At 72.4% G+C, this 57,203-nt stretch carries 47 protein-coding genes and 1 pseudogene (2 of these 48 cut by a window edge); 20 read left to right on the forward strand and 28 right to left on the reverse strand.

All coding sequences use genetic code 11. The features are described from left to right. The 3 genes from ACZ7G3_RS14365 to ACZ7G3_RS14375 form a co-directional block, all read right to left on the reverse strand. Positions 1-1,749, reverse strand: the 5' portion of a protein-coding gene (locus tag ACZ7G3_RS14365; RefSeq protein WP_470925664.1) for an ATP-dependent DNA helicase. 1,161 nt of this gene lie to the left of the window's left edge; the window shows 1,749 of its 2,910 coding nt (coding positions 1-1,749); it begins with the start codon at positions 1,747-1,749; the stop codon falls past the left edge of the window. A 759-nt stretch (positions 1,750-2,508) separates the two neighbouring features. Continuing rightward, entirely contained in the window at positions 2,509-2,919 is a 411-nt protein-coding gene (locus ACZ7G3_RS14370; protein ID WP_470925808.1) for a hypothetical protein, read from the reverse strand. Between the two features lie 5 nt (positions 2,920-2,924). Continuing rightward, entirely contained in the window at positions 2,925-4,100 is a 1,176-nt protein-coding gene (locus ACZ7G3_RS14375; protein ID WP_470925665.1) for a hypothetical protein, read from the reverse strand. Between the two features lie 75 nt (positions 4,101-4,175). On the opposite strand from ACZ7G3_RS14375, the gene ACZ7G3_RS14380 reads away from it, so the two are divergent. Continuing rightward, a complete protein-coding gene (locus ACZ7G3_RS14380) occupies positions 4,176-4,658 on the forward strand; it encodes a hypothetical protein (protein WP_470925667.1) in 483 nt (160 codons plus the stop codon). Positions 4,659-5,269: 611 nt separating this feature from the next. After that, positions 5,270-6,790 (forward strand): alanine/glycine:cation symporter family protein, encoded by a 1,521-nt coding sequence (locus ACZ7G3_RS14385; RefSeq protein WP_470925669.1) that lies wholly within the window; start codon positions 5,270-5,272, stop codon positions 6,788-6,790. Between the two features lie 410 nt (positions 6,791-7,200). Here ACZ7G3_RS14385 and ACZ7G3_RS14390 read toward each other — a convergent pair whose 3' ends face one another. The 3 genes from ACZ7G3_RS14390 to ACZ7G3_RS14400 form a co-directional block, all read right to left on the reverse strand. Further along, positions 7,201-12,078 (reverse strand): DNA repair ATPase, encoded by a 4,878-nt coding sequence (locus ACZ7G3_RS14390; protein ID WP_470925671.1) that lies wholly within the window; start codon positions 12,076-12,078, stop codon positions 7,201-7,203. Positions 12,079-12,164: 86 nt separating this feature from the next. Continuing rightward, positions 12,165-14,204 carry a flotillin family protein gene (locus tag ACZ7G3_RS14395; RefSeq protein ID WP_470925673.1) on the reverse strand — a complete coding sequence of 680 codons (2,040 nt, stop codon included), beginning with the start codon at positions 14,202-14,204 and terminating at the stop codon, positions 12,165-12,167. An 820-nt stretch (positions 14,205-15,024) separates the two neighbouring features. Further along, positions 15,025-16,380: an NAD(P)-binding domain-containing protein gene (locus ACZ7G3_RS14400; protein ID WP_470925674.1), complete on the reverse strand. Its 1,356-nt coding sequence runs from the start codon at positions 16,378-16,380 to the stop codon at positions 15,025-15,027. 536 nt (positions 16,381-16,916) lie between these two features. On the opposite strand from ACZ7G3_RS14400, the gene ACZ7G3_RS14405 reads away from it, so the two are divergent. The 5 genes and pseudogenes from ACZ7G3_RS14405 to ACZ7G3_RS14425 all read left to right on the forward strand — a co-directional run bounded on the left by ACZ7G3_RS14405 (position 16,917) and on the right by ACZ7G3_RS14425 (position 20,630). Continuing rightward, entirely contained in the window at positions 16,917-17,282 is a 366-nt protein-coding gene (locus ACZ7G3_RS14405; RefSeq protein WP_470925676.1) for an ArsR/SmtB family transcription factor, read from the forward strand. A gap of 250 nt (positions 17,283-17,532) precedes the next feature. Further along, positions 17,533-18,018, forward strand: coding sequence for a fluoride efflux transporter CrcB (crcB, locus tag ACZ7G3_RS14410; RefSeq protein WP_470925678.1), 486 nt, complete (start codon positions 17,533-17,535; stop codon positions 18,016-18,018). Continuing rightward, positions 18,015-18,104, forward strand: a pseudogene (locus ACZ7G3_RS14415) (DUF190 domain-containing protein); the annotation flags it as partial. The gene crcB (ACZ7G3_RS14410) and the pseudogene ACZ7G3_RS14415, both read left to right, overlap by 4 nt. A 56-nt stretch (positions 18,105-18,160) precedes the next feature. Then, positions 18,161-18,535, forward strand: a complete 375-nt coding sequence (crcB, locus tag ACZ7G3_RS14420; RefSeq protein WP_426520762.1) for a fluoride efflux transporter CrcB — start codon at positions 18,161-18,163, stop codon at positions 18,533-18,535. Positions 18,536-18,779: 244 nt separating this feature from the next. After that, positions 18,780-20,630: a DUF262 domain-containing protein gene (locus ACZ7G3_RS14425; RefSeq protein ID WP_470925680.1), complete on the forward strand. Its 1,851-nt coding sequence runs from the start codon at positions 18,780-18,782 to the stop codon at positions 20,628-20,630. Between the two features lie 125 nt (positions 20,631-20,755). Here ACZ7G3_RS14425 and ACZ7G3_RS14430 read toward each other — a convergent pair whose 3' ends face one another. From ACZ7G3_RS14430 to ACZ7G3_RS14450, 5 genes are all read right to left on the reverse strand, one after another. Beyond that, a complete protein-coding gene (locus ACZ7G3_RS14430; protein ID WP_470925682.1) occupies positions 20,756-22,024 on the reverse strand; it encodes an MFS transporter in 1,269 nt (422 codons plus the stop codon). Positions 22,025-22,377: 353 nt separating this feature from the next. Further along, positions 22,378-23,055, reverse strand: a complete 678-nt coding sequence (locus ACZ7G3_RS14435; protein WP_470925684.1) for an ArsR/SmtB family transcription factor — start codon at positions 23,053-23,055, stop codon at positions 22,378-22,380. A gap of 149 nt (positions 23,056-23,204) precedes the next feature. Further along, on the reverse strand, positions 23,205-23,990 hold the full coding sequence (locus tag ACZ7G3_RS14440; protein ID WP_470925686.1) for an MBL fold metallo-hydrolase: 786 nt from the start codon (positions 23,988-23,990) through the stop codon (positions 23,205-23,207). 263 nt (positions 23,991-24,253) lie between these two features. Next, complete coding sequence (locus ACZ7G3_RS14445; protein ID WP_470925688.1) at positions 24,254-25,810, reverse strand: potassium/proton antiporter; 1,557 nt, start codon at positions 25,808-25,810, stop codon at positions 24,254-24,256. A 138-nt stretch (positions 25,811-25,948) separates the two neighbouring features. Next, positions 25,949-26,239: a DUF3040 domain-containing protein gene (locus ACZ7G3_RS14450; protein ID WP_470925690.1), complete on the reverse strand. Its 291-nt coding sequence runs from the start codon at positions 26,237-26,239 to the stop codon at positions 25,949-25,951. Positions 26,240-26,628: 389 nt separating this feature from the next. Here ACZ7G3_RS14450 and ACZ7G3_RS14455 point away from each other — a divergent pair, with 389 nt between their 5' ends. The 4 genes from ACZ7G3_RS14455 to ACZ7G3_RS14470 all read left to right on the forward strand — a co-directional run bounded on the left by ACZ7G3_RS14455 (position 26,629) and on the right by ACZ7G3_RS14470 (position 29,113). Beyond that, positions 26,629-27,126 (forward strand): DUF2975 domain-containing protein, encoded by a 498-nt coding sequence (locus tag ACZ7G3_RS14455; RefSeq protein ID WP_470925692.1) that lies wholly within the window; start codon positions 26,629-26,631, stop codon positions 27,124-27,126. Beyond that, positions 27,126-27,350: a helix-turn-helix domain-containing protein gene (locus tag ACZ7G3_RS14460; RefSeq protein WP_470925694.1), complete on the forward strand. Its 225-nt coding sequence runs from the start codon at positions 27,126-27,128 to the stop codon at positions 27,348-27,350. Before ACZ7G3_RS14455 ends, ACZ7G3_RS14460 begins: the two co-directional genes overlap by 1 nt. A 108-nt stretch (positions 27,351-27,458) precedes the next feature. Further along, positions 27,459-27,764, forward strand: coding sequence for a zinc-ribbon domain-containing protein (locus tag ACZ7G3_RS14465; protein WP_426520793.1), 306 nt, complete (start codon positions 27,459-27,461; stop codon positions 27,762-27,764). Positions 27,765-28,033: 269 nt separating this feature from the next. Beyond that, a complete protein-coding gene (locus ACZ7G3_RS14470; RefSeq protein WP_470925695.1) occupies positions 28,034-29,113 on the forward strand; it encodes a PucR family transcriptional regulator in 1,080 nt (359 codons plus the stop codon). A gap of 79 nt (positions 29,114-29,192) precedes the next feature. On the opposite strand, the gene ACZ7G3_RS14475 is transcribed toward ACZ7G3_RS14470, so the two are convergent. Then, complete coding sequence (locus ACZ7G3_RS14475; protein WP_470925697.1) at positions 29,193-30,767, reverse strand: flotillin family protein; 1,575 nt, start codon at positions 30,765-30,767, stop codon at positions 29,193-29,195. Positions 30,768-30,882: 115 nt separating this feature from the next. Then, entirely contained in the window at positions 30,883-31,392 is a 510-nt protein-coding gene (locus tag ACZ7G3_RS14480) for a hypothetical protein (protein WP_470925699.1), read from the reverse strand. A 245-nt stretch (positions 31,393-31,637) separates the two neighbouring features. Between ACZ7G3_RS14480 and ACZ7G3_RS14485 the strand changes: the two genes are divergently transcribed. Next, the gene (locus ACZ7G3_RS14485) at positions 31,638-33,512 is read left to right on the forward strand and encodes an NAD-binding protein (RefSeq protein ID WP_470925809.1); all 1,875 of its coding nucleotides are present in this window, start codon (positions 31,638-31,640) and stop codon (positions 33,510-33,512) included. Positions 33,513-33,982: 470 nt separating this feature from the next. Here the strand turns inward: ACZ7G3_RS14485 and ACZ7G3_RS14490 are convergent, their stop codons facing one another. Beyond that, a complete protein-coding gene (locus ACZ7G3_RS14490; protein WP_470925701.1) occupies positions 33,983-35,836 on the reverse strand; it encodes a S9 family peptidase in 1,854 nt (617 codons plus the stop codon). 142 nt (positions 35,837-35,978) lie between these two features. On the opposite strand from ACZ7G3_RS14490, the gene ACZ7G3_RS14495 reads away from it, so the two are divergent. After that, positions 35,979-36,836, forward strand: a complete 858-nt coding sequence (locus tag ACZ7G3_RS14495) for an SURF1 family protein (protein WP_470925702.1) — start codon at positions 35,979-35,981, stop codon at positions 36,834-36,836. A gap of 190 nt (positions 36,837-37,026) precedes the next feature. Here ACZ7G3_RS14495 and ACZ7G3_RS14500 read toward each other — a convergent pair whose 3' ends face one another. The 8 genes from ACZ7G3_RS14500 to ACZ7G3_RS14535 all read right to left on the reverse strand — a co-directional run bounded on the left by ACZ7G3_RS14500 (position 37,027) and on the right by ACZ7G3_RS14535 (position 44,496). Then, positions 37,027-38,097 carry a hypothetical protein gene (locus ACZ7G3_RS14500; RefSeq protein WP_470925704.1) on the reverse strand — a complete coding sequence of 357 codons (1,071 nt, stop codon included), beginning with the start codon at positions 38,095-38,097 and terminating at the stop codon, positions 37,027-37,029. A gap of 191 nt (positions 38,098-38,288) precedes the next feature. Further along, positions 38,289-38,867 carry a SigE family RNA polymerase sigma factor gene (locus tag ACZ7G3_RS14505; protein ID WP_398133093.1) on the reverse strand — a complete coding sequence of 193 codons (579 nt, stop codon included), beginning with the start codon at positions 38,865-38,867 and terminating at the stop codon, positions 38,289-38,291. Positions 38,868-39,440: 573 nt separating this feature from the next. Further along, positions 39,441-40,517 (reverse strand): aspartate-semialdehyde dehydrogenase, encoded by a 1,077-nt coding sequence (locus ACZ7G3_RS14510; protein WP_470925706.1) that lies wholly within the window; start codon positions 40,515-40,517, stop codon positions 39,441-39,443. Then, on the reverse strand, positions 40,517-41,794 hold the full coding sequence (locus ACZ7G3_RS14515; protein WP_426520809.1) for an aspartate kinase: 1,278 nt from the start codon (positions 41,792-41,794) through the stop codon (positions 40,517-40,519). The genes ACZ7G3_RS14510 and ACZ7G3_RS14515 overlap by 1 nt, the downstream gene beginning before the upstream one ends. 198 nt (positions 41,795-41,992) lie before the next feature. Further along, positions 41,993-42,421, reverse strand: coding sequence for a Uma2 family endonuclease (locus tag ACZ7G3_RS14520; protein WP_470925707.1), 429 nt, complete (start codon positions 42,419-42,421; stop codon positions 41,993-41,995). A 405-nt stretch (positions 42,422-42,826) separates the two neighbouring features. Continuing rightward, entirely contained in the window at positions 42,827-43,486 is a 660-nt protein-coding gene (locus ACZ7G3_RS14525; protein ID WP_470925709.1) for a DUF5063 domain-containing protein, read from the reverse strand. Next, positions 43,479-44,078 (reverse strand): recombination mediator RecR, encoded by a 600-nt coding sequence (gene recR, locus ACZ7G3_RS14530; protein WP_007451877.1) that lies wholly within the window; start codon positions 44,076-44,078, stop codon positions 43,479-43,481. Before recR ends, ACZ7G3_RS14525 begins: the two co-directional genes overlap by 8 nt. Positions 44,079-44,151: 73 nt before the next feature. Continuing rightward, a complete protein-coding gene (locus ACZ7G3_RS14535) occupies positions 44,152-44,496 on the reverse strand; it encodes a YbaB/EbfC family nucleoid-associated protein (RefSeq protein WP_426599302.1) in 345 nt (114 codons plus the stop codon). 268 nt (positions 44,497-44,764) lie between these two features. On the opposite strand from ACZ7G3_RS14535, the gene ACZ7G3_RS14540 reads away from it, so the two are divergent. After that, entirely contained in the window at positions 44,765-45,517 is a 753-nt protein-coding gene (locus ACZ7G3_RS14540) for an SLATT domain-containing protein (protein ID WP_470925711.1), read from the forward strand. Between the two features lie 55 nt (positions 45,518-45,572). On the opposite strand, the gene ACZ7G3_RS14545 is transcribed toward ACZ7G3_RS14540, so the two are convergent. Both ACZ7G3_RS14545 and ACZ7G3_RS14550 read right to left on the reverse strand, forming a co-directional pair. Continuing rightward, a complete protein-coding gene (locus ACZ7G3_RS14545) occupies positions 45,573-46,505 on the reverse strand; it encodes a hypothetical protein (RefSeq protein WP_470925713.1) in 933 nt (310 codons plus the stop codon). 134 nt (positions 46,506-46,639) lie between these two features. Then, positions 46,640-48,595 (reverse strand): serine/threonine-protein kinase, encoded by a 1,956-nt coding sequence (locus tag ACZ7G3_RS14550; RefSeq protein WP_470925715.1) that lies wholly within the window; start codon positions 48,593-48,595, stop codon positions 46,640-46,642. A 277-nt stretch (positions 48,596-48,872) separates the two neighbouring features. On the opposite strand from ACZ7G3_RS14550, the gene ACZ7G3_RS14555 reads away from it, so the two are divergent. The 3 genes from ACZ7G3_RS14555 to ACZ7G3_RS14565 all read left to right on the forward strand — a co-directional run bounded on the left by ACZ7G3_RS14555 (position 48,873) and on the right by ACZ7G3_RS14565 (position 51,847). Next, positions 48,873-50,228, forward strand: a complete 1,356-nt coding sequence (locus ACZ7G3_RS14555) for an aminotransferase class III-fold pyridoxal phosphate-dependent enzyme (protein ID WP_470925717.1) — start codon at positions 48,873-48,875, stop codon at positions 50,226-50,228. 112 nt (positions 50,229-50,340) lie between these two features. Beyond that, positions 50,341-51,042, forward strand: coding sequence for a GntR family transcriptional regulator (locus ACZ7G3_RS14560; RefSeq protein WP_470925719.1), 702 nt, complete (start codon positions 50,341-50,343; stop codon positions 51,040-51,042). A gap of 154 nt (positions 51,043-51,196) precedes the next feature. Continuing rightward, positions 51,197-51,847, forward strand: coding sequence for a hypothetical protein (locus tag ACZ7G3_RS14565; RefSeq protein WP_426599201.1), 651 nt, complete (start codon positions 51,197-51,199; stop codon positions 51,845-51,847). A gap of 16 nt (positions 51,848-51,863) precedes the next feature. Here ACZ7G3_RS14565 and ACZ7G3_RS14570 read toward each other — a convergent pair whose 3' ends face one another. The 3 genes from ACZ7G3_RS14570 to ACZ7G3_RS14580 all read right to left on the reverse strand — a co-directional run bounded on the left by ACZ7G3_RS14570 (position 51,864) and on the right by ACZ7G3_RS14580 (position 54,168). Next, positions 51,864-52,154: a hypothetical protein gene (locus tag ACZ7G3_RS14570; protein ID WP_470925721.1), complete on the reverse strand. Its 291-nt coding sequence runs from the start codon at positions 52,152-52,154 to the stop codon at positions 51,864-51,866. A 121-nt stretch (positions 52,155-52,275) separates the two neighbouring features. After that, positions 52,276-52,767, reverse strand: a complete 492-nt coding sequence (locus tag ACZ7G3_RS14575; RefSeq protein WP_426599203.1) for a DUF3515 family protein — start codon at positions 52,765-52,767, stop codon at positions 52,276-52,278. A gap of 117 nt (positions 52,768-52,884) precedes the next feature. Beyond that, a complete protein-coding gene (locus ACZ7G3_RS14580; protein WP_426599204.1) occupies positions 52,885-54,168 on the reverse strand; it encodes an adenylosuccinate synthase in 1,284 nt (427 codons plus the stop codon). 185 nt (positions 54,169-54,353) lie between these two features. Between ACZ7G3_RS14580 and ACZ7G3_RS14585 the strand changes: the two genes are divergently transcribed. Further along, positions 54,354-55,241: a diacylglycerol kinase family protein gene (locus ACZ7G3_RS14585; protein WP_470925723.1), complete on the forward strand. Its 888-nt coding sequence runs from the start codon at positions 54,354-54,356 to the stop codon at positions 55,239-55,241. A gap of 6 nt (positions 55,242-55,247) precedes the next feature. Here the strand turns inward: ACZ7G3_RS14585 and ACZ7G3_RS14590 are convergent, their stop codons facing one another. After that, complete coding sequence (locus ACZ7G3_RS14590) at positions 55,248-55,760, reverse strand: GbsR/MarR family transcriptional regulator (RefSeq protein WP_426599206.1); 513 nt, start codon at positions 55,758-55,760, stop codon at positions 55,248-55,250. Between the two features lie 73 nt (positions 55,761-55,833). Here ACZ7G3_RS14590 and ACZ7G3_RS14595 point away from each other — a divergent pair, with 73 nt between their 5' ends. Further along, positions 55,834-56,778 (forward strand): ABC transporter ATP-binding protein, encoded by a 945-nt coding sequence (locus ACZ7G3_RS14595; RefSeq protein WP_470925725.1) that lies wholly within the window; start codon positions 55,834-55,836, stop codon positions 56,776-56,778. After that, positions 56,775-57,203 carry the start of an ABC transporter permease gene (locus ACZ7G3_RS14600; RefSeq protein ID WP_470925727.1) on the forward strand. Its footprint extends 1,176 nt past the window's final position, so the window shows 429 of its 1,605 coding nt (coding positions 1-429); its start codon is at positions 56,775-56,777; its stop codon lies off the right edge, out of view. Before ACZ7G3_RS14595 ends, ACZ7G3_RS14600 begins: the two co-directional genes overlap by 4 nt.

A 57,203-nucleotide genomic window follows, 5' to 3' on the forward strand; every position in this document is an offset into this window, starting at 1 on the left:
GGCGCCCGGTCCCGGGCCGAGCACGCGCACCTTGACAGGGGTACCGACCGGCAGTTCCTCCCCGTCCTGGGTACCGGGGCTCTGCGACGTGGCGGCGGTCGCCGAAGGCGAAGCCGCGCCGGACGCCGAAGGCGGGGAGGAGGCGGACACAGGGGCGTTGTCGTCCTCGTATGCGTCGGTGGGGCTGAGTTCTCGGGGCAGCGGCGTCGTATGCAGGACGGTGAGCGTCTGCGTGCTGCGCGTCAGTGCGACATACAGCTGGCGCAGTCCGGCCGGGCCGCGGTCGGCGATGGTTGACGGTTCCAAGACCAGCACGTGGTCAAATTCCATGCCCTTGGCCTCTGCGGCGGGCAGCACGGACACCGTGCGCAGCTGCTCCTCGGTCATGCCGTCCACGCCGTGCACGCGTCGGCGGACCTCGTCGAGCCAGTCGGAGTCGTCGGGTACGACGACCGCGATCGACCGCAAGGACTGCCCGTCGTCGGTGCCGACGAGCCGGACCGCACGGTCCGTGGCCTCCTCCAGCAAGTCCCAGGGGTTCGTCGGAACGAGCCGCACCGCATCGTCACCGGCCACCCGTACAGCGGTCGGGTAGGGCAGAGAGGGCGCCACCGCTCGTGCCAGGGGTGCCACGAACTCCATAATCTCCGCGGGCACCCGGTAGCTGGTGTTCAGCTCCGCCACCCGCCAGTCCCCGTGGTCGGAGAGGAGTCCTCCCAGCCGCTCCCAGCCGGTGTAAGCGTGCGGACCGGTGGCCTGAGCCAGGTCACCGAGCACCGTCATGGAGTCGGTCGGGCAGCGCCTGCGCAGTGACCGGGCCTGCATCGGGGTCAGGTCCTGGGCCTCGTCGATGACGATGTGCCGGTATCGCTGCGGGGTGTCGCCGGCGATCAGGAAGCGTAGTTCTTCGAGACAGACGAGATCGTCCTGGGTCCAGAGTTCGTCGTCCGCGTTGTCCGCCCTCGGCCGTCGGAGGGCGGCCTGCTCCTCTTCGTCGAGGTCCGTCTCGGCGCATTCGCGCAACCTGCTTTGCGAGTCGAGCAGGCTGCGCAGCGCTTCCTCGGGGCTCAGCGCGGGCCATGTTCGCTCGACGAGGGCGGTGACCTGCCTGTTGCGCTCCAGATCGCGGCGAACGGTCCGGTCCCGGCTACGGCGCGGGGCGATCCGTACGAGTTCGGTCAGGAGCCGGTCGACCAGCAGGGTGCGAAAGCGGTCCCTGCGCACCCGGTACGCTCCGGCGCTCTCGCGGGCGTTCTGGAGGAGTCCGAGCACCTCCGAACCCGGGATGCGGAGGGCCGAACTGCCCACGGTGACGACGAAGGCCGCCTCGTCCTGGGCGTGCGAGGGTTCGGAGACCAGGGCGTCCAGGGTTTCCGGCCGGCACTCGCTCTCCACTCGTCGTCGCAGGACGGCCGCCATCCGTTCGTCGGACTTCACCAGCCGTGCGGCGACGGAGTCGGTGCCGCGGATCTCCCCTTCCCACAGCCGCGCCCGCTGCACCGCGGTGACGTCGCGGGTGCCGAGGGTGGGCAGTACACGGCCCACGTAGTCGAGGAAGTTCTGGTGCGGCCCGACGACCAGGATGTCCTGGGGCGGGAAGTGGCCGTTGTTGACGAGCCAGGTCACGCGGTGCAGGCCGACCGCCGACTTGCCGGTTCCGGGGCCGCCCTGGATGACGAGGATGTCCGCGGGCGCCCCGGTGACCAGGGCCATCTGGTCGCGTCGGATCGTCTCGACGATGTCCCGCATCCGTCCTCCGCGGGAGCGGCGCAGTTCGCGCAGCAGGAAGTCGTCGACCGGCTGCGGCTTCCTCCGCTGCCTGCGAGGGACCGTCCGTCTCCTCCAGTGCTCCGGGTCCGTGCGGAGCGCTGTCCGGTACGGCGATGTCCTCGTCGGACGCTGCCGGGACGGCCGACTCGCGGTCCGGCGTCGACGCTGCGGGCCGGGTCTCACCGGTCTGCGCCGCTCCGGCGCGGTTGATCTCGTCGCGGTAGTCCTCGACCGTGCGCTCGACGCAACGCAGCTGTCGCCGCAGCCGCACCTCGCCGGGTGCTTCCGGCAGCGCGTTGTGCCAGCGTACGGCGATCGGGTTGGTCCAGTTGACCACCACCTGATCCCGGTTCTCGGGGTCGAACACGGATCGGCGTCCGACGTGGAACGTCTCCGGCTCGGCGTCCCCCGGCTCCTGGACGTCGACCCGGCTGATGACCAGGGCTGCTCCCCCGAGGCCGCCATAGCTCTCCGCCGTGGCCTCCGCCTCCTTGCGGACCGCGATGCTGTCCTTCCCACTTGCGGAGGCCGTCGCCGCCATCGGCCCGGTCAGTTCCGCGAGTCGCGCCTCGTAGCAGGCGTAGGCGCGGTCGACGGCCTTCTGCTCCGCGGCGATGGCCGCGTCTCGTGATGTCGTACTCACGTGTGTTCCTCTCCCCCAGCGCTGCGCGCGCTGTCGCAGGCCGGAGCCCGCTTTCCCCGGTAACAGAGGTAGCAGAGAACGGCGCTCGAGCCGCTTCAAACGGACAACAAGGCCACCACGGTGACCACTTCGGTACGCCAAGCGCGTACCTGGTCATCGGTGGGTCCGATCTCGTACTGGTGGTAATGGCATCCCAGGCAGAGCCGGCACCACACGGCCCTGGCGCGGCGGGCCGTCTCCGGCTCCGCGCAGCCGCGGAGCCAGAGGAACGCGATCCGCTTGGTGCCCGAGCGGACGGCGCGGGGGGCGTTGCGGGCGGCGAGGTAGTCGGCGACCGCACTCTCCAGCGCGGCCCGCAGGGCGAAGGCGGCGCCACGGTTCCTGCTCACCGCGGTGGCGGCGAACACGGTCGGTGGGATGGTCCCGCCCTCGGCGACCGGGTCCGGGACGGGTCCCGCCCCGTCTGCGAGGAGCAGGTCGGCGGTGTCGATCAGCTGGCGGGTCATCGTGTTCACGGCGCGGTCTCCTCGGGCTTGCGAACGGTCTGGGCGACGGCTTCGACGTCCCGTACGAAGCGACGGGGGTCGGGCATCGTGGTGCCGGAGGGGTGGGCACCCTCCTGGCACTGCCGGACGAGGCCCACCGCGTCGGAGCCGCACCGCCTGCGCAGCTCGGCGTAGATGTCCGCCGGACCCTTCGACGCGTCGCCGAAGAGGCCCAGGGCGGCGATGTCCAGCAGCGTGACGGCCGCGGCGACGGTCTTCTCCGCCTCGTGCTCGGCCAGTCCCGCGCGGTGCAGCCGCAGCCAGGCGGCTTCGGTAAAGGCCCGTTCGAGGACGGTGCGGCACAGGCTGGGCAGGACGTGGGTCATGACGACCGGAGGAAGGTTCGGCGTGCCGGCGAGGGCACGGGCGTCGGCCAGGGCCTGGCCGATCGGGTCAGTCACCCGGCGCACGGTCACCGCCGACCGCTCCTCCCGTTCCACCTCCAGGACCGTCACCGGGAACTCCTGGTGGGCGAAGGCCCGCTGGAGCCGCGTGTCGTGGGTGAAGACCACGACCTGGCGGGTCTCCCCGAGGTCGTGCAGGACCTTCGCGAGACCGTGGACCTTGGCCGGGTCCATGGACTGTACGGGGTCGTCGATGACGACGAACCCGAACGGGCTGTCCAGCGCGGCGGTACGCGGCAGGAAGAGGGAGAGCGCGAGGGAGTGCAGCTCGCCCTGGCTCATGACACCAAGGGCCGACGCTTCCGTGCCGTCCACCGACACGTCCATCGCGAGCTTGCGCACGGCGGCCTTCTCGCTGCCGGTCAGGCGGACGGACCGCAGGTCGACGCTGCTCTGCTGGCGCAGCTCCTCCCAGATCCGCTGCGAGTGGTCCTCGAAGGGCCGGAGCCGTTCCGCGCGCAGTTCGGCACTGGCGTCCTTGAGCCACTTACGGGCGGCCTTGACCTGACGCAGCCGGGGCTTGCCGGCGTGGGCGGTGCGAGCCCGGCCGAGCCAGGCGGCGAGGCGGGTGACGCAGCGCCGCCACTCCTCGTCGAGCTTCTCCAGCTCCCGGGCAGCGTCCTCCCGCAGCGTGGCACAGGCGTCGGCGAGCACGAGCGCGGCGGTCTCGGCGCGGACGGCGAGCCGTTCGGCGTCGTCGAGCCCACGGCAGGCCGACCACTCCTCCCACGGATCCACGAGCGGGGCGGGCAGCCAGTGGGGGGGTGCGTCAGGCAGGATGAGGTATCCGATCAGTGGGGGGAGGGCCCTGGGGTGGGTTACGAGTTGCAGGCAGTGATCGCGGGGGACGAGTTGCTGCGTGCCGCGTCACGGGGCGTCGCCGGCGCTCGGGTGGTGCCTCTCCGGCAGGGCCTGTCGCTGATGCCGATGACGGATGAGGTCTTCGGTGCTGTCACGGACGGCAGCGCCGTGAGGGATCTGGGATTCTGGAAGCTGCCGGGAGGCTTCGAGATCTCACTCGCCCGGTGGTCCGCTGCAGGACCTGTCGCCTATGTCGAGGCCGAGTACTTCGGTGGCGTCGGCGAGCAGCGGGCTGCCGTCTGGGCTGACGGGGCGCTGGCGGTGGGGCCACTGGATGTGCCGGCGAGAAAGTGGATGGTGCGGGCGGTCAGCCCGATCTCGCAGGCTCTTCAGCAGCTCGGCGTGAAGAGGAGCCTCGGTGGAGACGAATTCGAGGCCTTGGGACTGGGCCGTCATCGAAACAACGACGACTGGATGTCTTCCAGTACCTCTTGAGCCCGCGCCAGACGGCGGCGACTTCCGGAATCCCGCATAGCCTCGCAAGTTGCCGGTCGAGCTCGCTCCCGTCCTGACACGTCAGGGTCCTGATGCCGCCACCTGCCGGTATCCGGCATCAGGACCTGGCCGTGTGCTCCCCTCGCGTCCCATGGTGCCGACGCAGAGCACCTCGCGCGTTGCCCGCTTCCGGCAGTCTTCTGCACGCCCTCCATGCCGGTCGCCGCCCGGAGGGCGGCAGGACGGCGCGTGCTGTCGGTGGCCCCGGGGGACGCCGGCCGACCGGCGGATACGTGCCCATGACACTCATCCCGGAGTCGTATAACAGTCCGATATCACCAGCTGGGGCTTTCTCCCGTCACGGGCCGTCATGTGATCTGCATCACTCAATGATTGGCAAAGGCGTGGTAGAACTGCGCAACTCCGCAGGTGGATCGGCCGACTGCCGTTCCGTGGAAGGTCGGCCTGTACGCGCACCACAGCCCGGGGCGATCACGGTCCGAAACCGGACCGTGCGCACGGGTTCGAACACCGGACAACGACGTTCGCTCAGAGACCGCTCACCCGGCGAGACTCCCCGGCCCGCCGGCACCGCTCCACGAGGTAGCCAAGTGTCACTCGAATCCGTCACCGAGTCCGTCGACGAAGCCGTCAGCGGATTCTTCGAACCCATAGCCAAGTGGCTGGGCGAGGTCGTCTTCTACGCCGTTCCCGTCGGCGGCACGGACCTGCCCCTCATCGTCGCCTGGCTCGTCGTCGCCGGCCTGGTCTTCACCGGGTGGTTCGGCTTCATACAGCTCCGCAAGTTCCGGCTCGCCGTCGACGTGGTGAGGGGGAAGTACGACGAGGAGGGCTCGGCCGGCGAGGTCAACCACTTCCAGGCCCTGACCGCCGCGGTCTCCGGCACGGTCGGCCTCGGCAACATCGCCGGCGTGGCCGTCGCCGTCTCCATCGGCGGCCCCGGCGCCACGTTCTGGATGATCCTGTGCGGCCTGCTCGGCATGGCCACCAAGTTCGTCGAGGTCACCCTCGGCGTGAAGTACCGCGAGGTGCACGCCGACGGCACCGTGTCCGGCGGCCCGATGCACTACCTGCCCAAGGGCCTCGCCGAGCGCTTCGGCAAGAACGGCAGGACGCTCGGCAAGGTCCTCGCCGTCCTCGCCTCCTTCATGATCCTCTTCTTCGGCCTCTTCGGCGGCAACCTCTTCCAGGTCAACCAGTCCTACGCGCAGCTGGTCTCCGTCACCGGCGGCGAGGACGGCGCCGTCGGCTCCTCCGCCGGCGCCCTGCTCTTCGGCATCCTGGTCGCCGCGCTGGTCGGCATCGTGCTCCTCGGCGGCATCCGCTCCATCGCCAACGTCACCAGCAGGCTCGTGCCCGCCATGGCCGGCATCTACATCGTCGCGTGCCTGGTCGTGATCCTGGTCAACGTCAGCGCCGTCCCGGACGCCGTCACCGCCATCGTCGAGGGCGCCTTCAACCCCGAGGGTGTCGCCGGCGGTGTGCTCGGCGCACTGATCATCGGCTTCAAGCGGGCCGCCTTCTCCAACGAGGCGGGCCTGGGCTCCGCACCGATCGCCCACTCCGCGGTCAAGACCAAGCACCCCGCGAGCGAGGGTCTGGTCGCGCTGCTGGAGCCGTTCATCGACACCGTCGTCATCTGCTCCATGACCGCGCTGACCATCGTCATCGCCGACCCGGCCAGTCTCGGCAAGGACATCGGCGGCGTCACCATCACCTCCGACGCCTTCGAGACGGTGCTGCCCTGGTTCCCGTACATCCTGACCGTCGCGGTGATGCTGTTCGCCATCTCCACCGTGCTGACCTGGGGCTACTACGGCCTCAAGGCGTGGACGTACCTCTTCGGCCGCAGCCGGACCAGCGAGGTGACGTACAAGGTCGTCTACACGCTGTTCGCGATCACCGGCTCGCTGCTGACGCTGCAGACGCTGATCGACCTGGCCGACGCGGTCCTCTTCTCGCTCGCCGTCATCAACATCATCGGCCTCTACCTCCTCGCCCCCGTCGTCAAGCGCGAACTCAACTCCTTCCTGGAGTACGTCCGCGCCCGCAACGCCGGTGAGGACACCGGGGGCGACGAAGGCCAGGAGTCGGTGAAGACCACCGTCTGACCCGCCTCACGCGGACCGGCTCCTGAACGGGCCCGTACTCACCTCGCGCCTTGGTGAGCACGGGCCCGTTCGCGTACGCGCACCGTGCTCGTTTCCGCGGCTCCGGGCGGGCCTGGCGGCCGCTCCGGCCGGCGACCGGCCCCTCTCCTGCGCGTCCCGGGCGCGTCGCCGCGGATGCCTTGACCGCGTGGACGACGAGCAGAGCGCTGTAGACGCTGTAGAACGCGGCCAGCGCCGTCGCCGCGCAGGGCGCATGGGCCGGGGTGCCCGGCGTGGCGCCGGCCGGCCGAAGCGACCGCCGGCGGCGGCAAGGGCACGCCGGGGCCGGGCCGCATGTTCACCACGCTCCCGGCCACGGGACCGTGTCCGACGCCTCGGACTGGTTCCCGTGCCGCCACCGCGCGGACCGGTCAGTCCGCCCGGGTTCCCGGCCCCGGGCGGGCGGCGTGCCGGGCTGTCGGGTTGGCGACCAGGTGGCGCGGGTCGGTGGCGCGGCTGATGGCCGACTCGACGGCCGCGACCCGGTCGGCCAGCAGGCCGAGGGCGGCGACGGCTCGGGTGAGGGGGTCGTTCTCGGGGCCGCCGAGGGTCTGGGTGCGGACGTACGCCGCCTTCAGCTCGGACCAGCGCCCGGCCTGGGCGGCGGTGAGGGTGCCCCGCAGCTCGGCCAGTTTCAGCAGGTTGGCCTCGGCGCCGGTGGTGATGGTCTGGGCCTCGGCCGTGTAGTGGTCGTCGATCAGGGCGGACAGCTCGGTGTCGTTCATGACCGGCTGGATGCGCTGGGCGATCTTGTTCATGGTGCGGTAGGAGCCCTGGAGCCGGAAGGGCGGCTCGGTGCGGGTGGTGTCCGACTGGGCGGCCGAGGCGATGTACGCGGCGTTGACCGCGAGGACGGTCTCGCGGGCGGTGAGCAGGTGGCGCAGGACCGCGGTGATCCGGTCCAGTTCGGCGGGCGCGTACGGGTGGGCGAGACGGTCGGCGCGCGCGGCCGGGTCGCCTGCGGCCAGCCGGAGCAGCAGTTCCAGGTCAGCGCGGTCGCGGCCCGCGAGCGGCGCGAGGACCGGGTTGGCGGTCAGGGCGTTCTCGACGAAGCTGAGGGCGAAGGCGTCCTGTCTGCCGGAGAGGACGTCGCCGAGGTTCCACACGTCGGCGCGGTTGGCGAGCATGTCGGGGACCTGGAAGCGGCTGCCGGACTCGGTGTACGGGTTGCCCGCCATGCACACCGCGAAGCGTTTGCCGCGCAGGTCGTAGGTGCGCGGCTCGCCGTCGCGTACGCCCTCGATGCGGCGGGTGGCGTCGCACAGCGGGATGAACTTCTGCAGCAGCTCGGGCGAGGTGTGCTGGATGTCGTCGAGGTGGAGGAGGGTGTTGTTGCCCGCCTCCAGCGCGAAGTTGATCTTCTCGATCTCCTGCCGGGCGGTGGCGTTCGGGGCCTCGGCCGGGTCGAGCGAGGTCACCGTGTGGCCCAGGGCCGGGCCGTTGACCTTCACCAGCAGGAGGCCGAGCCGGTCGGCGACGTACTCCACGAGGGTCGTCTTGCCGTAGCCCGGCGGGGAGACGAGCAGCAGCAGGCCGCCGGTGTCGGTGCGTTTGGTGTCGCCCGTGGTGCCGAGCTGCTTGGCGAGGCTGTCGCCGATCAGGGGGAGGTAGACCTCGTCGATGAGCCTGCTGCGCACGAACGCGGACATCACGCGCGGCCGGAACTCGTCCAGGCGCAGGCGGCCGCGCTCGGCCGCGACCAGTGCCGCGCGTCGGCGCTGGTAGGCGCGGTGGGCGGGGACCTCTCGGGTGCGGAACTCGCGGGCTCGGGCGGTGAGTTCGTCGACGCGGACGGCCAGGGTCCGGTTGTGGACGCGCGGGTGGGTGCCGAGCAGGCCCTCGACGGTCTCGGTCAGGGGCGCGTCCGACTCGTAGCGGGGCAGGCCGGGGCACAGCTCGGCGGCCACGGCCTCGGCCAGGTCTCCGGGGGCGAGGTCGGTGCCGGTCGCCGTGGTGTACGAGGTCAGCCACGCCTCGACGAGTTGTCTGCGGGCGGCCGGGTCGGTGAGGGCGGTGAGGTCGTCGTCGTAGGCGCGGGCGTCCACCGTGCGGCGGAACTTGTCGAGCAGGGTGCGGGTGCCCGCGCCGAGTACGAAGCCGTCGGGGCCGGTCGTCAGCTCTTCGAAGAGGTAGGCGGCCGCCGCTCGTGTGCCGATCGCGTCGGCGAGTTCGGCTTCCAGGTCGGCGATCGCGGGCGCGAGTCCGAAGGTGTCGCGGGCCCGGGCCAGGGAGACGGCGCGTCGGGTCCAGGTGTCGCGCTCGTCGGCCGTCGTGCCGTGCGTCCAGAAGAGCTGGGCGGCGGCGCGGGCGGCCGGCTCGTGGCGCAGGAGGCCGGCGCCCTCGTGCAGGCGCAGGAGAGCGGCGAGGACCAGGGCCGCGTCGTGGTCGTGGACGCCGCGCTCGTAGCCCTCGTCGTAGGCCTCCTCCGCCGCGTGACGGACCAGGGCGGGCAGGTCCTCGGCGGCTGCGAGGGCGGCCGGGCCGTGCTCGTCGAGCAGGCGGGCGGCGAGGTGTTCGGCGCGGTAGGTCTCGGGCGACTCCGAGGGCAGCGGGCGGTCCCAGTACGGGCGGGTCGCGGCGAAGTCGGGGTCGGTGACCGGGGCGCGGTAGTCCGTGCCCGTCAGGGCGAAGGCCAGGTTCTCGCCCTGGGGGACGAGGGTGAGGTCGAGGGGCTGGGTGTTGACCGCGAAGCGGTGGGCGCCCAGGCGGACGGTGCGGCCGTCGTCGGCGTACAGGTCGGTGCGGTCGCGCAGGGCGCGCAGGGCCTGCTGCCGGGCGGACTTCAGGCGGCCGTCGAGCTCCTCCGCCCTGACCTGGTCGCCGAGTGAGCGCAGTTCGTCGGCCGTGCGGCGGACCTTGGCCGGCATCGGGTCGGAGGTGAAGTACGTGGTGACGGCGTCCGCGTCGGCGAGCGCGGACGCCCGGCGGACGATCGTGGCCAGGACCCGGTCGGCCGACTCGGCCAGGCGCTCGGCCCTGCGGGCACGGGCGTCGGCGAGGGTCTGCTTGCGGGCGGAGAGCGCCTCGTGGATCTCGTCGCGCTTGTCCGCCAGCTCGGCGAGGAAGCCGTCGGACTCGGCGAACCGGGACTCCAGGTCCTCCACCCGCACGAGCAGGCGGGCCAGCTGTTCGTCGCACTCCTCGGGGGTGCCGGCCGCGGCGAGCGCGCCGGTGACCGCCTGGCCGAGCAGCGCGAACTCGGCGGTGAACTCGGCCCGGCCCTCGCGGTCCCGCAGGGCGCGGCGGCGGCCGTCCAGGGTGGCGCGGGCGCGGTTGACGCCTCCGAGGACCTCGGCGATCCGCTCCAGGACGGACGTGCGGACGGTGGCGTCACCGATGTCCAGGCCGGAGACGACGTCGGTCACCGTGCGCAGGTCGTCGGCGTGCTCGTCGAGGCGGGCCGTGAGGGGTTCCGCCTCGGCGACGGTGGTGATCGCCTCGGCGTCGGCGACGAGCCGCTCGATGTCGGCCCGGTGGTCGGCGAAGGCGTCCTCGTGCGCCAGGTGGGTGACGGCCCGCTGCCCGAAGGAGGCGAGGTCGCGTTCGACGTCGGCGGCCAGCTCGTCGACGCGGCCGGTGTCCGCGTACCGCATGTCCTTGAGGGTGAGCAGGTGTCCCTGGGCCTGCCGGAGCTCGGTGAGCCCGGACACCCACGCCGCGGCGCCGCGCGGGGCCTCGCCGCGCAGGCGCCGTACGACGGTGGTGGCGCGTGCCGTGGCCTCGGTGAGGGCGTCGGCCGCCTGGCGGGTGAGCGTCTGCACCGTCTCGAACTCGGTCAGCACCTGTTCGGCGGTGTCCCTCACCTGGGTGAGCGGCTCGTGCAGGGCGCCGAGGTCCGCCTCGGCCAGCCAGTGGTGGGAGTCCGCGACCCGTGCGCAGGCCGCCACGAGCGCCTCGTACACCTCGCCGGTCGGGGTGGTCCCGGTGACCGCGCGTGTGACGGACAGGCAGTCGGAGATGCCGCGTACGAGGTCGGCGTTGCCGACGCGGGCGAGCGGGCCGGTGCCGCCCGGCCGGGCGGCGGCGTGGGTGTCGGAGACGTACGGGGAGGTCCACCGCTGCACCGGGTGCACGCGCTGCGGCTCGGTGCCGGCCGCCCGCAGGGTGAGGAGGGCTCCGTCGTCGAACAGGGCCCAGCCGTGGCAGGACAGCGGGGTGGCGACCTCCTTGCGGATGATGTTGTAGGGCAGGAGGAGGCTGCGGCCCGCGACGCGGGCGTGGAAGGCGAAGAGGACGTCCTCGCCGTTCGGGGAGCGGACCGCCCGTTCGAACTCCATGCCCTCGGTGTCGACGCCGTCGAACGTCCGGTGGGTGCCGGTGGCCAGGCAGTAGCCGCCCGGGAAGACGATGCCCTGGTCCTCGGGCAGCCGGCGGCACGCCTGCCCGATGCCGTCGAGGCGGACGACGGTCCTGGTGAGGGTGTTGAACACCAGGTAGCGGTGGGTGTCCTCCTTGTACGGGAGGACGTCCACCAGGATCAGGGCGCCCACCCGCGCGTACGCGATGTGCGCGTCGGCGAGCGACTGCAGCGGCTCGGCGACCGGCTCGGCGTACACGCCCTCGCCGGTCTCGGTGTCGTCCTCGGTCTTGACCGTCAGGGTCCCGCCCAGCGTCTCGACGAACACCTCGCCGCCGATGGAGACGTGCGGGTGCCGGCCCAGGACGTGGTCCTCGCGGGTCGTCACCGTCCACGTGAAGTCGTGCGCGGGCGGCAGGACGTGGTCGCGGTCGCCGCGCGCGTCCAGGAAGGACGCCCGGCCGTCGTCGGACAGTGCCCAGCGCAGGACCCGGATGTCGTCGGCCTTCTCGCCGGTCCGGAAGACGGCGAGCACCTTGTCGTCGACGCGGCGGAGCCGGAGGAGCCGGGCCTGGTGGAAGTAGCGGTGGAGGGCGGCGAACTCGCGGACGAAGGCGGGGTCGTCGAGCAGGCCGGGCACGGCGTCGTCGGACAGCCGGTCCAGCGTGCGGTCGTGCAGCGCGAAGACGTCGCCGACGGCGGTCTCGGCGCCGCGTCCGGGGACGGTGTTGTAGCCGAAGAGCAGCACGTCGCCGACGGACACGAGGTCGCGCGGCACGCACGCCGGCCCCGTGCGCAGTTGTTCGGTGCCGGCCAGCTCCAGGCGCAGGGAGCCGAACTCCTCGACGCGGCGGGCGTTCAGCGCCTCGGCGCGGCGGGCCAGCTCGGCCGCCTGCGCGGTGAGGCGGTCGCGCAGCACCTCGTACGTTCCCGTGTCCAGGGCGGTGGTCATGAGGTCCCTCTCCGGAAGTCGAGAAGTCGAGAAGTGCGGTCGTGGAGCTGCCGCCCCCCGCGCGGCAGCTCCACGACCGCGGTCCGTCAGCCCTTGGCGGTGCCGTTCGCAGCCGTCAGCCGGGTGTCGGCGAGGCCCAGCTCACCGGCCTTGCTCAGCAGCTGCTCCAGAGCCCCCGAGTCGGCGCCGCCCGTCTTCATGAGCTTCATCAGCAGCGTGGACACGGTCAGGTTCTGCACGTCGGCCGTGGAGACCGAGCCGAGGACGCGGCCGAGGTCGTCGGTGAAGCTCGACGTGCCGTCCAGCCAGGGCTTCGCCAGTGCCTGGGCGGTCTCGGAGTGCTGGACGAAGCCGTCGACGCTCTTGCCGAGCGCGATGGAGGACATCAGGCGGTCGAAGAAGACCGACTCCCCGCCGACGATGTTGATGTCGGCGTTCTCCAGTCCGGTCGCCAGCACCGTCGCCTGTGCCTCGGCGACCTGCCGCTGCACGTCCAGCCCGGCGAGCCGGATGTCCTTCTCCGTCTCCAGCCGCAGCCGGTACTCCTCGTGGCCACGGGACGCCTCGTCCAGCGCGGCCATCGCCGCCGCCTTCTCGGTGAGGCCGGCGGCCTCCGCCTTCAGCTTCTCGCCGACGGCCGCGGCCTCCGCGAGTGCCTTGGCCTTGGCGCCCTCGGCCTCCGCCCGCAGCCGGGCCTCGGTGGCCCCGGCCTCCGCACGGCCGGACTTCTCGATGACCTCGGCCTCCTTGTCGCGGACCTGGACGGCGGCCAGCCCTTCGGCCGCGCTCTCGGCCTGGATGCCCTCGGCGAGCCGCAGCTTGGCCCGCGCGTCGAGGTCGGCGCTCTTCAACCGGGCCTCGGCGAGCGTGAGTTCCTCGGCGGCGCGGTGGGTGGCGGCCTGTTCGGCGGCCTCCGCCGCCTTGATGTCCTTGACGAGCTTCTCCTGCGCCTCGGCTTCGGCGGCGATGATCACGGTCTGCCGCTGCCGCTCCGCCTCCTCGACCGCGCGCAGCTTCTTGATGGACTCCTCCTGCTCGGCGACCGTACGGTCCACGGCCACCCGCTCACGGATGACGTCGGCGATCTCCCGCTTCTCCGCCTCGACCTCCTTCTCGGCGGCGATCCGCGTCAGCTGCGTCTCCCGTTCCCGGGCGATGACCTCCAGGAGGCGGTCCTTCTCGATGCGCTCGTTCTCGATGGCGATGACCCGCTCGCGGTTCTTCTGCGCGACCGCGACCTCGCGGCCCTGGTTCTCGCGCTGGATGCCGAGCTGTTCCTCGGTCTTGAGGAACGCGGACTGCGCCCGCAGCCGCTCCTCCTCCACCACCCGCGCCGTCTCGGCCTCCTCCCTCGCCCGGACGGTCTCGATCTCCCGCTTCTGCTTGGTCTCCGCGTCGACCTGCCGGCGCTCCAGCTCCAGGATCGCCTCCCGGGCGTCGACGTTCTGGCGGGTGATCTCCTTCTCCTCGGTGCGCTGCGCCTCGTTGGTGCGTACGTGCTCCACGGCCGTCAGTTCGGTGATCTTCCGGATGCCCTGCGCGTCGAGGACGTTGGCCGGGTCGAGCTGGGTCAGCGGCGTCTGCTCCAGGTAGTCGATCGCCGCGTCCTCCAGGTGGTAGCCGCTGAGGTCGACGCCGATGACCTCGATGATCCGGTACCGCAGCTCCTCGCGCTTGGTGTAGAGGTCGGTGAAGTCCATCTGCTTGCCGACGGTCTTCAGCGCCTCGGAGAACTTCGCGTGGAACAGCTCCTGCAGCGTGTTCCGGTCACTGGCCCGTGCGGTGCCGACCGCCTGGGCGACCTTGACCACGTCCTCGGCGGTCTTGTTCACCTTGACGAAGAACGAGATCCGGATGTCCGCGCGGATGTTGTCCCGGCAGATCAGGCCTTCCTTGCCGGCCCGGGTGATCTCGATGGTCTTCACCGAGATGTCCATCACCTCGGCCTTGTGCAGCACCGGCAGCACGACCTGCCCGGTGAAGGTCACGTCGACCTTGCGCATCTTGGAGACGATCAGGGCCTTGCCCTGCTCCACCTTGCGGAACAGTCGGGCCACGACGAGCAGCACGGCGGCTGCGATCAGGATGCAAACGAGCACGCCGATGCCCAGGGTGCGGTAATCCATAGGAAGTCCTCGTGGTCTGCGGAGAGTTGGCGTCTTCGCGAAGCGGCGGGGCGGCCCGTTCGGAGCGGCGGCGGCCCGTTCGGTGCGGGGGCGGCCCGTTCGGTGCGGGGGCGGCCTGTTCGGTGCGGGCAGGCACGTCCGGTGCGGGCAGGCACGTCCGGTGCGGGCGGACACGTCCGGTGCGGTGTGCGTCGGCTACGGGTCAGCCGTGGTTGCGGCGACTGCCGGGGTCGTACGGGGAACTGCTCGCCGCGCCCGGTCGTCGTCGCCTGCGGTATGCGTGGCCCGGCCCGGCGGGAAGGGCACCCGGCCGTGCCGCTTTCCGGCCCGGCAGCAGCGTCGACGCTGCGCGGGGCCCGGACACCGGGTGCGTGATGCCGGGGAAGGGGAGGAGCTGTACGACGGCGACGCCGACCCGTGCCATGTCCTCACCCCCGAACCGGACCGCTGGCCCCCACGCCGACGCCCGTTGCCGGGCCCTGGCATCGAGGTCATCCCCTGTTTCTGCCGCACTCATCTTGGCCCGGGCACGCTTCGCCCCGCATTGCCGTAACACGGCAATCTTCACGCCTTGTTGATGCCGGACGGCGACGCTCGCGCAGCGCCCTGGTTCAAGGGCAGCACCGCCCGCCTCAGCCGGCCGAATCGCCGCCGTCACCGCCGGAACGGGATCGGCACCTCTCCGCGACGCCTGGCCCACGCCGTCCCCCGCGTCGGGCAGCCACGTACGCGCCGCCGTCGAGCAGGCGCACGACCCGGGGCGGCCGACCGGTTCGCGTCGCACCCGGGGGCCAGGACGACGTGCTGGGGTTCTTCGCCGTCAGCAGCCGCCGGAGGGGGCCTGGGCGCCGGTGCCGATCCGCAGCGTGGCCGGGGCCGCGCAGCAGCTGCCGCCCTCGTCGCTCCGCGCGGCGTCGGGCTCGTCGAACAGGCCGGCGCCGCCGCACACGCCGGTCTCCGGCAGGGTCAGCTCGACGCGCTCGGCCGCCTCGTGGTCGCCGGCGAGGGCGGCCGTGATGGAGCGGACCTGCTCGTAGCCGGTCATGGCGAGGAAGGTGGGGGCACGGCCGTAGGACTTCATGCCGACCAGGTAGACGCCCTGCTCCGGGTGGGACAGTTCCCGCACGCCGTGCGGGTAGACCGTGCCGCAGGAGTGGACGTTCGGGTCGATGAGCGGGGCGAGCGCGGTCGGGGCCTGGAGGCGTTCGTCGAGACCGAGGCGGAGTTCGGAGAGGAAGGAGAGGTCGGGGCGGAAGCCGGTCAGGACGATGACCTCGTCGACCGGGTCCAGGCGGCGGCCGTCCTCGGCGACCAGGACCAGCCGGTCGCCGACCCGTTCGGCCGCTTCCGTACGGAATCCGGTGACGGCGCTCGCGTGCCCCTTCTCCACCGCCGCCTTGGCGCGCAGGCCGAGGGCGCCGCGGGCCGGGAGCTGGTCGGCCTCGCCGCCGCCGTACGTGGCGTCGCCGATGCCCCGGCGCAGGATCCACACCGCGTGCGTGTCCGCCTCTTCCCCGGCCAGGTCGGCGAGCAGGGCGAGGGCGGTGAACGCGGAGGCGCCGGAGCCGACGACCGCCGTGCGCTTGCCGGCGTAGCGGGCCCGCACGGCCGGGTCCTTGAGGTCGGGGACGCGGTAGGTGATGTGGTCGGCCGTCTTCCTCTCACCGAGGGCGGGCAGGCCGTTCGCGCCCATCGGGCCGGGGGTGGTCCAGGTACCGGAGGCGTCGATGACGGCGCGGGCGGTGATCCGCTCCTCGACGCCGTCCGCCGTCTCGATGTGCACGGTGAACGGCTGCTCCTCGCGGCCGGAGTCGACGATCCGGTCGCGGCCGGCGCGGGCCACGCCGGTGACGGTGGCTCCGTAGCGGACCTTGCCGCCGAGGACGTCGGCGAGCGGCTGGAGGTACCGCTCGGCCCAGTCGCCGCCGGTCGGGTACGCCGTACCGTCGGGGCGGACCCAGCCGGTCGGGGCCAGCAGCTTCTCGGCGGCGGGGTCGGTGACCTCGGCCCAGGGCGAGAACAGGCGGACGTGCGCCCAGTCCCGTACGGCCGTCGCGGCCGACGCGCCGGCCTCCAGCACCAGCGGCTCGATGCCGCGCTCGACGAGGTGTGCGGCGGCGGCCAGGCCGACCGGGCCGGCTCCGACGACCACGACGGGCAGGTTCTGCTTCTCCATGGCGGTGCTTCCTTCGGTTCGTTGCTCGGGCGGTTCATTGCTCCGGCGGTTCGTTGCCGGGCGGGCGGAGTCGGAGCGGTGGACGGCTCAACGGAGGGGGCTCAGCGGAGGGGGGCTCAGCGGCGGGGGGCGTGCGGTGCCGGCGCGAGCCGTGCACCGCGGTGCTGAGCCCTGGGCCCGGCAGGCGCTGTCGCACGCCTGTGCGCAGCTGTCGCAGCAGCGGACGACGACCAGGTGCCGGGCCGCAGAGCGGGTGAGGACGCTGCGGATCCGGGCGGCGGCCATATCCGGCTCCTTGCTTCGATATTCGTCAATCACCTGTGCCGCCAGCATGGCACCTGATTCGATAGCCGTCAAGATAGACGTCCATCGAACCTGGGAGGTCACGGGCTGTGGAACACGCAGACGTCGCAGCGCCCTCGGACCCCCTTCGCGGGACCGGCGGGGACGCCGGCCGCATCGCCGGCCGGCTCGCCGCCCGGCTTCGCGCCCACCGAGCCCGGTCGCCCTGGTTCGACATGTGTCAACATAGACGTATGTCGAACGTCAAGGCACTGCCGCTTCTGGAACCCGAGGCCCCCGACGCCGCGGTGCCCTGCTGCCCGCCGCTGAGCGAGCGCCCCTTCACCGCCGAGGAGGCCGAGCGGACAGCCCGCATGTTCAAGGCCCTCGGAGACCCGGTACGGCTACGCCTCTTCTCGGCCGTCGCCTCCCACGAGGGCGGCGAGGCCTGCGTGTGCGACATCTCCGACGTCGGCGTCTCCCAGCCGACCGTCTCCCACCACCTCAAGAAGCTCAAGGAGGCCGGCCTGCTGACCTCCGAGCGCCGCGGCACCTGGGTCTACTACCGCGTCGAGCCGTCGGTACTGGCGGCCATGGGACAGCTGCTGACCGTCCGGTAGCCGGCTCCGGGCGCGGCCGCCGGCCACCCGTGCGACGGCATCGGCACCCCTGCACGACAAGGGCGCGCGGACACGGCGCTGAGCGGCGTTCTCGACCGGGCGTTAGTCTGAAGGCCGGCTGCGGTGTCACTCGCAGCGCGGCGGTGGGGCTCGCCGTACCCGAACCGCGGCATCGGCGCCGCCAACAGTCCCTACTTGCGATGGTGCGTGCCCGCGTGTCCGGGCCCCGGCGAGTAGGAGACGTACGTTCATGACAGCCCGCCCGCGCTCCCAGGTGGACGAGCCCATGCATCCCGATGCCGGTCTGCGCGTACCTTCCCGACGACGCCGGACCTGGCGGGACCAGGGGCCGGTCGTGGCGGTCGTGGCTCTCGGCGGAGGCACGGGAGCGGCGGCCCGTTACGGAGCGTCACTTCTGTGGCCGGTCGCGGCCGGCGGTTTCCCCTGGACCACTCTGTGCGTGAACGCGGCCGGATGCGCGGTCCTCGGCATCTTCATGGTGGTCGTCAGCGACGTATGGGCCGCGCACCGGCTCGTACGGCCGTTCTTCGGCACCGGCGTACTCGGGGGGTTCACCACCTTCTCGGCCTACGCCGTCGACACCCAGCGGCTCGTGGACGAGGGCGAGGCGCGGAGCGGACTTCTGTATCTGGCCGTGACGCCGGTGGCAGCGCTCGCGGCTGTGTGGCTCGCGGTGACGGCGACGCGCCGCGTACTCGCGCGGAGGCAGGGATGACGAGGCTGACGGGTACCGCACTGCGCGTGACGGTCTTCATCGGGGGAAACGCAACCTGGCACCACGAACCGCTCCACAGCGGGATCCGGGTGCTCCTCGACGACTGCGGGGTCATCCGGTACGTGGGCAGGGGGCAGGGCGCGTGAACTGGGTCCTGGTGATCGTCGGAGGCATGGTCGGCGCGCCGCTGCGCTATCTCACGGACCGGGCGGTGCAGCGACGGCACGACACCGTCTTCCCGTGGGGGACCTTCACCGTCAACGTCGTGGGGTGCTTCGTCCTCGGGCTCCTGTCCGGCGCCGTGCTGGCGGGCGCCGCCTCCTCCCACCTCCAGCTGCTGCTCGGCGTCGGGCTGTGCGGGGCGCTGACGACCTACTCGACGTTCTCCTACGAGACGCTGCGGCTGGCCGAGGACGGGGCGAGGTTCCTCGCCGCCGCCAACGCCGTCGCCAGTGTGGCGGCGGGGCTGGGGGCGGTGTTCGTCGGGGTGTCCTTCGCGGACGCGCTGTGGGCGTGAGTGCCGGGACGGCCCCGTCGCCGTCCCGGACGTCGTCCCGGACGTCGTCGGGCATGGCCTCGGCCCCGGCCGTAGGCGTCGTCACGGGCACCGGTGAGGCCGCGGCGACGGGCTCATCGCCGATGTCCGGTCCTTCGGGCCGAAATGGAAGCGGAACCGACCCGGAGTTCACGGAACAAGCCGATCAGCCATGGCGAAGATCGCTACGGTAAGAGTCCGGGCGCGAGGGAGGGGACCCCAAGCCATGAGAGCGGACACGGTCGACCTGCGGCGGATCTTCGGCAGGGACGTGCGTTACACGGTGCCACTGTTCCAGAGGCCGTACGTGTGGAACCGGGACGACAACTGGTCGGCGCTGTGGGAGGACATCCGCCGCACCGTGGAGCGGGCCGAGCAGGCGGCTCTGACCGGGGAGACGGTGGCACCGCATTTCCTCGGAGCGGTTGTCTTCGACGAGACCCCGTACCTTTCGTCCAGCCTGGAGACGCGGCAGGTCATCGACGGTCAGCAGCGCCTGACGACGTTACAGCTGTTCCTGTTCGCGGCCCGCCTGTCCGCGGCGGCTCTCCACCACGAGCGCTCGGTACGGCTGCTGAGCAAGTTCCTGGAGAACGACGAGGACCTGTTCGACCGCGCTCAGCACCCCGACCACCTCTACAAGGTCTGGCCGACCAATGCGGACCGCGACGATTTCCGCGCCGTCATGCTCGGTCAGGGCGGGGGAGGCCGGCTCGCCGAAGCCGTCGCCTACTTCCAGCAGGAGATCGACGTATGGCTGGCGGAGGCCGCTGAGCCGAACGAGCGGCTGGGGATGCTGGTGCAGGCGCTGCGGGAGCAGCTTCGTCTGGTCATCATCGACCTGGAGGAGCACGACGACGCGCAGGTCGTCTTCGAGACGCTGAACAGCCGTGGCACTCCGCTGGAGCACGCGGACCTGATCAAGAACCTGCTGTTCCGCGACGCCGAACGTGCCGGCGCGGACGTCGACCGGCTCTACAAGACGTACTGGGCCTCCTTCGACCAGGACGAATGGCGCATGGAACAGACGACCGGCCGCATCACGCGAAGCCGCCTCGACGTGTTCCTGACGTACTGGCTCACGATGCGTACGCAGCGCGAGTTCACCGCCTCCGCGCTGTTCAAGGAGTTCGAGCGCTGGCTGCTCTCGTCCGCCGTGCCCACGGAAGAGGTCTTCGCCGAGCTGACGCGGTACGCCGAGATCTACGACTTCATCGACGACCATCCGCTGCACGGCGTCGAGGGACGGTTCCTGTACCGGATGAAGGTCCTTCAGACCTCCACCCCGATGCCCCTGCTCCTCTTCCTGTACGGCCTGGACGAGTCCGTGCTGCCACTGGAGCGCCGACGGCGGGCGATCCGTGCCGTCGACAGCTACCTCGTTCGCCGGGCGGTGCTCAATCTCAGCACCCGCGACTACAACAACGTCTTCCGTGACCTGGTCGCGGCCGTGTCCCGGCAACCCGACCGCGCGGACGAGGCCGTCGTCGAAGCCCTCTCGGCCATGCAGGGCCACCACCGTCACTGGCCGAGCGACCACGACTTCCGTACCTCGTTGGAACAGGACCCCCTCTACTCCCGCCTGGTCCGCCGCAGCGTACGCATCCTCCTGGAAGCTCTGGAGGACGAGCTGCGCACCGACCACACGGAACAGCTCACCGTTCCCGTCGGCGAGCAGGCCGGTGCGAAGTTGACCATCGAGCACGTCATGCCGCAGAGCTGGCGCGACAACTGGCCGCCACTCGAGAACGATCAGTCCGAAGGAGCCGACCGCGACGAACTGGTCCACACACTCGGCAACCTGACCCTGGTCACCGCCCGCCTGAATCCCACCCTGGGCAACATGGCCTGGGAGGACAAGCGGCAGTGGCTCGGCCGGCACAGCCTGCTGCGCCTCACCCACGGCACCCTGCTCAGTGCTCCGCCGGACACTGACATCAGCGAGTGGGCGACCACCTGGGACGAGCATCGGATCCGTACGCGGAGTGCGTACCTCGCCTCACTGTCCTTGCGCATCTGGCCGCATGCCGCCGCTCTGCGCACCGCGCCGTGGTCTGCCGAGCACGACAAGGAGTGAACACGCGCGGTCAGTGGCCGTCGCAGGGACATCCACTCGGCCTTGCCGCCCGGTCCCAGGGGCCTGCGGGGACCGCCCGGGGCCGGCTTCGCCGACGACGGGGACGACAAGACGACGGAGACACCTCACCGGCGGTAGGCGGTTGCGGCGACGGCGGGCAGGAGGGCGAGGGAGAGGGCTCCGCCGGCGAGGGCGAGGACGGGGTAGCTCGCCGCGGCGACGACGAGGCCGGAGGCCATGCCGCCGGTGGCGCCGGCGATGGCGATGGAGACGTCGACCAGGCCCTGTGTCCTGGCGCGGGTGGCCAGCGGCACGGTGTCGGTGATGATCGCGGTGCCGGACACGAGGCCGAAGTTCCAGCCCAGTCCGAGCAGGGCCAGCGCGAGAGCGAGCAGGAACACGGAGTCGCCGGGGGCCGCGGCGGCGAGGATACCGGCGGCCAGGAGGGTGATGCCCGAGGCGGCGGCGATCTTCATGCGGCCGAAGCGGTCGACGAGCCAGCCGGTCAGCGGGGAGGGCAGGTACATGGCGCCGATGTGGATGCCGATGACCAGGCCGGACGCGGCGGTGGAGTGGCCGTGGTCGTGCATGTGGACCGGCGTCATCGTCATGATCGCGACCATGACGAGCTGGGTCAGGACCATCACCAGCGCCCCCAGGACGACGCCCCCCGGGGCCTTGCCGGCGGCTTGCTCCCCGGGCGACGGAACGTCGGCCGTGCGCTTCTCCCGTGCCGCGGCGACGGTGCGGGCCAGGAGCAGCGGGTCGGGGCGCAGCCAGAGGGCGAGGACGAGGGCGGCCAGGGCGTAGGCGGTGCCGGAGAGCAGGAAGAGGCCGGCGAGGTGGGGGATGCCGAGGTGTTCGGCGAGGGTGCCGGCGGGAGCGGCGAGGTTGGGTCCGGCGACGCCGCCGAGGGTGGTGGCGACCAGGACGGTGGAGACGGCGCGGGCGCGGTGGCCGGCCGGGGCGAGGTCGGCTCCGGCGTAGCGGGCCTGGAGGTTGGTGGCGGTACCGGCGCCGTAGACGAACAGGGCGATGAACAGCAGGACGGGGTTGTCGAGGACGGCGGCGGAGATGACACCGGCGGAACCGATCGCGCCGGTGAGGTATCCGGTGGCGAGGCCGGGGCGGCGGCCGCGGGCCTGGGAGATGCGGCCGACGGTGACGGCGGCGAGCGCGGAGCCGGCGGTGAACAGCGCGCTGGGCAGTCCGGCGAGGCTGGTGGTGCCGAGCATGTCCTGAGCGAGCAGGGCGCCGACGGTGACGCCCGCGGCGAGACCCGCGCCGCTGAGAACCTGGGAGGCGACCAGGACGCGCAGGATACGGCGCTGCGCCGGGGCGGGATCGGGTATGCCGGAGTCTGTGGCCGGACCGGCGTGGGCGGGAGTGGTCACGGGAGCCTTTCGCGGGGCGGGGCGGGGCAGGCGGGGCGGGCGCGGCTTCCCGGCTCTCGGCGGCCGGGAACCCGGGGCCCGGGCCCCGGCCGCCTCCGGACGGTGCGACGGTCCACGGGGAGGCGAGGGCCTGAGCGCGGTCGGCGATCAGGTCGGTGGCGTGCTCCGGGCCGACGGGCACACGGACCACACTGTCGGCGAAGCCGCGGCCGCCGTGATGGCCGCCGTCGGGGTCGCGGTGGTGGCCGCCGTCGGGGTCGCGGTGGTGGCCGCCGTCGGGGTCGCGGTGGGGGTCGCCGTGGTCACCCCCGCGGTGGTCGCCGAAGAAGGCGGCAGCCGGTCGGCCGGAGCGTTCATGCCAGGTCCGCGGCGTCGACGGGCAGCTCCGACAGGCGCCACTCCAGCATGCCGTCGTTGAGGCGGACCGCTCGGCGGCCGAGGTCCGTCAGCAGCCGTACGGCGTCGTAGGCCAGGACGCAGTACTCGCCACGGCAGTACACGACGATCTCGGCGTCCTGGGGCAGCTCGTCGATGCGCTCGGCCAGCTCCTCGACCGGGATGGAGAGCGCGCCCGGAATGTGCCCCGCCCGGTACTCCTCCACCGGCCGCACGTCCAGTACGACGACGCCTCCGGCCGCCACCCGGGCGCGCAGCTCCTCTCGGGGCACTTCGGCGGCGGCGTGCTCGCCGAGGTGGGCGTCACGGGCGGCGGGGACGGTGGCCTGGTGGGCTTCGGCGACCTTGCGCAGCAGGGCGAAGAGCTGCGCGACGTCGTCACCGGCCAGCCGGTAGTGGATGCGGACCCCCTCGCGGCGGGTCGAGACGAACCCGGCCTGCTTGAGGATCTGCAGGTGCGCCGACGCGGTCGTCAGGTTCAGCCCGGCCGCCTTCGCGAGCGCGTCCACGGTCCGCTCGCCCTGGGCCAGCAGGTCCAGCAGCTCCAGCCGCTTTCCGCTGGCCAGCGCTTTGCCACTGGCCGCGAACGCCTCGTACAGCAGCGTCTTCGTCCCGCTCTTCGTGCTCTCCGGCATGGGCATCCTCCATATATCCATGCAATACCGTAGATGAATGCGGGCGCGGTGACCACACGCCCCCACCCCCGGGCCCCAGGCCCCGGGAGGACGCCGTCGTGCTGATCGGCTACGGCGTCAAGGTCGCCGACACACACCCCTGACGCTCGTCAGCGACTCCTCCCGGGCACCCCGAAGGTGCGGCCGGGCGCGGCGTACTCCACGGGGCCGGTGCAGCGCGCACCCGCCCGGGTCACCGCCTCCGCCGGTTCCAGGGACGGCCCGAGGTGGGTGACGACCAGGCGCCGCGCTCCGGCGGTGGCCGCGCTCTCGCCCGCCTGCTCCGGGGTGTGGTGCACGGCCTCGGTGCCGGCCTGGGGCGCGCGTACGTAGTCCGCCTCGCACAGCAGCACCGCGCAGTCGTCGGCGAGCGCTGTGAGCGCCTCGCACGGGGCGGTGTCGCCGGAGTAGGCGAGGCAGGCTCCGTCCTCGGTCTCGATCCGGACCCCGAACGCGGGCATCCCGTGCGTCACCGCCCGGCTGGTCAGCGCGAGCCCGCCGACCAGGGCGCGGTGGTGGTCGCGCAGCTCGACGACCTGGAAGGCGTCCTCGACCGGGCTCCGCCGGGGCCCGTTGGTGAGGAAGCCGGCGAGCCGGTCCGCGATTCCCGGCGGGCCGAAGAGGGGGACGGGCGCGCGGAGTTCGATGTCCGCGTACAGGAGGCCGTAGTACGCGGTCAGCAGGTCGGCGCAGTGGTCCGCGTGCAGATGCGAGATCCAGATTCCGTCGAGCCGGTCCAGGCTTGTGTGTTCGCGCAGCGCGCCGAGCGTGCCGCTGCCGGCGTCCATCCACAACCGGGCGCCACCGCCCTCGACCAGGTACCCCGAGCACGGGTTCCCGGCCCGGGGGTAGGGGCCCGCGCTGCCGAGGACCGTGAACCGGAGATCGTCCGTCATGTGCGCGGAGTCTACGGGCGCCGCCGCCCAGGGCCCGGCGCTCGGGCGTCCGGCGCCGCAGCGGCCGCTTCCGCCCGCGTCGTCCGGGCGGAGAGGTCGCGGGGGCGCGCCTCTGGTCGCCCGAGACGAGCCCGCGGGCGGGCAACGATGCGACCCGCCTGCTCCACGCAGCCCTGACGTGCACGTGCTCCCGCTCCACGCGACCCCGACGTACACGTGCTCCCACTCCACGCGACCCCGACGTACACGTGCTCCCGGTCGCGTCAGCGTGGTGCTCGTGCCGTGGACCCGGGTGGCGAGGTGTCTGGTTCCTTCTCCGGTTCCGGGGCGCCGTGTTCCCCGAGCCATCGGGCGAGTTTGCCGCGCCGGCCGATGGCGCGCAGGCGGCGCTCCGCGGCCTCCCGGGTGTGGAGGGTGGTGATGAGCAGCAGTTCGTCACCGGCGCGCAGCACGGTGTCGCGGTCGGGGACGAGGGTGGTGCCGTCGCGCACGATCAGGGTGACGACGGTGGGGGGCGGCAGGCGCAGTTCGAAGACGGCGACGCCGTGCAGGCGGGAGCCCGGCGGGATGGCCACGGTGAGCAGGTCGGCGTCCAGGACGTCGAGGGGCGCGGTCTCGACCTGGATCTCGCGCAGCGCGTCGGAGCGGGTCAGCCGGAGGCGCCGGGCGGCGGCGGGCAGGGTGGGGCCCTGGACGAGGGTGAAGAGGACGACGAGGACGAACACGATGTTCAGTACGTCGCGTGCGCCCGTGACCCCTTCGACGATCGGGAAGGTGGCGAGCACGATGGGCACCGCGCCGCGCAGGCCCGCCCAGGAGATGAACGCCTGTTCGCGCCAGGGGACGCGGAAGGGGAGGAGGCAGAGGAGGACGGAGACGGGGCGGGCGGCCAGCAGCAGGACCGTGCCGACGACGAGCGCGGGGAGGATCGCGGAGGGCAGTTCGCTCGGGTCGACGAGCAGGCCGAGCATGACGAACAGGCCGATCTGGGCCAGCCAGCCGGCGCCTTCGGCGAAGGAGCGGGTGGCGGCGCGGTGCGGCAGTTCGGCGTTGCCGAGGACGAGGCCGGACAGGTAGGCGGCGATGATGCCGCTGGCGTTCACCGCTCCGGCCGCGGCGAAGGCGACGATGCCGAACCCGACCGTGGCGAGCGGGTACAGGCCGGTGGCGGGCAGCGCGATGTGCCGCAGCGCGGCGGCTCCCAGGCGGCCGGTCAGTACCCCGAGCGTGCCGCCGGCCACGAGCTGGTAGAGCAGGTTGCCGACGACCGGGCCGGGGCCGGGCAGGTCGCCGGCGGTGGTGGTGGAGAAGATCAGGACCAGGATGATGGTGGGGGCGTCGTTGAACCCTGACTCGGCCTCCACCAGCCCCGTCACCTTCTGCGGCAGGGGGAGCGAACGCAGTACGGCGAAGACCGCCGCGGCGTCGGTGGAGGACACGATGGCGCCGAGCAGCAGAGCCAGGTGCCAGTCCATGCCCAGCAGCCAGTGCGCGCCGGCGGCGGTCACCGCGACGGAGACGGCCACCCCCGCGGTGGCGAGCACGCCGGCGGGGGCGAGCAGGCGCCTGACGTCGCTCCACCGGGTGGTCAGGCCGCCCTCGACGAGGATGACCGCCAGGGCGGCGGTGCCCAGCGCCTGGGCCAGCTGCGCGTCGTCGAAGTCCAGGCCGAGCCCGTCCTCGCCGGCGACGACGCCGACCGCGAGGAACAGCAGCAGGCTGGGCAGGCCGACACGGTGGGCGGCGCGGGCGGCGGCGATGCTGGCCAGCAGCACCGTGCCGCCGATCAGCAGGGTCAGGTAGAGCTCGGGCAGGGTCATCGGCCGGGCCCCGAGCCGTCCGGGGCGGGCTGACGGGCGCCGGGGCCGCCACCAAGGCCGTCGCCGAGGCCGCTGAAGTCGCCACCGAAGCCGAGGCCGAGGCGGTCGCCGAAGCCGCCCCCGGAGCCGCCCCCCGCGTCAGGCGCGGGGCGGAGGACGCCGGTCGCCGCGTGTCCGCCGGTGCGGGTCGAAGAGTTCCCCGGCGATCCCGGCGAGGACCAGGCCGGTGGCGATGAGCAGCCCGTGGGCCAGGGCGATGCCGGCGCCCAGCGCCGCCAGGGCGGTGGCGAGCAGCAGCCAGACCCGGACGCGGCGGTACTCGCGTGGCCGGAGGGGTCGGCCGGCGCCGAGGGCGCGGGCGAACCGGGGGTCGTCGCGGTGCAGGCGGGACGCGATCTCGCCGAGGCGCTGGTCGTCGGATCCGGGCACGGCGTCCTCCTCCCGGCGCGGGGCCCCGGGCAGGCGACGGTCGGGCGGGCCATCTGCTCTCCTTGCGAGGTGGGAACGTCACGATCACACCAGGGCGAAGTGGCGCAGCCGCGCATACGTGGCCGACCCGGCCCGGCCTGTCCGGGAAAGGGTGGGCGGGCCGACTCCAGCGTCGCCTCCGTCGGGCGGTGGGCACTATCCGGTACGGAACCCAAAAGCGACCGGATGCGACCTGTAGCAGCGCGGAGCGCGGGCCGTACGCGTCGTGCTCGCCGCCCCGCCGGTCACCGTCACCTTGGCCCGCCGCTTTGCCCCCACCTTGCCTCCCACCTTGCCGCACCTATCGATTCTCGATAGCTTTCCATCGTGAAACGATCGAAGGAGAGGCCATGGGACAGCTGACGGTGGTCGCGCTGCGCGGCGTGGTCGGGGTGCTGCTCGCCGGCTCGGTGTTTATCCAGGTGGTGCTGATCCGGCTGCTGGCGTCCGGATCGGGTGATCCCGACGCCGCTCTCGCGGCCGTACGCACGCCGGTGTTCCTGATCGTCGTCCTGGGCGCCGCGGCGGCCCAGGTCGTCCTGGTCTGCGTCTGGCGGCTGGTGACGATGGTGCGACGCGGCACCGTGTTCTCCCTCGACGCCTTCCGGTACGTGCATGTCGTCATCGGCGCCTTCGTCGCGGCCGCGCTCCTGGTGTTCGCGCTCGGGGTCGTCCTGGCGCCGGGTGAGGCGGTCGCGCCCGGCGTCGTCCTCCTGCTGGGCGGGGTCGTCGTGGCGATCCTGGGCGTCGCGCTGGTCGTGCTCGTCCTGCGGATGCTGCTCGCCCAGGCCGTCGCGCGCGACGTCGAAGCCGCACGGATGCGGGACGAGCTGGCAGAGGTGATCTGATGCCGATCGTCGTCGACATCGACGTGATGCTGGCGAAGCGCAAGATGTCCGTGGGCGAGCTCGCGGAACGTGTCGGCATCACCCCCGCCAACCTGGCCGTACTGAAGAACGGCCGCGCCAAGGCGGTGCGCTTCACGACGCTCGCCGCGCTCTGCGACGTACTCGAGTGCCAGCCGGGAGACCTGCTGCGCTGGGAGGCCGGGGGCGCGGACACCGTGGAGTGACACGGGTCGCGGGTGGCCTCCCGCCCCCGCCCCGGCGCAATCTGGGAGAGGATCTGCGTGCCTGTGCCCTGCGTGCCCGCGGGGGACCGACCCGGGAAGGACCGTCTCGTGATCATCTTCGGCACCAAGGGATACCTCTACCAGCTCGCGATACTGACGCTGGTGTGCGGCCAGTGCGGCAACCCCTCCGCGCACACTCTGCGCAAGCGCGTCACGAAGTTCACGCTGTTCTTCGTGCCGCTGTTCCCGTTCTCCACGAAGTACCTGACGCAGTGCACCTTCTGCGGCGCCGAGCAGAAGGTGACCAAGGAGCAGGCGGAACAGCTCCAGACGCAGGCCGTGAGCGGCGGCCAGGGAGGTCAGGGCGGCCAGACGTACGGGCAGTCGCAGCAGCAGCCGTACCAGCGGCCGTGAGGCCCGGCAGCCGGTGCGCCGGCGGTCGGCTGCCTGCGCCGGCAGCCGGTGCCGAGCGGCCGGCGCCGGTGACCGGTGCACGAGTGGGCCGGCGCCGGTGACCGGTGGCCGGTAGCCGGTAGCCGGTAGCCGGTAGCCGGGTGAGTGGACGACCGACGGAGGGCAGCCGCTGAACAGGCCTTGACGCGTTGCCGGTTTCCGGCAGCCTTGACTACTCTCACGTTGCCGGACACCGCGCACGGGGCGTGAACGGCAGGGGGAGGCGCGGGGTGACGGACCAGTTGGCCGATCGGCAGGAGACGTACCTGACCGGGTACTCCGAGATCCTCGCGGAGGTCGCCGACACAGGGCGCCGGCTCAATCGGGGCGAGCTGGAGGAACGGCGGCTCTACGGTGAGCAGGCCGCGGAGGCGGGACACAGTCTGCGCAGTCTCGTACGGCTGCACCTGGACGCCACGCGCGCGTCCTGGCCCGGCGGTACGGCGGCCTCCACCACCGGCGTCGCGGACAGTGTGCTCGCCGCCGTCGCCCAGGCCGTCGACGCCTTCGCCGAGGGATACGAACGTGCCCAGCGTCTCGCCGTACGGCAGGAGGAGGCGGCACGGCGTGAGTTCATCGACGACCTTCTCTACGGGCGCAGCGATCTGGGCCGGCTCGCCGAACGGGCCGAGCGTTTCGGACTCGTCCTCTCCCGCGCCCACGCGGTCGCGGTGGCGGAGGGGCCGGAGGCGTACGACGACACCGCCCTGGTCACCCGGCTCGTCGAGACCTCGCTGATCTCCCGCTTCGGCGACCGCCGCATCCTGATCACCACCAAGAACGGGCAGCTCATCTGCATCGCGCCCGGTGACCAGGACGATGTCCTCACCTTCTTCGCCAAGCAGGCGTACGCCGCCACGGACGGCAGCCGGGTGGCCATCGGACGCCCCCAGACCGGCGCGGGCGGCGTGGTGCACAGCTACGAGGAGGCGCTGAGCACCCTGGAGCTCGCCGAGCGGCTGGAACTCGACGAGCCCGTGCTGCGCGCCGCCGACCTGCTCGTCTACCCGGTGCTCACCCGCGACCGGCAGGCCATGGCCGACCTCGTGCTGAGCGTGCTGGGTCCGCTGCGCGAGGCCCGCGGTGGTGCCGAGCCGCTGCTGCGGACCCTGGAGGCGTACTTCGACACCGGCTGCACCGCGGCCGCGGCGGCCCGGCGGCTGACGCTCAGCGTCCGGGCCCTGACCTACCGGCTGGACCGCATCCACCAGCTGACCGGGGCCAACCCCGCCGACCCGGTGCACCGCTACACCCTGCAGACCGCGGTCATCGGGGCCCGGCTGCTGGGCTGGCCCGCCCAGGAGATCTGAGCGGTCCGGCCCACGCGGGGACCGGCGCCCGCCCGGGGACCAGCTCGCACGGCGGCCCTCCCGGCGGTCAGCCCGGTGGTCAGCCCGTGATCTCCACCTTGCCGTTGAGCTGCGGGCCCGGCCGGTCCGCCCGGTCCGCCTGCTCCGGCCCGGCCGCCTGCCCCGGCGGCCCGTCCGTCGCCTTCGCGTCCTGCCCGGTGATGTTCTTCAGCAGGGCCGCCAGGTCGACGCCCGTGGTGGAGCCCAGGAGTTCCATGCCCTGCGCCACGTTGTCGGCGACCGTGCGCGACAGCCGGCTCGCGCCGTCCGTCGAGATGACCGTCATCTTGTCCACGGCCGCGAGCGGCTCGGCCGCCTTGGCCACCACCTGCGGCAGCACCTCGACCAGCATCTGGAGCACGGCCGCGTCGCCGTACTGCCCGAACGCGTCGGCCTTCTGCCGCATCGCCTCGGCCTCCGCCGCGCCCTTGGCGCCGATCGCCGCGGCCTCCGCCTCGCCCTCCAGCCGTACGGCCTCGGCGATCGCCGCACGCCGGGAACGCTCGGCCTCACCCTGCCTGAGGCCCTCGATGGCCTCCGCCTCGGCCAGCGCGCCACGCCGCTGCTTCTCGCCCTCACCGGTGAGCCGGGCCCGCTCGGCCTCCGCCTGGGCGGCGGCGATCTCGGCCGCCCGCTCCGCCTCCGCCTGCTTCACCCGCGCCACCCGGCGGGCCTCCGACTCCTGCTCGGCGGCGTACCGCTGGGCGTCGGCGGGCTTGCGCACCTCGGTGTCCAGCTGCCGGTCCTTCAACGCGGCCTGCCGCTCGGCGACCTTCTCCTGCTCGGCGAGGATGTCCTGTTCACGGGCCGCCTCGGCGAGAGGTCCCGCCGCGTTGGCACGGGCCGACGCCTGATCGGTCTCGGCCTTGATCTCGGCCTGCTTCAGGTAGAGGGTCCGCTGCGCGACCGCGATCTCCTCCTCGGCCTTCAGCCGCGCCTGCTCGGCGGCCCGCCGGGCCACGGCCTCGGCGATGTCGGCCTCCTGCCGGGCCCGCGCCGCCTCGGGACGGCCGAGGTCCTCCAGATAGGAGCCTTCGGTGGTGATGTCCTGGATCTGGAAGGCGTCCAGCACCAGGCCCTGCCCGGACAGACTCGCCTCCGCCTCCTCGGCGACCTGCCCGGCGAACGCGGCCCGGTCCCGGATGACGTCCTCCACGGACATCCGGCCGACGATCGCGCGCAGCGCGCCGGACAGCACCTCCTGGGTGAAGCCGACGATGCCGTCCTGCTGCATCAGGAACCGCTGCGCCGCCGCGCGGATCGCGTCCTCCGTGCCGCCGACCTTGACGATCGCGACGCCTTCCAGGTTGGCCTTCACCCCGCGCAGCGTCACCGCGCCACGCACGGCGACCGGGATGTGCCGCGAGGAGAGGTCGAGCGTGAACCGCTGCTGCACGAACGGCACGACGAACACACCGCCGCCGACCACGACCTTCTGGCCGCTGTTGTCGGTGAACACACGGCCCGTCTCCGGATCGGTGGACTTCTTGCCGCGCCGTCCCGTGACGATGAACGCCTCACTCGGGCCGGCCACCTTGTAGCGGCTGACCACCACCAGCGCGAGCAGCACCAGGAGTACGACGACTCCCAGCACCGCGATGACGACAGGACTCATGGCAACGCCCCCGAATCACAGAGCACGGAAAAGAAGGAACGGAGAGGAAGGAACCCAGAGGAGGGAACCGATCGGAGGGAACTGGGACGACGGAGCAGAGAAGGGCGGGGCCCGCTCAGCGGTCCACCGGCCGCACCACGACCGACGTACCGGTCGGCACCGCCTCGACCCACACCTCGGCGCCGCGCGCCACCGGCTCCGCACTGCGCGCCGCGCACTTCAGCGGCTGGCCGGCGAGCCGGAGCAGCACCTCACCGAAACCGTCCGCGGGAATCGCGGTCACCACCTTGCCGGACGTGCCGAGCAGGTCGTCCGCACGGGGTGTGACAGCCGTCCGGTCGCGCATCAGCGCTCGGCTGAAGCGGTACGTCAGCCAGCCGGCCCCCGCGCCGGCGGCCGCGCCGGCCCCGGCGGCCCCCGCGGGGCCGGTCCAGCCGGTGCCGAGGGCGATGGCGCCGCCGAAGCCGGTCATCGCCACGAACCCGGCGACGACCGGCAGTGACAGCCACCCCTCCAGGACGCCGTCCAACGCTGTGTTGAACGCGCCTTCCAGCAGTCCGTCGAAGACCAGCGACAGGGCGAGCAGCACGACCCCCGTGACACCCAGCCCGAGAAACCAGGCCATCCGTGCCGTCCCCCTCTCGCCCGTCGCTGAGCTTCGGTGAAACGAATCGTCACACGCGCCGGAGGAATCGCGTCATTGCCGTGTTCCGGCAATCTTTACGCGTCTTTAATGCCGCCCTTCGCTTCTCTCCCCTCTCCTCGGGGACTCCTGGAACCGCACCCGGCGCCGGTACTGTCCTCTTTCAAATGGGGACTCGAACAGGGAGCGTTCCGCACCAGGTTCCGCAGGGTGACGCGTACGCGCACATGGTGGTGTGCGGCGACGACGGACTGGCACACCGGCTGGCCGCCGAACTGCGCGGCGTGTACCGCGAACAGGTCACCCTCGTCGTCCCGCCCTCCGGGAGCCGGGTGCGGCAGCCGGTGGTCGGGCGGGCCCGCGCGGCCTCGGCGGCGCTGCGGGGCATGGTCAGCGCGGCCGTCAACCGGTCGGGCAACGCGGAACCGGGCAGCGGCGATCCGAACGGCACCGGCCGTGAACTGGAGGCCGCCGAGCCGACCGACGCCGTACTCGCGGAGGCCGGCGTGGACCGGGCCGCCGCGCTGGCCCTCGTGTACGACGACGACGAGACCAACATCCGCGCCGCCCTGACCGCCCGCCGCCTCAACCCTCGGCTGCGCCTGGTCCTGCGCCTGTACAACCGGCGGCTCGGCCGGCACATCGAGGAACTCCTCGACCAGAGCGCCGCGTTGGCGACCGGCGACGCTCGGGCGCCGGGACTCGACGGCGCCGGAACCTCCACGACCGTGCTGTCCGACGCCGACACGGCCGCACCCGCGCTGGCCGCGACCGCGCTCGTCGGCACCAGCAAGGTCGTCGAAGCGGACGGGCTGCTGCTGCGCGCGGTGGAACGGCAGCCGCCGCGTCCCGGCGAGGTGGCCGATCCGGGACTGTGCACCCTCGCGCTGCTCTCCGCGACGAGCAACGACCCGGCCGGCGCGGACGGTTCGGAGGGCAGCGGCGAGCAGGCGCCGCAACTGCTGCCCGACGCGGCGGCGGTGGAGGCGGCCACCGGGCGCGGCACCGTCGTCCTGGAGCAGGTCTCGTACTCCGGTCCCCCACTGCCCACCGCGCGTGCCGGTGTGCCCCCGTTCGGCGAGCTGTTCTCGCGGCGGCTGCGGTGGTCGCTGGCGGGCCTGGGGGCCTGCGTGGTCGCGCTCGCGGTGGCGCTGATGATGGTCACCGGGGACCATCCGCTGCACGCCACGTACGTGACCCTGCTCGATCTCTTCTCCATCAACGAGCCCGCCCACAACAAGGATTCCGGGCGGCAGGTGCTCCAGCTGCTGTCCGGTTTCGTCGGACTGCTGTTGCTGCCGGTACTGCTGGCCGCCGTGCTCGAGGCCCTCGGGACCTTCCGCAGCGCCTCGACGGTGCGGAAGCCGCCGCGCGGGCTCGGCGGGCACGTCGTCCTGCTCGGTCTCGGCAAGATCGGCACCCGTGTGCTGACCCGGTTGCGGGAGATGGACATCCCCGTGGTGTGCGTCGAGGCCGACCCCGAGGCGCGGGGCATGGCGACCGCGCGGCGGCTGCGGGTGCCGGTGGTGCTCGGGGACGTCACCCAGGAGGGCGTCCTGGAGGCCGCGAAGATCCACCGCGCGCACTCCCTGCTCGCCCTGACCAGTGTGGACACGACCAACCTGGAAGCCGTGCTGTACGCCCGCTCCGTACGGTCCGGACTGCGGGTGGTGCTGCGCCTGTACGACGACGACTTCGCGACCGCCGTGTACCGCACCCTGCGGGCCGCGCACCCGGGCGCGCTCACCCGGAGCCGCAGTGTGACCCACCTGTCCGCGCCCGCGTTCGCCGGGGCGATGATGGGCCGCCAGATCCTCGGGGCGATCCCCGTCGAGCGGCGGGTGCTGCTGTTCGCGGCGGTGGAGGTGGCCGGGCATCCGCAGCTGGAGGGGAAGACGGTCGGTGAGGCGTTCCGCGCGGGGGCGTGGCGGGTGCTGGCGCTGGAGGTCTCCGGTGAGCGCGGGGCGGCGGACACGGGGCTGGTGTGGGAGCTGCCCGACACGTACGTGCTGCGGGCCGAGGACCGGGTGGTGCTGGCGGCCACACGGCAGGGGCTGGCGGAGCTGCTGGGGCGGCGGACACGGCAGCGGACGGACGTGTAGGGGCGCTGCCCCTTACGGGCGTAGGCCCCCTACGCTCCCGCCAGGGCTCCGTCCCGGCTCCGCCCCCGGGACTCCCGGAGTCCAGATCCCCGAAACTCCCGAAACCTTCGAACCTCGGACCCCCGGCCCCTCCCGGACCCACCGGACCCACCAGGCCCACCGGACCCACCAGGCCCACCGGACCCACCAGGCCCGCCGGACCCATCGGGCCCACCGGACCCCCGGCCCCTCCCGGACCCTCCCGGACCCACCGGACCCACCAGGCCCACCAGGCCCACCGGACCCACCGGACCCATCGGGCCCACCGGACCCCCGGACCCCGGACCCCCGGACCCCCGGACCCCCGGGCCCACCAGAGGGTTCACCTCCGCCCCCCTGGGGACTCCACCTCCCGACCCCCCGGCCCCTGTCCACCCACCCCCCTCGGCCGGCCAGAAGGCCTCCACGGAGCGCCTCGGCCGGCCGAGCGGCTAGCTCTGGGGCAAGTGCCTCGCCGCGAAGTCCAGTTCCAGCCGGACCTGCTTGATCCGCTCGTCCACCACCAGTGACCCGTGCCCCGCGTCGTACCGGTACACCTCGTGGACCGCGTTCCTGGACTCCAGGCGCTTGACGTAGTTCTCGACCTGGCGGATCGGGCAGCGCGGGTCGTTGACCCCCGCCGAGATGTAGACCGGGGCCTTGACCTGGTCGACGTAGGTCAGCGGGGAGGATGCCTCGAAGCGGTCGGGGACCTCTTCGGGGGTGCCGCCGAGCAGGGTGCGGTCGAGGGCCTTCAGGCCCTCCATCTCGTCGTGGTACGCGGTGACGTAGTCGGCGACGGGGACGGCGGCGATGCCCAGCGTCCACGCCTCGGGCTGGGTGCCGATGCCGAGGAGGGTGAGGTAGCCGCCCCAGGAACCCCCGGTGAGGATCAGGCGGGCGGGGTCCGCGAGGCCGGAGGTGACCGCCCACTCGCGCACCGCCGCGATGTCCTCCAGCTCGATGAGACCCACCCGGTGCTTGAGCGCGTCGGTCCACGCGCGGCCGTACCCGGTGGAGCCGCGGTAGTTGACGCGGACCACCGCGTACCCGTGGTCGACCCAGGCGGCGGGGCCGGCGGCGAAGGAGTCGCTGTCGTGCCAGGTGGGGCCGCCGTGGATCTCGAAGACCGTCGGGAGCGGTCCGGTCGTGCCGGCGGGCTTCTGGACCAGGGCGTGGATGCGGCCGCCCGGCCCTTCCACCCACACGTCCTCCACCGGTACCGAGCCGGGCGACTTCATGCCGGGCGGGTCCAGGACGACCCGGCCGGTCGTCGAGCGCACCGCCGACGGCTCGGCGGCCGAGGACCACAGGTACTCCACGCTGCCGTCCGGGCGGGCCGTCGCCCCGGAGACGGTGCCGGCCGGGGTCGCGATCTCCACCAGCTCGCGTTCGGCCAGGTCGTAGCGGAACAGCTCGCTGCGGGCCTCGAAGCCGTGCACGATCAGCAGGCCGCTGCCGTCCGGGTACCACTCGGCGCTGACGTCACCGGGCAGCTCCAGGGCGAGGTCGGTCTGCTCGCCCGTCGCCACGTCCCACACCAGGGGCTCCCAGCGGCCCCGGCGCTGGTGGCCGATGAGCAGGCGGGTGTCACCGTCGACCGGTGCGAAGCCGAGCACCTCCAGGCCCAGCTCCTCCTCGCCGCCCTTCGTGTCGTCCAGCTCGGCGACCGTCGTGCCGTCGGGGCGCAGGACGCGCAGCGCCGAGTGCATGGCGTCGCCGTGCTCGGTGTGCTCGATCGCGATCAGCGTGCCGTCGTGGGAGAGGTCGCCGACTCCCGCGGACTCGCGGTGCCGGTAGATCTCCGCCGGGGGTCCGCCCGCGTACGCGAGGTGGATCGTCGTACCGTCCTCGTCGGTCGAGCGGCCGATCACCGCCGTACGCCCGTCCCGGCCGAGGGCGAGGCCCGCCGGGTAGGAGGGGTCGAGGCCCGGCACGGCGAGCTCGTCCTCGCCGCCCGGGAAGGGCTGCCGGCGCCAGACGCCGAACTCGTCGCCGTCCTTGTCGTCGAACCACCAGATCCAGTCGCCGTCCGGTGAGAGCACCCCGTCCGTCGTCCCGTTGGGCCGGTCCGTGACCTGGCGCTGCTCGCCGGTCGACCGGTCCCAGGCGTACAGCTCGTACGTCCCCGTCGCGTTCGACACGAACAGGGAGCGGTCCGGGGCGTCCTCGGCCCAGTCGGGCAGCGACACCCGGGGCGCCCGGAACCGCCTCTCCCAGTCGGGCATACGCTCGGTGCTCTCGTCCTGCCGGCCGTTCTGTCCCCGCCGCTGGTCCGACGACGCGGACCCGTTGCTCTCAGTCATGGCCCCATACTGCCCCGACCCGGTGACGACGTGCGGATCAGATCCCCAGCCTGTGGAAAACTTCGCCCGCCCCAGCCCGCTCCGACGCTTTTCCACAGCCCCGCGGCCGGGTCGCGGGGCCACGCCCCGTACCGTGGGGGGCGTGTACCGGTTTCTGCTGACGCCCCGATGGTGGGGGATCAACGTCTTCGTCGTCCTGGCCATCCCCTTCTGCATCTTCATGGGTTCGTGGCAGCTCGGCCGGTTCGAGGACCGGGTGCAGGACCACGAGACCACGACCACCGAACAGGACCCGGCCCGCCGCGAGGCGGCCCGTCCGCTGGCGGAGATGCTGCCGGTGGACAAGGCGACGGTCGGCGAGCAGACCACCGTGCGCGGCCGGTACGCCGACCAGCTGCTCGTCCCGGAGCGGAAGCTGGACGACCGGGACGGCTTCTACGTCCTCACGCTGCTGCGCACCGACTCGGGTGAAGCGCTGCCGGTCGTGCGCGGCTGGCTGCCCGGCGAGCCCGACCCGGCGAAGGCCCCGGCCCCGCCCACCGGCGAGATCACCGTCACCGGAGCGCTCCAGGCGGCCGAGTCGCCCGGCAGCAACGGCGTCAGCGGACGTTCCGGGTGGCCGGCCGGGCAGACCGGCGCGATCAGCGCGGCGACGCTGCTGAACCTCGTGCCGTACGACGTGTACGACGCGTGGGTCACGCTCAACGAGGGCGACTCCGGGATGCGGGCCGTACCCGTGACCGCGCCGCAGGGCACGGGACTGGACCTGAAGGCGTTCCAGAACCTCGGCTACACCGCCGAGTGGTTCGCCTTCGTCGGCTTCGTGATCTTCATGTGGTTCCGGCTGCTGCGCCGCGAGGTCGAACTCGCCCGCGACGCGGAACTCGGCCTCGCCCCGGAGGACGAGCCGAAGTCGAAGTCGGAGCCGAAGTCGAAGTCGGAGCCGAAGTCGGAGCCGGAGTCGGAGCCGGAGCCGCACCCCAGCCCGTCCGGCGTCTGACACCGGCCGCCGGCCGCCGGCCGCGCCGTGGAGCGCGGGCCCGGCGGCGCGGCCCGGGCCGGACCGGGAAGCGCGGGGTCCGACGGAGAAGCACAGGTCGGACCGTGGAACGTACGCCGGACCACGGAACGCAGGCCCGGCAGTGCAGCCCAGGCCCAGCCGTGGGGGGGGGGGGGCAGGCCGGCCCGCCCTACTCCGTCCCCGCCAGCACGCCCGTCCAGTACACCGTTCCCGCACAGGCGTTGGACACGGTGGCCGTCGCCGAGCCCGAGCCGCCCTCCGGGGTGTAGGTCACCGACACGCTTCCCTCGGCCGGGCCGTCCTCGGTGAGCAGCTGGGTCGTGGTGCCGGTGTCGTCGGCGCCGGTGGGGGTGCCGCCCGTGGCTGCCGTGGGCTGGGTGGGCGAGGGGTCGGCCGTGGGTCCGCCGGTGCCGCCTCCCGTGGTGCCGCCGGTGGTGGGACAGGTCTCCGAGGGCACCCAGGCGAACTGCACCTCGTACGCGGAGCCGGACGGCAGTGTCAGTGCGGCGTTCTCCAGGGACGGGTCGGGCAGTCCCGCCGCTGCGTCCCCCGCGACGTGCCGTGCCGTGCCGATGTCGGCGGCGTCCGCCGCGCCCTGCGCGGTGGCGACCACGCTGCCGGGTCCGGCGACGGTGCAGCCGTCCGCGGAGACGTTGGTGACGCGGAAGGAGCCGTAGACCACACCCGTCGAGTCGGGGGCGGCGCTGCTCGCGACGGCCGGGCCGAGCTGCTTCGCCGTGCACGCGGGGATGTCGGCGGCGGCGCTGGCGGAGGGGCCGGTGCCGGGGGCGGAGCCCGTCGCGGCACCGCTCTCCTTGTCCGTGGGCGTCTTCTCGGGGTCGCTCTCTTCCTTGCCCTCGGCCGTGCCCGCGGAGCCGGCGATGCCGCTCTGCCCGCCGGCCGGGTCCTTGCCCTGGGAGGTACCGCCCTGGGCCTGCGAGGCGTGTCCCGCGACGGACGGGTCGGCCCCCGGCCCGGTGGCGTTCGAGACGTGCACGAGGGCCGGGACCGCCGTGCCGATGAAGAGTGCGGCGGCCGCCATACCGACGACGGCCTGGCGCTTGCGGGCCCGCCGTGCGGGGACCGCGCGGCGCAGGTGGTCCAGGGTGCCGTCGCTCGGCTTCACGTCCTGGACGGCCTGGTGGAGCATTCTGCGCAGGGCCAGCTCGTCGGAGCCGAGCCCGTCGAGCCTGTCAGGCCCCTGAGTGTCGGGGCCCTGTTCGGCGGGGCCGTTGTTCACAGTTCCGTTCCCAGCGTGCGTGTACTTCGACGGTTCTTGCCCGGCGGGCCCGGCAGGCCCGGACGGTGGCCCGGCAGGCCCGGACGGTGGCCCGGCAGGTCCGGACGGTGGCTCGGCAGGTCCGGTCGGTGCGGTCCCTTCCCGGGGTCCGTGCTCGTCGCGGGCGGCGCGCCGTTCGTCGTCGCCGTCGCTCATGCCGGTGCCTCCATGGCCACCCTGAGCGCCGCGATGCCGCGTGATCCGTACGCCTTGACCGAGCCCAGGGATATCCCGAGCGTCTCGGCGACCTGTGCCTCGGTCATGTCGGCGAAGTAGCGCAGGACGAGCACCTCGCGCTGGCGGCGCTGCAGTCCCTTCATCGCCTTGATCAGGGAGTCGCGCTCCAGCTGGTCGTAGGCGCCCTCCTCCGCGCTCGCCATGTCCGGCATGGGCTTGGAGAGCAGCTTGAGTCCGAGGATGCGGCGGCGCAACGCCGAGCGCGAGAGGTTGACGACGGTCTGACGCAGGTACGCCAGGGTCTTCTCCGGGTCACGGACGCGTTTGCGCGCCGAGTGGACGCGGATGAAGGCCTCCTGGACGACGTCCTCGCAGGAGGCGGTGTCGTCGAGGAGGAGCGCGGCGAGGCCGAGCAGCGACCGGTAGTGCGTCCGGTACGTCTCGGTGAGGTGGTCGACGGTGGTACCCGCCGCCACCGCGTCCCCGTCCGCGCCGTCGCGCTGGTTCGGAATGCGGGCCGGCCGCGCTGCGGGCATCGGCGCGATCACCGGCATGCCACCGGCCGGGCCGGCCACACGGGGACGGACGGGCCGGACGGGTGGCCGCACAGCGGGGCCACGCGTCGCCGCGGGGAAATCGAGTACCTCTGCCACGCCAGTTGGACACGCCCACCCCCATGAGGGTTGTACGTGCCGGGCGTCACGTTCCCGCGTCTGCCGGGCGGCCACCCGTCAGACGGTGCGTCATAGGCCCTCATCGTCCCGCTCTTCCCCTATGTCCCATGTGAACGAGCGTCCCCACGCCCGTTCTCGGCGTCCCCACGCCGACCACGCGGCACCGCGCCCTGAATGGGTGACCGCAAAGACGCTCCCCGCCCTTCGCACGGTTGCGGAGGGCGGGGAGGAAATCCTCTGATGCCACAGGTGCCGGGTACAAGTAGTCCGGACCGATTTCCGGATCACATCTCGTTCATGGATCCTACAAACGAAGTCCACAGCGGCCAGAGTTTTTCACCCTGCTTTTTCCGACCCGGCGGTTTCCCAGCGCCGGTTTCCCAGCGCCGGTTTCCCAACGGCGGCTTCCCGTCCGGCGTTTCCCACCCGGCCGCTCCACCGGCCGTCCTGTGGTCAGACGAACTCGGCCGCCACCAGCTCCGCGATCTGCGCGGTGTTCAGCGCGGCGCCCTTGCGCAGGTTGTCCCCGCAGACGAAGAGTTCGAGCGCCGTCGGGTCGTCCAGGGCCCGCCGCACCCGGCCGACCCAGGTCGGGTCGGTGCCGACCACGTCGGCGGGGGTCGGGAACTCCCCCGCGGCCGGGTTGTCGAAGAGGACGACCCCGGGCGCGGTGGCCAGGATCTCCCGGGCCTTGTCGACGGTGACCTCGTTCTCGAAACGGGCGTGCACGGTCAGGGAGTGAGTGGTGACCACCGGCACCCGTACGCACGTCACGGCGACGGGGAGGGCCGGCAGCCCGAGGATCTTGCGGGTCTCGTCCCGCACCTTCATCTCCTCCGAGGACCAGCCGTCGTCCTTCAGCGAGCCGGCCCACGGTACGACGTTCAGCGCGACCGGCTCCGGGAACGGCCCGGTGTCGTCGCCGACGGCCCGCCGCACGTCACCGGGGCTGGTCCCCAGCTCGGTGCCGGCCACCAGGGACAGCTGCCGGCGCAGCGTCTCCACACCGTCCCGCCCGGCACCGCTCACCGCCTGGTACGAGGAGACGACCAGTTCGCGCAGCCCGAACTCGGCGTGCAGCGCGCCCAGCGCCACGATCATGGACAGCGTCGTGCAGTTGGGGTTGGCGACGATGCCGCGCGGCCGCATCCGCACCGCGTGCGGATTGACCTCGGGCACGACGAGCGGCACGTCCGGGTCCATCCGGAACGCGCCGGAGTTGTCGACCACCACCGCGCCCTTGGCGGCGGCGACCGGCGCCCACTGCGCGGCGACCTCGTCGGGTACGTCGAACATGGCGACGTCGACCCCGTCGAAGGCCTCCCCGGTGAGCGCCACCACCTCGACCTCCTCCCCGCGCACGGCCAGCTTGCGGCCGGCGGAGCGCGGGGAGGCGATCAGGCGGATGTCGCCCCAGACGTCCGCGTGCTGGGACAGGATCTGGAGCATGACCGCACCGACGGCGCCGGTCGCTCCGACGACGGCCAGGGTCGGCCGCCCGGTGCGCCCGGCACCCGCGATGTCGACCATCAGCGCCCGGTGCCTCCGTAGACCACGGCCTCGTCACTGTCGGAGTCCAGTCCGAAGGCGGTGTGCACGGCGCGGACGGCCTCGTTCACGTCGTCCTTACGGGTGACGACCGAGATGCGGATCTCGGAGGTCGAGATGAGCTCGATGTTCACCCCGGCCTCGGAGAGCGCGGTGAAGAAGTCGGCGGTGACGCCCGGGTTGCTCTTCATGCCCGCGCCGACCAGGGAGATCTTGCCGATCTGGTCGTCGTAGCGGAGCGAGTCGAAGCCGATGCCGGAGCGGTTCTTCTCCAGCGCGTCGATGGCCTTGCGGCCCTCGGCCTTGGGCAGGGTGAAGGAGATGTCGGTGAGGCCGGTGGAGGCCGCGGACACGTTCTGCACGACCATGTCGATGTTGACCTGGGCGTCGGCGATCGCCCGGAAGATCGCGGCGGCCTCGCCCGGCTTGTCCGGGACACCGACGACGGTGACCTTGGCCTCGGAGGTGTCGTGCGCGACACCGGAGATCATGGCCTGCTCCACGTGCTTTTCCCCTTGCTTGATCGGCTCGCTGCTGACCCACGTGCCCTGCAGTCCGCTGAAGCTGGACCGGACGTGGATCGGGATGTTGTACCGGCGGGCGTACTCCACACAGCGGTGGAGGAGCACCTTGGAACCGGAGGCCGCGAGCTCCAGCATGTCCTCGAAGGAGATCCAGTCGATCTTCTTCGCCTTCTTCACCACGCGCGGGTCGGCGGTGAACACGCCGTCGACGTCGGTGTAGATCTCACAGACGTCCGCGTCGAGCGCGGCGGCGAGGGCGACTGCGGTGGTGTCGGACCCGCCGCGCCCCAGCGTGGTGATGTCCTTGCTGTCCTGGCTGACGCCCTGGAAGCCGGCCACGATGGCGACGTTGCCCTCGTCCACCGAGGTGCGGATGCGGCCCGGCGTCACGTCGATGATCCGGGCCTTGTTGTGGACCGAGTCGGTGATGACTCCGGCCTGGCTGCCGGTGAACGACTGGGCCTCGTGGCCCAGGTTTTTGATCGCCATGGCCAGCAGCGCCATGGAGATACGCTCTCCGGCGGTCAGCAGCATGTCGAGTTCGCGCCCGGCAGGGATCGGGGATACCTGCTCGGCGAGATCGATCAGCTCGTCCGTCGTGTCGCCCATCGCGGAAACTACGGCGACCACCTGGTTGCCGTTCTTCTTCGCTTCCACGATCCGCTTGGCGACGCGCTTGATGCCCTCGGCATCGGCTACGGAGGAGCCTCCGTACTTCTGCACGACAAGGCCCACGTGCGCTCCTCGCTCAATCCGTCTCTTTCCGCACGTACGTATATGTACTGCGGTCGGCTCATTTTACCGAGCGTCCGGATTTCCCCCCTGCGGTATCGCATGGTGAGACTCCCGGGCCCGTCCAGGCAGGCTCATGCCCAGGAGGACGCGGGTCACTCGGGAAAGTGCGGTGTGTCACACGTTCACAAGCGGAGCGGCTCAGTCAGCCAGCTTTTTGAGGGGTTCGGTGTCGAGGGTGATGTTGACGGGGGCGGGGAGCGTCACGGTCGCGCCGAAGGGCAACTTCTCCGCGTGCCTGTAGCGGCCGCCTTCCGGTTGGTCGAACACGACGACCGAGCAGTCGTCCCGATCGACCAGCAGGTACACGGGGATGCCTGCGGCGGCGTAACCCTCGGGCTTGTCGACCCGGTCACGCTGGTTGGTACCGGAGTCATGCGACGTGATCTCGACGGCCATCAGCACCGTCTCGGGATCCGACCACTCCCCGTGCCCGATGAGCCCGCCTTTCGGCACCAGAACCGCGTCCGCGCGAGCGCGTCCTCTCCGGTAGGTCTCCGTCTTGAGTCCCCGCTCCGGATGCAGCCGAAGATCGGGCCGCAGGCTCATGCAGCGTTCCAGCAGCCACATTGGCCCATCGTGTGCGAGGGGAGCGGTGGGCGGTGGGTGTACTTCCTGCTGGCACCCGGGGAGGTCGCGGCGTACGACTGGCCGCGTGGGGTCCAGCGGTTGGGCGGGGCGCGGACCGTCACCTACGTCGGATCCCGGCGCTGGAGGGCAACACCTGGCCGCTGCGCTGGTACAGCGGGCCGACTGCTACCGCGCCGTACGTGTGCGCGATGAGACTCCATGCGGCACTGGGGACCGGTGAGTGAGAAGCCGCCACTCCCCCAGCAGTACCCCCACCCAAAAAAGCGTGAACGATTCGACCCGAACGTCCTCGCAGCACTCATTTGAGCGCCCCAAGGACATTTCCCGCCATCAGTTCACGCTTTTCGCACAGCACCCACCCCCAGCCCCCGGAACGGGACCGCGTCACCTGACCGGGCGCAGGCCCAGCGGGCCCGCGATCTCCTCGACCATGACCCTGCCGGCCTCCGTCTCCAGGGTGTCGTCGCCGAGGTCCTGGTCGGTGTCGAGTCCGTCCAGTTCCTCCAGGGGCTGGTTCAGGCGGACGTGGGCGACGACCGACTGGAGGGCGCGCAGGGTCGCCGAGGCCGTGGAACCCCAGTTGGAGAAGTAGGAGAACTGCCACCACCACAGGGCCTCCGTGGTGCGGCCCGCCTTGTAGTGGACCATGCCGTGGCGCAGGTCGGTGATGACGTCGGTGAGGTCGTCGGAGATCCGGGCCGGGACCCGCGCCTTGCTCGGCTCGTACGGGTCGAAGACCTCGGAGTAGACGTCGATCGGATCGAGGATGCGGGCGAGGTTCTCGCGCAGGTCGTCCACGTCCAGCTCGGGGCCCGGGTCGGGCTCGTAGCGCTCGTCCGGGACGATGTCCTCGTGGGCGCCCAGCCGGCCGCCGGCCAGCATGAGCTGGGAGACCTCCAGGAGGAGGAAGGGGACCGCCGAGTCCGGTTCGTCGCCCTTGGCGACCTCGGTGACGGCGACCAGGAAGCTCTCGATCTGGTCCGCGATCTGAACGGCGAAGTCGTCGGGGTTCTGGTTGGTCGCGTGCAGAGTGGCGTCAGACATCTAGGAGTCGTCTCCCCTCGAAGGCGCGGCCGAGGGTCACCTCGTCCGCGTATTCCAGGTCGCCGCCCACCGGGAGGCCGCTGGCCAGGCGGGTGACCTTGAGGCCCATGGGCTTGATCATGCGGGCGAGGTACGTGGCCGTGGCCTCGCCCTCCAGATTCGGGTCCGTGGCCAGGATCAGTTCCGTGACCGTGCCGTCCGCGAGGCGGGCGAGCAGTTCACGGATACGGAGATCGTCAGGGCCGACTCCGTCGATCGGGCTGATCGCGCCGCCGAGCACGTGGTAGCGCCCGCGGAACTCGCGGGTGCGCTCGATGGCCACGACGTCCTTCGGCTCCTCCACCACGCAGATGACGGAAGGATCACGCCGGGTGTCGCGACAGATGTTGCACTGCTCCTCCTGCGCGACGTTTCCGCAGGTCGCGCAGAAGCGGACCTTGGCCTTCACTTCCATGAGGGCCTGGGCGAGCCGCCGTACGTCGGTCGGTTCCGCCTGGAGGATGTGGAAGGCGATCCGCTGCGCGCTCTTGGGCCCGACGCCGGGCAGCCGCCCGAGTTCGTCGATGAGGTCCTGGACCACGCCTTCGTACAACGGACTGCCGTCCTTCCTGAGGTTCCTGCACTACGTACGGTAGAGGGCTTCGGCCGGTCTGAGAAAGGCGAACTCAGAAAGGCAGGCCGGGGATGCCGCTGCCGCCGCCCATGCCCTGGGCGAGCGGACCCAGCTTCTGCTGCTGGAGGGCCTGCGCGTTCTCGTTGGCCGCCTGGACCGCGGCGACGACCAGGTCGGCGAGGGTCTCGGTGTCCTCCGGGTCCACCGCCTTCGGGTCGATCCGCAGGGCGCGCAGCTCGCCGGAGCCGGTGACCGTCGCCTTCACCAGACCGCCGCCCGCCTGACCGTCGACCTCGGTCCTCGCCAGCTCCTCCTGGGCCCGGGCGAGATCCTGCTGCATCTTCTGGGCCTGCTGAAGCAGCTGCTGCATGTTGGGCTGGCCACCACCGGGGATCACGTTCAGCTCCTGTCGCCGCTGTCGCCGCGGGGTCACCGCGGGATTCTTGCCGTTCGGCACGAGCCTACGTGGTCCGCGCGGCCCCCGCTCCAGCACTCTTTCGAGTGATGCCGAGGGCCGTCCCATATCTGATTAACACCCTCTTCCGGGCGGAAAAGCGGCCGAACCCGGGTCTTCGCCACCCATTGGGCGGTAGGAAGGGTTCCGCGCATGAGGTCTTCAGGGCGTCTTCAGGTCTTCACGGACGGTGAGCAGTAGGGAGTGCCGGGTGGGTCAGCCGGGGATGCAGCCCGAGGGGCCGCCGCAGGACGGGCGGGGTGAAGAGGGGGCGGCCGGACCGCGACCGGGCGACCTGACCGGGCGGGCGTTCCCGCTCGGGGACTGGGCGCTGCCCGCGGAACGGCTGGACGAGCTGTACCGGTGGGTGGAGCGGGGCGCGCTGGACACGGCGGCCTGGTACCTGGCGGACCGGGTGTGGAAGCGGCGGAGCGCCGTCGCGCTGCGGGCCGGGGCCGCGGCCGGGGCTCTCGCCGGGGCGGCGCTGCCGCTGCTGGACATGTCCGGGACGGTGGACAGGGGCGCGCCCTGGGGGTATCTGGCGCTGCTGGTCGCGGTGGCGTGCGTGGCCGCGGACCGGTACTTCGGGATCACGTCCGGGTGGATGCGGGACGTGGCCACGGCGCAGGCGGTGCAGCGGCGGCTTCAGGTGCTCCAGTTCGACTGGGCGTCGGAGAGCGTGCGGGAGGTGCTGGGCCCGGCGGACGGCACGGCGAGTGAGGCGGCCGAGCGGTGCCTGCTGGTGCTGCGGAGGTTCTCCGAGGACGTGACGGAGCTGGTGCGGACGGAGACAGCGGACTGGATGGTGGACTTCCGGACCGGGGCCGCACCGCTGGGACCGCAGGCGGAAGCCTCCGCGGGGGGACGCCCGGAGGCCGGGGCAGGAGGGCCGGGACGGTTCTCGGTGTCGTCGAACGGGCCCCGGCCGAACATGCCCCGGCAGCGGCCTCCGGAGCCCCGGTGACAGGCGCCGCGGCGAGAGCGGGGTGCGGCCGGCGCCCTCAGGGATCTGCTGCTGGTCAGGCACGCTGCCGGATGTCGGAGGAGGTCCAGCCCCGGTAGGGCTGGAGCGCCTCGTCCGCCAGCCCCTGCGTGATGACGTTCTGGGTCGCCAGGTTCTTCACCGCCTCCTGGATGGACGCGGTGATGGGCGTCCCCTCGGGCATCGACTTGCCGTCCGCGATGATGCTCGGGTCGAAGTGCTCCTGGATGGTGGAGTTCTCGTTGGTGTGGCCCGCTCGCAGGTTCCTGCCGTTGTTCGAGGTGGCAGCGACGAGGTTCCGGAAGTCGCCGTTGCCTCCGGCGAAGGCGTCGAATTTGACCATGATGCCCGGGACCTTGGCGGACGGGGCGCACGCGGTGACGAACTTCTCCACCGCTGTCCTGATCTTCAACGCCTGCGGTCCGTTCTGGCCGGCGTTGTTCAGGGACTGGGCAGCCGCCTCGAGGATGTGCCCGACGTAGTGGTCCGAGAGCCGGTGGTTGCGTGAGATGCCGATGGGATTGGGGCCCGGGGTGGAGCCGGTGCGCTTTCCGTTGTCCCAGTTGGTCTTGAGAGCGACGTCCCACGAGTTGTCACCCGCGAGGTCCTTGTTGCGCTGCCGCGCTCGCGGCGAGGACGGGCGGTCGGCGACTCCCTGATAGCTCAGCATCTCGTCGGTGGCCGCGTCGGAGATGTTCGGGCGCTTGTAGGACTGCATGTGCGGTCCCGCCGTCACCCGCTGCACGGGAAGTCCCGCGGAGGAACCGGACGCCTGCCCGTGGTGGCCGGGACCGTGGGCGTGCCGCTGCTGCCCGATCACGCGGGAGGCCGCCGCGTTGCCGGCGCTGCGCTGCAGCATCCGCAGCGCCTCGGGGGTGTGTGTGCCGGCGGCGACGGCGGACGGGACGCGGTCGCGCGTGGCGGCGGCCTTCCGCTGTTCCTCTCCCGGCTTCCGGTCCCGTGCGCGCATCTGCGATCCTCCCTCGGTGGACCGTCCAGCTCGATCAGCCGCGACACACGGTGCAAGGTCCGCAGGGGCACCGTGCGCCGACGAGGGGGCAACCGGGCCGGTGCGATCGGGCGACGGTGCGGGCCGCCGGGCAGCTACCGGCGCCGGTAGGTCAGCTTCTCGCCGTTGCCGGTGTTGGTGCGTTCCAGGGTGCCGTTCGGCAGGAGGGTGACCCGGGTGGGGTCACCCGGGCGGCAGGAGGTGGACGGGCCCGCCGTCACCCTGGACGGGCCGATGTCCAGGGGGCCGCCGGGGCCCGGGGAACCGGCCAGGTCGGCCTCGAAGACGCAGTGGTAGGTGCCGTTGCCGGCCGGGCCGTCGGCGACGAGGGACAGGACCGTGTCGCCCACGTCGCCCTGCCGGATGGTCAGCCGCCGGGGGTGGACGCCGGACTCGTTGTCGATGGTCGTCGCCCAGGTGCCCAGGTAGGCCGTCGGGATCGTGCCGTCCTCGGCCGCCGACGACGTGGGCGCCGTCGGCCGGTCGTCCCCGGTCGTCGGCGCCGGGCTGCCCGTACCGGAGCCCGGGTTCTGGGACGCACCCACCGTCGCGGGGCTCGAGCGGTCGTCGTCGGCCCGGTTCGCGCCGTCACCGTCCCCGCTCATCAGGGCGTAGACCGAGCCTCCGGCGCCCAGCGCGACGACCAGGGCGACCACGATCAGCAGCGCCGTGGACCGGCCTCTTCGGGGCGGCTCGGCGGGCGGGCCGTACGGCGGGGGCCCGTAGGGCGGGGTCGAGCCGAGGCCGCCGTACGGCGGGTGGTACCCGGGAGGCGCGGTCCAGGCCGGGGCCGGGGCGTAGCCGTGGGCGGGCGGCTGCGGATAGGGGTGGGGCTGCGGCTGGGGCTGGGGCTGGGGGTGTTGCGGGTGGCCGTGGGCGGGCGGAGGGGCCGGGGGGCTCTGGCCCGCGACCAGGGTGGGGAGGTGGTTCAGCGGGGCGCCGCTGCCCGGCTCACGCGGTGGCGGCGGGCCCCCGTCCGGCGGCGCCGTGCCCGGTTCGGGCCCCGGGGACCGGTCCTGGGGCCGGAGCGGGTTCCGGAACGGGAGCGGGCTCGCGTCCGCGTCCGGAGCGTCCCGCTCCGGGCCGGCCGCCGCGTCGTCGCCCCCGGCGGCCCCGGCCGCGCCCGGTGAATGCGGGTTCTCCGTGTCCAGCAGCAGCACCGCGTGCCGGCCGAACTGGGCCACCAGCACGCCGGGCAGCCAGGGGTCACGGGAACGGCCGTCGGCGACCGTGTCGTGCGCCCCCGTGCGCTCCAGGACCTCGGCGAGGGCGGGCCGTGCGGCGGGGTCCTTCCTCAGGCAGTCGCGGACGAGGTCGGCGATGCCCTCGGGCACCCCGTCCAGGTCGGGTTCCTCCTGCGCGATGCGGAACATCAGCGCGTGCACGCCGCTGTCGGTGGTGCCGAAGGGCAGCTTGCCGGTGGCCGCGTAGGCGAGGACCGAGCCGAGGCAGAAGACGTCGCACGCGGGCGTGACACGGTCGCCGCGCACCTGCTCGGGCGCCATGAAACCGGGCGAGCCGACGAGCGCGCCGGTGCGGGTCAGCCCGCCCTCGGTGACCGTCTCCAGGGCCCGCGCGATGCCGAAGTCGATGACCCGGGGGCCGTCGATGGTGACGAGCACGTTGGACGGCTTGAGGTCCCGGTGGATGATCCCGGCGGCGTGGATGTCCTGGAGGGCGTGGGCGAGCCCGGCCGCCAGGGTCCGTACCGAGCGCTCGGGCAGGGCGCCGTGGTCGTGCCCCACGACCTGCTGGAGGCTGGGGCCCGCGACGTACCCGGTGGCGACCCACGGGACGGCGGCCTCGGTGTCGGCGTCCAGCACGGGCGCCGTCCAGTACCCGCCGACCCGCCGCGCGGACCCGACCTCCTGCCGGAACCGCTCCCGGAACTCCTCCTGCGCGGCCAGCTCCTCGCGGACCAGCTTGACGGCGACCGTGCGTCCGCGGTCCGAACGGGCCAGATAGACCTGGCCCATGCCGCCCGCGCCGAGCCGGCCCAGCAGTCGATAAGCGCCGATGTGCCGCGGGTCCCCGACCCCGAGCTTCTCCATGTCGCGCCGCCTTCCCCCGCACGTGAACCCACGTGAGCAACACCACAACGATAGTGCGGGGCGGCCGTTCGGTGAGCCGGTCCGGTTCTACGGTTCCGTAACAGGCGGGCCGAGGGAGCCCAGCACCTTCGACAGGCGTTCGGGGGCCTCGACCGCCTCCGCCGGCGCCGCCTCGGACGCTCCCGCCCGGTACGTGGACAACCTGTCGCGGAAAGCCCTCGACCGCAGACAGGACGCCGATTCCGTTTCCGCATCGCGGACACCTACCCTCGGCCGCATGACCCCTCAGCCCAACCCCCAGGCCGGCGCCGCCGTGAAGGCCGCGGACCGCGCGCACGTCTTCCACTCCTGGTCCGCGCAGGAGCTCATCGACCCGCTCGCCGTCGCCGGCGCCGAGGGGTCGTACTTCTGGGACTACGAAGGCAGGCGCTACCTCGACCTCGCCAGCGGGCTCGTCTACACCAACATCGGCTACCAGCACCCCAAGGTCGTCGCCGCGATCCAGGAGCAGGCGGCACGGATGACGACCTTCGCGCCCGCGTTCGCCGTCGAGGCGCGCTCGGAGGCGGCGCGGCTGATCGCCGAGCGGACACCCGGCGACCTGGACAAGATCTTCTTCACCAACGGCGGCGCCGACGCCGTGGAGCACGCCGTGCGCATGGCGCGGCTGCACACCGGGCGGCCGAAGGTGCTGTCGGCGTACCGCTCGTACCACGGCGGCACCCAGCAGGCGATCAACCTCACCGGCGACCCGCGCCGCTGGGCCTCGGACAGCGGCGCGGCCGGCACCGTGCACTTCTGGGCACCCTTCCTGTACCGCTCGCGCTTCTACGCCGAGACCGAGGAGCAGGAGTGCGCGCGGGCGCTGGAGCACCTGGAGACGACGATCGCGTTCGAGGGGCCGGGGACCGTCGCCGCGGTCGTCCTGGAGACCATCCCGGGCACGGCGGGGATCATGACGCCGCCGGCCGGCTACCTGGCCGGGGTCCGCGAGATCTGCGACAAGTACGGGATCGTGTTCGTCCTGGACGAGGTCATGGCCGGGTTCGGGCGGACCGGCACGTGGTTCGCGGCCGACCTGTACGACGTCGTGCCCGACCTGATGACCTTCGCCAAGGGCGTGAACTCGGGCTACGTCCCGCTGGGCGGCGTCGCGATCTCCGCGCGGATCGCCGAGACGTTCGCCGAGCGGCCCTACCCCGGCGGGCTGACCTACTCCGGGCACCCGCTGGCCTGCGCCGCGGCCGTCGCCACGATCAACGTGATGGCGGAGGAGGGCATCGTCGAGCACGCCGCCCGGCTCGGGGCAGAGGTCGTCGAGCCGGCCCTGCGGGAGCTGGCCGAACGCCACCCGAGCGTGGGCGAGGTGCGCGGCACCGGCATGTTCTGGGCACTGGAACTGGTGAGGAACCGGGAGACCCGGGAGCCGCTGGTCCCCTACAACGCGACCGGACAGGCCGCCACCCCGATGTCCGCGTTCGCCGCCTCGGCCAAGGCGCACGGCGTGTGGCCGTTCGTGAACATGAACCGGACCCACGTGGTGCCGCCGTGCAACATCTCCGAGGCCGAACTGAAGGAGGGCCTGGCGGCCCTGGACACGGCACTGTCCGTGGCGGACGAGTACACCGAGTAAGAGCCTGCCCGCATACGGGCAGGGAAGGAACCCGAGCGCGTAAGGTGGCGTGCTCGTACGCAGTGGACACGCGTACGAGCACGCCCCGAACGCGACGAGGAGACGCCCGACCATGCCCGGCCCCAGCGGCACCGGTGCCGTCACGCGCAGCACCCTGCGCCAGCAGATCGCCGACGCGCTCCGCGACGAGGTGCTGGCCGGGCGGCTCCAGCCGGGGCAGGAGTTCACGGTCAAGGAGATAGCCGAGCAGTACGGGGTGTCCGCGACGCCCGTGCGCGAGGCCCTGGTCGACCTGTCCGCGCAGGGACTCCTCGACGCCGACCACCACCGCGGCTTCCGCGTGCACGAGTACTCGGTCGACGACTTCCGCGGCATGATCGCGGCCCGCTCCCTCGTCACCGACGGGATGTTCCTCGTCCTCATCGACGACCGCCGGGGCGGCCCGGACCCCGACGACCCGCGGATCGTCGCCGCCCTCGCCGGGGTCCGGCGGCGCGGCGAGGAGGCACAGCGCGCCGCCGCGGCCGGCGACCTGCCCGTCCTCATCGGCTACGACCTGCGGTACTGGCGCGAGCTGGCCGTGCTCTTCGGCAACCGCTACCTCTCCGACTTCCTGCACCGGCTGCGCGTGCAGAGCTGGGTGTGCACGGTGCAGCACCTGCGCCGGCTCAGCGATCTGCGCGGCGCCCTGTGGTCCGGGCACACCGAACTGGTCGACGCCCTCGCCCGCCGCGACGCCGCGGGGGCGCGCTCGCTCGTCGAGGCGTACAACGCCCACTCGCTCGCCCTCATCGAGCGACTCGCCCGGCAATGACCGGGGGGACGACCGGGGGATGACCAACCTCCGGGGTGTCGTGGTCCGGCCCCAGATGGGTATGGGACCTGCACACAACCCGCGCCGCCCCGTCCCGACACCCACCGACTACGCTTCGCTTCGCTGACCACCGTGCTGTGTGAGGAGCCCTCTTTTGGCCTGTGACCTGTGGCTGGTACCGCTCGTCGACGTCTTGTGCCACACGCCGGACAACCCGTTCGCCGAAGAACTCGCGCAATACGACAAGGTGCTCGCCGAGGCCGGACTGCCGCCGGTACCCGTGTACCAGTACATGCCGGGGCTCTCCGGCGAGGTCGCGCCGGTGGCCGGATTCGACTACGACGCGCTGCACTTCCTGCGCCGCGCCCACCTGCTCCAGGTGTGCGGGCTGCCGGTGACACCGGTGGACGAACTCGGCGGCGACTACGAGCAGTTGCTGGAGATGTTCGAGACGACCGCCCAGCAGTCGCACCTGGTCTGGCACTACGACCACGCGGGTGCCTACGTTCCCGTCGACTTCCCGCACCCGCTCGCGAGCGACGAACTCCTCGCGGGCGGCGGCCCCTTGGGCTCCTCGCACACCCTGCTGCGGGAGCTGGAGGCCGTCGGCCCGGCCCTCGGCATCGATCCGGCCAACCCTCCGGCACCACCGCGTCCGCCGCTCGCCCCGACGGAACTGGAGGAACCGGCCGCACCCGTGCCGTACGACTCCGGCCCCTTCGCCCGGGAGCGCCACGTGTGGCTGGGGCTGCACGCGGCGGCCACGCGGAGTCTGGCCCAGGGGTCGATGATCGTCTTCAGCTGACCGGCCGGTCGGCCGGTCAGCGCAGCTGGGAGAGACCCTTCTGCAGGTCGTCCGCGTTCATGACCGGGGACACCTCCACCTCGGCGTCCAGCTCGGCGAAGAACGGCTCACCGATGGCCGGCAGCTCGGAGCTGTCCTGCATGTCGAAGACCATCAGGGCCGTCCGCCGGCCACCGAGGGGACCGAAGTAGGCGGCCTCCGGCTTGACGTGGTCGAGCGTCCGGCTGATCAGCTCGGTCAGCTTCCCGCTGCGGATGGCCTCGTTCGACTTCTCCGTGTCCAGCGTCGCCTTGAGCAGCACGCGCATCGCACTCACCTTCTCCTGCCGACGCGACGTGTACAGCCTCAGCCTATGCCCGTGATGTTCGGTTCGCCCAGGTGCTCCGGCCCCGTGACCGCTCCCGCGCCCGGCGAAGAAGGCCGAACGGCTACAGGACGACGTCGGCGTCCTGGAGCCCGACGCACTTGCGCTTCTGCGGGAGCCACTCGACAGCGGGTTCCAGCGCGGTGAGGACGCCGCCCACCTCCTCGCGCGGCCCGGTGTACGTGAACTCGACGGCCGGGGAGCGCCCGTACGTCCGCAGCACGCTCACGCCGTCGCGCTTGAGCCGCTCCTCGTCAAGGACCCAGTCGACACCGTCGACGGTGACGCAGAGATTGATGTTCGGCGGCAGTTCCTCGGCGCCGCAGCGGAACACCGCCTTCTGTCCGCCCCAGGAGGCGACGCCTTCGCCGAGGGCCCAGTCGCGCGTGGCGCCGGGTATGTCGTCGGGGAGGCGGTCGACGACCGTGTCGCACTTGGCGTCGTCCGCGTGCGGGGCGGCGGAGACGCGGTGGCTGTCGACGTAGAGGAGCCCGCCGGTGACGGCGACGACCGCGACGGTCAGCCAGATCCACATCCGGGTGGTGGGCTTCCGCATGTTCCGATCCGCTCCGCGCTGTCCGTCCGCTGCTGGCACCCGCCAGCGTATCCGTCGGGCCGGCAGCGGCGGCGGGGCCCCGCTCGGGCCCCGGCCGCCGCTGTCCGCCCGCCGTTCCTACAGGAACGAGTTGATCTCGATCGTCTCGTCCCGGCCCGGGCCCACGCCGATCGCGGAGATCGGGGCGCCGGACATCTCCTCCAGCGCCTTGACGTACGCCTGGGCGTTCTTCGGCAGCTCGGCGAAGGTCTTCGCCTTGCTGATGTCCTCGCTCCAGCCCGGCAGCATCTCGTAGACCGGCTTCGCGTGGTGGAAGTCGGACTGCGAGTACGGCAGCTCCTCGACGCGCTTGCCGTCGATCTCGTACGCCACGCAGACCGGGATCTGCTCCCAGCCGGTGAGGACGTCGAGCTTGGTGAGGAAGAAGTCGGTGAGGCCGTTGACGCGGGTCGCGTAACGGGCGATCACCGCGTCGAACCAGCCGCAGCGGCGGTCGCGGCCGGTGGTGACACCGCGCTCGCCGCCGATGCGGCGCAGCGCCTCGCCGTCCTCGTCGAACAGCTCCGTCGGGAACGGTCCGGCGCCGACACGGGTCGTGTACGCCTTCAGGATGCCGATGACCCGGCTGATCTTCGTCGGGCCGACGCCGGCGCCCGTGCAGGCGCCGCCCGCGGTCGGGTTCGACGAGGTGACGAAGGGGTACGTGCCGTGGTCGATGTCGAGCAGCGTGCCCTGGCCGCCCTCGAAGAGGACCACCTTGTCGTCGTCGAGGGCCTGGTTGAGGACCAGGACGGTGTCGGCGACGTACGGGCGGAGCTTGTCCGCGTAGCCCAGCAGCTCCTCGACCACCTGGCCCGTGGCGATCGCACGGCGGTTGTAGAGCTTGGTGAGCATCTGGTTCTTGGCGTCGAGCGCCGCCTCGACCTTCTGGGTGAGGATCGACTCGTCGTAGAGGTCCTGGACGCGGATGCCCACACGGTTGATCTTGTCGGCGTAGGTCGGGCCGATGCCGCGGCCGGTGGTGCCGATCTTGCGCTTGCCGAGGAAGCGTTCCGTCACCTTGTCGACGGTCACGTTGTACGGCGTGATGATGTGCGCGTTACCGCTGATCAGGAGCTTGGACGTGTCGACGCCGCGCTCGTTCAGCCCGCTCAGCTCGGAGAACAGGACCGACGGGTCGACAACGACGCCGTTTCCGATGACCGGCGTACAGCCGGGAGACAGGATTCCGGAAGGGAGCAGGTGGAGGGCGTACTTCTGGTCGCCCACGACTACCGTGTGGCCGGCGTTGTTGCCGCCTTGGTAGCGCACCACATAGTCGACGGAACCACCGAGCAGGTCCGTCGCCTTTCCCTTGCCTTCGTCACCCCACTGAGCACCGAGCAGCACAAGTGCGGGCACGCGCGTACACCCCTTCCGGGCGGGGCATGTCCAAGGTCGAGGGCGTACGCGGTGGGTTTCCGCCACGTACACCGCGACCGTCGTTGGCCGCCAACCGTCGGACCGGATGCCCCGGAATAGACGAAGCCCCTGGCGCAATAGCGCAAGGGGCTCTTGCACAAGGATGCTACCCGAGGAAGCGAGGCATGGCCGAGGTGGCGACTTCCGCGACATCTTCCGGAACATCTTCCGCGGTGCCCGATCAGCTCCTGGTGGTCGTCGATCCGGCCGCCCGGCGGACGGACGGAGAGTCCGTCCGGATCGCGAAAGACGTGCTCAGCGCGGGTGCGGCGAGCACGAAGGTGTGTCTTCCGGACGGTCCGGAGGAGTTCGCCCGGGCGCTGCGGCGAAGGGGTTCGCGACGGCCCGTCGTGATCGGTGACGACCGCGCGCTGCTGCGGGCCGTCACCCTGCTGCACCGGCAGCGGGAGCTGGCGGACTGCGCGCTGTCGGTGGTGCCGGTGGGGGCGGTCCTGGGCCTCACCCGGGCGCTCGGTCTGCCGTCGGGCGCGGTCGCGGCGGCGCGGGCGGTGCTGGACGGGGCGGAACGCCGCCTCGACCTGCTCGTCGACGACAGTGACGGGGTGGTCCTGGGGGCGGTGGGTATCCCGCCGGTCCCGGCACACGAGGGTGCGCAGGCGGGGCCGGGCGCGCCGGCCCACCCCTGGCTGCGGACCTGCCAGTCCCTCGTGCGGACGCTGGCGTCCTCACGGCCGGCCAGGATCACGGCACCCCTGGGGGCGGCCGGTCCGGCGCGGCTGCGGGTGGAGGTCGACGGGGTGACACTGGTCGACCTGGACCAGCCGGTCGAGGCGGTGTCGCTGGTGCCGGGCGCCGGCGGGGTGGCCGAGGTGGAGGTGCGGCCGCTGTCGGTGGGCGCGGGGTCGTCGCCGCTGACGGCACGGGGACGGACGGTGACCGTGTCGGGGGCGCACTTCCGGTACCGGGCCGACGCGGTGGTGTCGGGGCCGGTGGGGACGCGGACGTGGACGGTGCGGGAGGGGGCGTGGGGGCTGACGCTGCCGGCGAGGTAGGGCTGGTCACCCTCGGCGCCGCCCGAACCGCTCCTCCCGGTGCACGCGCCAGCGCTCCATCATCGCGGCGATCTCCCCGTCGACGAACTCGAAGAAGGCGAGCGTCTCGGCCATGCGGCGCCCCGCCGGGGTCTCGGCGCCGAGGCTGGCGACGCCTTCGCGCAGCGCGCTCCCCCAGCTCTTCAGGACGGCCTCGCGGTTGGTGAGCGCCTCGTACCACTGGTCGCTGTGCACCCGGTACCGCTCCCGGCGTGAGCCCGGTTCCCGCTCGCGCGCGACCATGTGCTGCTGCGAGAGGTAGCGCACGGCCCCGGAGACGGCGGCGGGGCTGACCTGGAGCTGCTCGCCCAGTTCCGCCGAGGTCAGCGAGCCCGAGTCGGAGGCCAGCAGCGCGGCGAAGACCCGGGCCGGCATGCGCTGCATCCCGGCCTCGACGAGCCGGGCGGCGAAGCCCTCCACGAACTTCGACACCGCCTCGGGGTCGCGATCCCGTTCCACCGGCTCCGTTGCTTCCCTCATCCTTCGATCATCCCTCACATCCTGACACTTCCTTAACTTCACAAATTTCTGAAGGAAGCGTACTTTCGGAATCATGACGAAGGCCATCAGCGTCTCCGGGCTCCACAAGTCGTTCGGCCGGACGCACGCGCTGGACGGGCTCGACCTGGCTGTCGAGACCGGCGAGGTACACGGCTTCCTCGGCCCCAACGGCGCCGGCAAGTCCACCACCATCCGCGTCCTGCTCGGCCTGCTGCGCGCCGACTCGGGCGCCGCGCAGGTACTCGGCCGCGACCCGTGGGCGGACGCGGTGGAGGCGCACCGCCGGATCGCGTACGTCCCCGGCGACGTGACCCTGTGGCGCAACCTCTCCGGCGGCGAGGTCATCGACCTCTACGGCCGGCTGCGGGGAGGCCTGGACACCGGGCGCCGGGCCGAGCTGATCGAGCGGTTCGAACTCGACCCGACCAAGAAGGGCCGCACCTACTCCAAGGGCAACCGGCAGAAGGTGGCCCTGGTGGCCGCCTTCGCCTCCGACGTCGACCTGCTGATCCTCGACGAGCCCACCTCGGGACTGGATCCGCTGATGGAGGGGGTCTTCCGCAGGTGCGTGGAGGAGGAACGCGAGCGCGGGCGGACGGTCCTGCTCTCCTCCCACATCCTCGGCGAGGTCGAGGAGCTGTGCGACCGGGTCAGCATCATCCGCAAGGGGCGGACCGTCGAGAGCGGCTCGCTCGCCGACCTGCGCCACCTGACGCGGACCAGCGTGAGCGCCGAACTCGCGGGCGTCCCGGGCGGGCTGGAGCTGCTGCCCGGCGTGCACGACCTCGAGGTCCGGGGCCACCGCGTCCGGCTGCAGGTCGACACCGACGGGCTGGACGCCGTACTCAGGTCGCTGAGCGAGTCGGGCGTGCGGTCGCTGACGTCGACGCCGCCGACGCTGGAGGAGCTGTTCCTGCGGCACTACCGGACGGACGTGGCCGGTGAGGCCGCCGAGCCCGCCGATCCCGATGAGGCCGGCGAGGTGACGGTCCGATGAGCGCCGCGGCCTCCTTCGGGGTACGGACGGGCGGCGCGCGGCCACTCGCCGGCACCGGCACGCTGCTGCGCTTCGCCCTGCGCCGCGACCGGGTGCTGATCCCGGTATGGACCGCGGTGAACGCGCTGATGGTCCTCTCCATGCCCGGAACCATCGAGGGCCTGTACGGCACCGCCGCCGAACGCGCCGACCTGATGCGGCAGATGGAGACCAACTCCTCGCTGCGCGCGATGGTCGGCCCCGTCTTCGACGACTCCCTCGGCGCGCTCACGGCCTGGCGCGTCGGTGTGTACGCCGCCGCGCTCGCCGCCGTGACGAGCCTGCTGATCGTCGTACGGCACACCCGTGACGAGGAGGAGAGCGGCCGGCAGGAACTGGTCGCCTCCGGGATGGTGGGCCGCCGGGCCCCGCTGACGGCGGCCCTG

This window comes from Streptomyces sp. NPDC037271 (assembly GCF_055603605.1).

Bases quoted from the DNA above. Each gene is read 5' to 3' on its own strand.
- ACZ7G3_RS14370 (WP_470925808.1), bottom strand. From the start codon at position 2,919: ATGACCCGCCAGCTGATCGACACCGCCGACCTGCTCCTCGCAGACGGG.
- ACZ7G3_RS14390 (WP_470925671.1), bottom strand. From the start codon at position 12,078: ATGACCACCGCCCTGGACACGGGAACGTACGAGGTGCTGCGCGACCGC.
- ACZ7G3_RS14395 (WP_470925673.1), bottom strand. From the start codon at position 14,204: ATGGATTACCGCACCCTGGGCATCGGCGTGCTCGTTTGCATCCTGATC.
- ACZ7G3_RS14400 (WP_470925674.1), bottom strand. From the start codon at position 16,380: ATGGAGAAGCAGAACCTGCCCGTCGTGGTCGTCGGAGCCGGCCCGGTC.
- ACZ7G3_RS14405 (WP_470925676.1), top strand. From the start codon at position 16,917: ATGTCGAACGTCAAGGCACTGCCGCTTCTGGAACCCGAGGCCCCCGAC.
- crcB (WP_470925678.1), top strand. From the start codon at position 17,533: ATGACAGCCCGCCCGCGCTCCCAGGTGGACGAGCCCATGCATCCCGAT.
- ACZ7G3_RS14425 (WP_470925680.1), top strand. From the start codon at position 18,780: ATGAGAGCGGACACGGTCGACCTGCGGCGGATCTTCGGCAGGGACGTG.
- ACZ7G3_RS14435 (WP_470925684.1), bottom strand. From the start codon at position 23,055: ATGCCGGAGAGCACGAAGAGCGGGACGAAGACGCTGCTGTACGAGGCG.
- ACZ7G3_RS14440 (WP_470925686.1), bottom strand. From the start codon at position 23,990: ATGACGGACGATCTCCGGTTCACGGTCCTCGGCAGCGCGGGCCCCTAC.
- ACZ7G3_RS14445 (WP_470925688.1), bottom strand. From the start codon at position 25,810: ATGACCCTGCCCGAGCTCTACCTGACCCTGCTGATCGGCGGCACGGTG.
- ACZ7G3_RS14455 (WP_470925692.1), top strand. From the start codon at position 26,629: ATGGGACAGCTGACGGTGGTCGCGCTGCGCGGCGTGGTCGGGGTGCTG.
- ACZ7G3_RS14460 (WP_470925694.1), top strand. From the start codon at position 27,126: ATGCCGATCGTCGTCGACATCGACGTGATGCTGGCGAAGCGCAAGATG.
- ACZ7G3_RS14475 (WP_470925697.1), bottom strand. From the start codon at position 30,767: ATGAGTCCTGTCGTCATCGCGGTGCTGGGAGTCGTCGTACTCCTGGTG.
- ACZ7G3_RS14480 (WP_470925699.1), bottom strand. From the start codon at position 31,392: ATGGCCTGGTTTCTCGGGCTGGGTGTCACGGGGGTCGTGCTGCTCGCC.
- ACZ7G3_RS14485 (WP_470925809.1), top strand. From the start codon at position 31,638: ATGGTGGTGTGCGGCGACGACGGACTGGCACACCGGCTGGCCGCCGAA.
- ACZ7G3_RS14490 (WP_470925701.1), bottom strand. From the start codon at position 35,836: ATGACTGAGAGCAACGGGTCCGCGTCGTCGGACCAGCGGCGGGGACAG.
- ACZ7G3_RS14505 (WP_398133093.1), bottom strand. From the start codon at position 38,867: ATGCCGGTGATCGCGCCGATGCCCGCAGCGCGGCCGGCCCGCATTCCG.
- ACZ7G3_RS14510 (WP_470925706.1), bottom strand. From the start codon at position 40,517: ATGGTCGACATCGCGGGTGCCGGGCGCACCGGGCGGCCGACCCTGGCC.
- ACZ7G3_RS14520 (WP_470925707.1), bottom strand. From the start codon at position 42,421: ATGTGGCTGCTGGAACGCTGCATGAGCCTGCGGCCCGATCTTCGGCTG.
- ACZ7G3_RS14525 (WP_470925709.1), bottom strand. From the start codon at position 43,486: ATGTCTGACGCCACTCTGCACGCGACCAACCAGAACCCCGACGACTTC.
- ACZ7G3_RS14545 (WP_470925713.1), bottom strand. From the start codon at position 46,505: ATGCGCGCACGGGACCGGAAGCCGGGAGAGGAACAGCGGAAGGCCGCC.
- ACZ7G3_RS14550 (WP_470925715.1), bottom strand. From the start codon at position 48,595: ATGGAGAAGCTCGGGGTCGGGGACCCGCGGCACATCGGCGCTTATCGA.
- ACZ7G3_RS14555 (WP_470925717.1), top strand. From the start codon at position 48,873: ATGACCCCTCAGCCCAACCCCCAGGCCGGCGCCGCCGTGAAGGCCGCG.
- ACZ7G3_RS14560 (WP_470925719.1), top strand. From the start codon at position 50,341: ATGCCCGGCCCCAGCGGCACCGGTGCCGTCACGCGCAGCACCCTGCGC.
- ACZ7G3_RS14570 (WP_470925721.1), bottom strand. From the start codon at position 52,154: ATGCGCGTGCTGCTCAAGGCGACGCTGGACACGGAGAAGTCGAACGAG.
- ACZ7G3_RS14575 (WP_426599203.1), bottom strand. From the start codon at position 52,767: ATGCGGAAGCCCACCACCCGGATGTGGATCTGGCTGACCGTCGCGGTC.
- ACZ7G3_RS14585 (WP_470925723.1), top strand. From the start codon at position 54,354: ATGGCCGAGGTGGCGACTTCCGCGACATCTTCCGGAACATCTTCCGCG.
- ACZ7G3_RS14590 (WP_426599206.1), bottom strand. From the start codon at position 55,760: ATGAGGGAAGCAACGGAGCCGGTGGAACGGGATCGCGACCCCGAGGCG.
- ACZ7G3_RS14595 (WP_470925725.1), top strand. From the start codon at position 55,834: ATGACGAAGGCCATCAGCGTCTCCGGGCTCCACAAGTCGTTCGGCCGG.